Raw genomic sequence first — 55,469 nt, 5'->3', positions numbered from 1 at the left:
GTCGCGACCAGCCGGTCGCGCAACCAGGCGATCGCCTGCGAATCCGACTGGTAGAACGGCGTGAAGACGTAGGAGAGAAGCTGGAACAGCCGCACATGGTTGCGCCGGGCGGCCGCATAGGCCGCCAGCCCCTCCTCCAGCGACGCCGCCGATGACAGGGCATGCGCCAGCGCGGCCGCGTCGAGCAGCGCCATGTTGGCCCCCTGCCCGAGCTGCGGGCTCGTTGAATGGGCGCTGTCGCCGATGAAGACGATGCCATCCGCATAGGGCGGCAGCGTGGTGCGGTGGGCGTAGCGGGCGAGCGCCAGCTGGTCCCAATCCGTGATCTGGTCGAGGAAGGGCGCCGTCTCCGGCCAATAGTCGCGGATGCCGGCCTTCCAGCGCTCCAGCCCCGCCTGTTTCACCGCCTCTGCCTCTGAAGTCTTGAGGCTCCAGAAGAAGGCGGCCTTGCGCCCCTCACCCGCATGCGCACGCCCGACCGGCAGCACGCCGATCATCACCTTCGCGGCGTCATACCTTTGGGCAAGAGCGCGCGCATCATGCGCGATGTCGTCGCAATCGAGCGTCGCCCAGAAGGCGCCCCAGGGCAGCTCCCGCACATGCGGCGAGACGATGGAGGCCGCGACAAGCTGCGAGCGCGCGCCGGTCGCATCGATCACCAGATCGTAGTCGCCGACGATCTCGCCATCGGGATCGTGCAGGGCCGTGCGGGCCTGCCGGGTTTCGGCCTTGGCGAGCGTGATGCCGGTGCGGATGGGAAGCCCCTCGACCTTCACCGCATCGTGCAGCACCGAAAACAGCGCCGCCCGGTGCACGGCAAGGCCATAACGGCCGCCGGAAAGCGCGTCGTAGCGCACGTCGAGCACGGTCCGGCCGCTGCGGGCATCGGCGCCGTGCAGCCGGTCGATGCGGTTGCCGAGCGCGTGGATGGCGGGCGACAGGCCGAGGGCGTCGAGCACGGTGAGCCCCGTCGGCTGCATCAGCAGGCCCGAGCCGACGGGCGACGGCTGGTCGAAGCGCTCGATGAGTTCCACCCGATGGCCGGCGCGCGCCAGAAAGAGCGCGGCCGCGAGCCCCGCAGGCCCTGCGCCGGCAATGCCGATATCCAGTCGCTTCATGCCGCCTTCCCCGGTGCGTCAGTCCTTGGCGGCGTCATAGACCAGGCGTGCAGCCCGGATCGCGCCGTGGTTCTCCGTAGACCACTGCACGAGGGAGCGCAGAAGCGCAAGGAAGGAGTGGCCGAGCGGCGTCAGCCCATATTCGACGCTGGGCGGCTGGGTGGGATAGACGGTGCGCGTGAGATAGCCGTCGCGCTGCAGGTCGCGCAGCGTCTGGGTCAGCATGCGCTGCGAAATGTCCGGAATGAAGCGGCGGAGTTGCGAGAAGCGGCGCGGCCCGTCGGCAAGGCCGAGGATCATCAGCGAGGTCCACTTGCCGCCGACGCTGTCCAGCACGTCGCGCACCGGACAATCGTCCATTGACATGGCAATGCCATCGATCAGCATGACGCGTTCGCCCTCGGCGCGCTCGACGATCTTGTTCATAGAAGGTTCCCTCCAGGTAACCACCGCAGAAAAAACTGCCTCCTTTACAGGCTCTAGCAGATCACCAGATAAGAGCAAGTCTCAATAAGAGACCAACCCTCAGCAGGAACCGTAGGCGCCTTCCCGCCAGCCCTGCCAGAAAGGCCATAGACATGACCGACACAGTTCTCATTACCGGCGCCTCCGGCCAGCTCGGCCGCCTCGTCCTCGACAAGCTCATCGCCTCCGGCAAGGTCGCGCCGGCCGATATCATCGCCACGACGCGCGACACCGCCAAGCTGGAGGCCTATGCCGCCAAAGGTGTCACGGTCCGCGCCGCCGATTTCGACGATGAAGCCTCGCTCGGTGCCGCCTTCGCCGGTGCCGGCAAAGTGCTGATCATCTCGACGGACGCGCTCGACAAGCCGGGCCGCCGCCTCGCCCAGCACAAGGCCGCCGTCGCCGCCGCAAAGAAGGCCGGCGCGAAGCACATCCTCTACACCTCCATGCCGCAGCCGGACGATTCGCTCGTCACCTTCGCCCCCGACCATCTCGGCACCGAACAGGCCATCAAGGCGACCGGCATCCCCTACACGATCCTGCGCGACGGCTGGTATGCGGAAAACCTCTTCATGTCGCTGCCGCACGCGCTTGCAACCGGCTCTTGGTACACCGCCACCGGTGAGGGCAAGATCGCCCATATCACCCGCGACGACACCGCCGCCGCCATCACCGGCGCGGTGCTGAAGGCTGGCGACGAAAGCAAAACCTACACGCTGACCGGCCCGCAGACCCACACGGCGGAAGAAATTGCCGCCATCGTTTCCGCTGCAACCGGCAAGCCGCTTAATGTCGTGCATGTGACGGATGCCCAGCTTGCCGAGGGCCTGAAGGGCGCCGGACTGCCGGAAGGCTTCATCCCCACCATCGTCTCCTTCGACGCCAACACGCGCGAGGGCAAGATCGCGATGGTCACGAGCGATGCCGAAACGCTGTCCGGCCGCCCGCTGACCCTGTTCGAGGACTTCGTCGCCGCCAGCAAGGCAGCGTTTCTAGGCTGATGATTTTTTGGTGCGGCGCTCCTAAAGGGGCGCCGCGCTGCCGTCAGACGTCCTGGCCGCAGGCGCGGCAGAAGCGGCGCACCGATTCCGCCATGCCATATTCCAGCGCATCGGCAGTCAGGCCATGGCCGATCGACACCTCGGCAAGGCGCGGAATGCGCGCAACCAGCATCGGCAGGTTGGCGACCGTCAGGTCGTGGCCGGCATTGACCTCAAGGCCGAGATCGAAGGCGATATCCGCCGTCGCGCCGAGCACGTCGGCAATGCGCTGGGCCTCCGCCGGATCGTCGTAACAGCCGCCATAGGGACCGGTATAAAGCTCGATCCGGTCGGCGCCGACCTCTTTCGCGATCGTCAGCGCCTCGTGGTCCGGCGCGCCATCGGCGAAGACCGAGACACGAAGGCCGAGCTTCTTCAGCCGGCCGACGATGTTGCCGAGAAGATTGTGGCTCCTGCGAAAATCCCAGCCATGGTCCGAGGTCGCCTGCGACGGATCGTCCGGCACCAGCGTAACCTGCTCGGGGCGATGCTCCTCGACGAGGCGCATGAACCCCTCTTCCGGAAACCCTTCGATGTTGAATTCCAGGCCGGCAAATTCGCTGTCGATGAGGTTGCGGATCGGCGCGAGATCGGAGAAGCGCACATGGCGCTGGTCCGGCCGCGGATGCACGGTAAGCCCGCTGGCGCCGGCCTGAAGGGCGATCCGGCCAAGGCTCGTGACGCTCGGCCAAGGCAGGTCCCGGCGGTTGCGCAGCATGGCGATGGCGTTGAGATTGACCGACAGTTTCGCAGGCATGACGAAGCGGGCTCCTGTTGAAGGACACAGGTCTAGCCTGTTGTTTCCACAAGGGCAATCGCCGCAAGAGCCGCAGGAACGGGGCTCGCGCGCGATTTGCCCGGGAGGGATCGGCTCGCCCCTTGCCCATCATCAAGAATCACCGATAAACTCCCCCAGAATTTTGGGGATAGCGCGCTCCAGCGCCTCGATAGCGGAACGGGAAGGAAACCAGGCAGCGAAGATGGCCTCCTCTGTGGCAACACCATGAGCAGGACCGACAGGCCGGCGTGCGATCTCGTGCGGCGCGCGCTCAACGCCGTCATCACCAGCGAGACCTTCGCCCGTTCCGAGCGGCTGCGCTCCTTCCTCTCCTACATCGTCGAGAACGAACTGTCCGGCAAGGCGGCCCAGTTGAAGGGCTACAGCATCGGCATCGACGTCTTCGCCCGTCCGTCGGGTTTCGACGCCGGCAACGATCCGCTGGTGCGCGTCCAGGCCGGCAAGCTCAGGAAGCTTCTCGAACACTATTACGAGACGGAAGGTGCGGCGGATCACCTGCGCATTCGCGTGCCGCTCGGCAGCTACGTTCCCGAATACAGCATCCTCAAGGACCGCCCGGAGCCGGCCCCGCCCGTAGCGGCCATCGCGCGTCCGGTGGTGCGGCAGAAGCCCGCACCGCGCCGCTCCTGGCTGCCGGCGCCGATCTCCTCGCCGATCGCCCTGTTCTCGCTTTTGCCGCTGTTCTTCCTGGCCCCTTCCGTCTACCCGGAGGCGACCAATGCGGCGATCGCCAAGGCGCAGCTCGTGCTCTCGGTGCAGAACCGGCTTGCCGGCCGCGCCCAGGCCCTGCCGAGCCTGCACATCGTGCAATGCTGGCCGTCGGGCGGCGAATGCAATGCGCTCGCCCGCGCCATCGCCGGCTCCGCCGGCTATCACCGGACCGTGCACCTCGTCGACAAGCGCGAGGCGGCCGACACGCATCCGCTGTCCTATTCGATCCGCATTGAGAATCGGTCGGACGGCCACGGCATCTATGCGCGCCTGATCCACGAACAATCCGGCGACACGGTCTATGCGCGGCATTTCTCCCCCGAGCAGCTGCGCAGCAAGGCGGGCATCGCCTACGAGGCCGTCAATTTCGCCGCCCGCACCCTGTCGGCGACCGGCCCGCTTTATCGCCACGCCATGCGCACGGGCACGGCAAGCGGCACGATGGAATGTCTTGCACACAGCGAGCAGGGTCCGCCGCGCGGCACGCCGCCGCTCGGCCGGCCGTCCGCCTGTACGCTGCAGCCCTCCGCGGCCCTTGCCGAAGCGCCGATTCCGGACGGAACGAGCTTCAGCCTGACCCGGTAGCACTCGCCTTTTCCTTGCAGCCCACGCGCCCGCGCCACCAGAAAATACATCCCTAGATATAACGATAGGCACGCCCAAGCCTTGGGTTTATTTTACGATGCTGGGCGGATTGGTAATGTGTGCCGCTCGGGTTCATGATCCTGCACAATCGCGTCGCGAAACGGATCGGGAACCTTTGCGCGATCGTATACAGTTCCACCGGCCTGCACAGCCGGGGGAATGGTGGGCATTGTCCGCCGGCTCGAGATCCAGACTTCACGGGGAAGAGGATTTTTGCCGGCGACCGGGGGTTAAGCACATGACCAGATTTCTTATTTGCGGGCCGCTTTCATGATGACCAATGAGTCAAAGAAGGCCGACAGCCGGACGGGCGCGCGCAAATCCATTCGTTTCCTGCCCGTCGCACCCTTGCCGGAAAACCTGCCGGAAGGGCGGCTTGCCATCGCGGACATGGCGAACGCCTTCGGCGTGACCCATCGCACGCTGCACTTCTACGAGGAAAAGGGCCTGCTGACGGCGGCCCGCGTCGGCCCCATGCGGGTCTACGGCCCGGAGGAAATCCAGCAGATGGCGGTCGTCAACACCTGCCGCGAGACAGGCATGCCCGTCGCGGTGATCCAGGAACTGCTGGAGCACCTCTCGGCGGCCGAAAGCCAAGAAGAGGCCGACGGCGTCTTCCGCAACGCCATGACCGCCCGCAAGCGCGAACTCGCCGCACAGCAATCGACGATCCGCCGGCAGATGCAGCAGATCAACGAGCTGCTCGATTTCAGCGCCGCCCACGAGAGCGAGACCAACGACAACACGCCCAGCGCGAGCCTCGCGGCGGCGGAGCTGCGTTGCCTCACCCTGATGGCGGAAGGTTACCCGACGAGCCGCATCGCCCGCGCGCTTGAAATCGAGCCCGGCGAAGTGCAGGTGATGGAAAAGAACATCATCGCCAAGTTCAACAGCAACAACCGTTTCCAGGCCGTCGCCAAGGCGGTCATGCTGGGCATCGTCGGCCACTAAGGCCGACGTCATGGGCCGGACATGACGACTGGCCCGTATATCCGCTCCCTGATGGGCGGTCCGTCGTGCGGGGTCCTGGCTACCGGACGATGGTAAGCGTTTCCGCGGCGCGCGTGATGGCGGTGTAGAGCCAGCGTTCGCGCGTGTCGCGGAATGCGTAACTTTCATCGAACAGCACGACGTTGTTCCACTGCGAACCCTGCGCCTTGTGCACGGTCAGCGCATAGCCGAAATCGAAGTCGTCGTAGCGCTTGCGCGTCGTCCAGGGAATTTCCTCGGTGACATTCTCGAAGGCGGCCTTCAGGAGCTTGATCTTGGCCGCGCCGCGATCCATGTCGTCGTCTTCCGGCCGGATCATCAGGTTGATACCGGGCTTCACAGTCTCCTTGGACGAACTCATCACCTGCCAGAGCGAACCGTTGAGCAGGCCCTTGGCAGGATCGTTGCGCAGGCAGACCAGCTTGTCTCCCGATTGCGGGTATTCGGTCGTAAACCCCTTGAGTTCCCGGAGGCGCTGGTTGTAGCGCCGCCGCGTCTTGTTGGTGCCGACAAGCACCTGGTCGGCATCGAGCACCAGCGACTGATCGACCTCGTTGCGCCCGATGACGCGCGCTGCGCCATAATCGCCGTAAGCGATATCGCCGCCCTCACGGATCTGCATGGCGAGATGAAGAATCGGGTTGTCTCGCGCCTGCCGATGAATATCCGTCAGCAGGTAGTCCGGCTCCTGGTTGGTAAAGTAGCCGCCGCCGGAGACCGGTGGAAGCTGGCCGGGATCGCCGAGCACGAGGATCGGCGTGCCGAAGCTCATCAGGTCCTTGCCGAGCGCCTCGTCGACCATCGAGCATTCGTCCACGACGACGAGCGCGGCCTTGCTGACTGGGCTCTGGCGGTTGATCGTGAACATCGGCGAGATCGAGGTTTTCCCCGTCTCCTCGTCCGACACCTCTTCCTCGCCGCGCGAACGATAGATCAGCGAATGGATCGTGCGAGCATTGGTGGCGCCCTTCGAGCGCAGCACCTGGGCCGCCTTGCCGGTGAAGGCGGCAAACAGTACCTCGCCATCGACATTTTCGGCAAAGTGACGCGCCAGCGTCGTCTTGCCCGTGCCGGCATAACCGAACAGCCGGAACAGCGGTGCGCGCCCTTCCTTCAGCCATCGTGCGACGGCCTTCAGCGCTTCATCCTGTTGGGGTGCAAATTCCATGCCCGGACTTGGCAGGATTCGCGCCCGCGAAGCAAGGGGCGGGACGCCGAGTTCACAAGAGTGCCGAAGGAATCGCCTACCCCCTGATTTGACCCTGTTCGCCGCGCGCGCTTGCCTGTATTGAGACGCGAACCTTCCGGAGCGATGATTTGCCCGCCTCCCGAAATCCGAATGATGAAACGAGCGCACCGAGCGGCGCCGGCCGGTTGCCGGCCTGGCTGCAATGGGGCCTTGTCGGCTGCCTGTCGCTTTTCACCACGGTGCCGCTGGAGATCGCCGGCTTTCCCGCCGCCCTCCTGATGGGGCCGATGCTCGCCGGCATATTCGTGGCGCTTGCCGGCGGCACGATCCGCCTGCCGCGTATCTTCTTCTTTTTCGTGCAGGTCGTGCTGGCGCTGATGATCGCCACCATGGTGTCGCAGGATTTCGTCGGCACGTTCACGGAAAACTGGCTGCTGATGATGTTCGTCGTGCTCTCCGTCATCGGCATGAGCACGTTCTCCGGCTGGATGATCGCCCGCACCGGCCTCCTGCCGGGCACCACGGCGATCTGGGGATCGTCCCCCGGTGCCGCCTCCACCATGCTGATGATGGCGGAAGCCTATGGCGCGGATGCGCGGCTCGTCGCCTTCATGCAATATCTGCGGGTCGTCTTCGTCGCGAGCGTTGCGACGCTCGTCGCGCATTTCGGCGGCCATGACGGCGCGGTGATACCGCCGCATGCCTGGTTCGAGCCGGTGCCGATGCTGCCGCTGGCCGCCATGCTGGTGATCGGCGTCACAGCCGGCCTCATTGGCCAGAAGCTGCGCATCCCGGCGGGCGCCTTCCTGTTGCCCTTCGCGCTCGCCGCGGTGCTGAACTCCTCCGGCACGGTGACGATCCAGTTGCCGCAATGGCTCTTGGTCATCGCCTTCACCTTGCTCGGCTGGAACATCGGCCTCGGCTTCACCCGCGCCATCCTCATGCATGCGCGCCGCGCGCTTCTACCGACCGTCGTCTCGATCCTCGCACTGATCAGCTTTTCCGGCCTGCTCGCCGGCCTGCTGATCCTCGTCCTCGGCGTCGATCCGCTCACCGCCTATCTCTCGACCAGCCCCGGCGGGCTCGATTCGATTGCCGTCATCGCGGCATCGAGCAATGTCGACATCGCCTTCGTCATGACGCTGCAGACGGCGCGGCTGATTCTCGTTACGCTGATCGGGCCATGGCTCGCCCGCTTCGTCGCCGACCGGTCTTAGTCCGGCGCATTCTCCAGCAGGATCGGCTTGCCATGCGGCGTCGCCTCGGCGGCGCGCTCCCAGCGGTGGGACAGCGCATCCTGCTCGGCCTCGCTCGCCACGCCATGCTCCGAAACGAGCGACGAAAGGGCGGCGACCCAGCAATCGAAATAATCGCTGCCATCGTCGGCGCGACCGGGACGATGCACCTCGCGCGACAACGCCGCCGCCCATTCCGCCCAGGTGAACACGCCCTGCTCGTGCAGGCGCACCGTCATGGCGAAGGCCTGCGCCTGCCAGGGTTCTGCAAAAACCGGATCGCCCTCGGCGGATTTCGGCAGGCCGGGAGAATCGGCCGGCGTCTCACACCGGCTCAAGATAGCTCTCCCAGGCATCGATCGAGACGGTAAGGCCTGGTGCCGCCCCCTCGCCCCAGATCTCCCCGCCATCAAAGACGACGGTATAGACCCATTGCGGATTTTCGCCGCGGCCATGCGCGTTGTCGTCCGGGAAGACGAAGGACCCCTGCACCGTCTCGACCACGCCGACCTTGTCGCGCGCATAGCGCGGCAGGCGGGTATGCGTCGTCGGATTGAAGTTGCGCGTGCGCACCCGCTCGCCGGCGGCAAAGCGCGGCGTGGTGTCGAGCGGACGGTCGCACGGCCCGCCCTTCGCCAGGACGGCCGCCACCATGTCGGCCTTCAGCACGCGCTTGGGCGCCGCACCCTTTTCCAACATCCGGCCCTCGGCCAGTTCCGCCGCGCTGACGAAACCGTGCCGCTGAAGCAGCACCTCCAGCGCGCGGATCCAGATCTCGTAATAGCTCGCGGCGAGATAGGTGGCGGGCGGGATGTTTTCGCGCGCATGGCGGCTTTCATCGAGCGTCCAGGCGCCGAAAGCGCCGCAGGAAATCGTCACGCCCAACGCCTGCCGCTCCCATCCGGCATGGAAATACGGCTCGTTGGGCTCGGGCGCGACCGGCCCCATGCCATGCAGGCCGCCAAGGTCATGCGGCCCGTTCATGGCCTCGCCTCCGGCGCGAGCGCCAGCCCGGTGCCGATCATGGCGTCGCGCGTCACGAGATCAGCAAGCGCCGCCTGGTCGAGCCCTTCCGCGCCCGCGGGCCGCTCGGGAATGACGAGGTAGCGCAGTTCCGCCGTCGAATCCCAGACGCGGATTTTCTTGTCCGGCGAAAGCGTTACGCCGAATTCCTCCAGCACGCCGCGCGGATCGATGACGGCGCGCGACCGATAGGCCGGCGCCTTGTACCAGACGGGCGGCAGGCCGAGCACGGACCAGGGATAACAGGAGCAGAGCGTGCAGACGACGAGGTTGTGCGTGTGCGCATCGTTGAAGACCGCCCGCATATGTTCGCCCTGCCGGCCGGTATAGCTGAGGCTGGCAATCGCCTCCGTCGCGTCCCGCCTCAGCCAATCGGCGAAATCCGGTTCCGCCCAGGCCTTGGCGACGACGCGCGCGCCGTTGCGCGGGCCGATCTTCGTCTCGTAGGTTTCGACGATGGCGTCGATCGCCTGCGGATCGATCAGCCCCTTCTGCGTCAGGATGGTTTCGAGCGCGCGCACCCGCGCTTCCATCGGCGAAAAATGGTTGTCGTGGTGATGGTGGTCGTCATGGTCATGAGACAAGGCGGTCCCTCCGGCTTGGCTTGTCCTTCATACGCTAGACCCTTTTGTGCTCGTTTGTCTTTCGGGAAAACCGGTTTCCACTTTTCCCTGACAAACTCTAGCGCAGCATCGGCCAGAGGCTGGCGACGAGCAGCAGCGCCATGGTGATGTTGAACCACTTGAGCCGCACGGGATCAGACAGCCACTGGCGCAGCGCCGAACCGAAGCCGGCCCAGGTGGAAACGCTCGGGAAATTGACCAGCGCGAAGGCGACGCCGACGATGAGCACGCTCAGCGTATAGTTCGCCGCATTGGTATAGGTCGCCATGGCGGAGACGGCCATCACCCAGGCCTTGGGGTTGACCCACTGGAAAGCGGCGGCTTGGAGAAAGCTCATAGGCCGCGCCCCGGCCTTGCCTTCGGAGAGCGTGCGCGACATGGCGATCTTCCAGGCGATCCACAACAGATAGGCGCCGCCCGCGAACTTCAGCACCGTATAGACCAGCGGCACGGCCTCCAGCAGCGCGCCGAGCCCGAAGCCGACGGCGAGCAGCAGCACGAGGAAACCGACACCGATGCCGCACATATGCGGGATCGTGCGCACGAAACCGAAGTTCACGCCCGAGGCGAAGAGCATCATATTGTTCGGGCCGGGGGTGATGGAGGTGGTGAAGGCGAAGACCAGCAGCGCCAGAAAGATTTCGATCTGCATGCAGGTTCTCGCATATTCCAGTTGTTTTTTGCGATTGATAGTCCATCTCTTTGCGACGACCAGCCAATTCTTGTCATGCATACAATTCGTATCGCTGATGCATGGCGCCTGAACGGAGTAGAAACATGAAAGCGGAACTTCCCGCAGTCACCTTCCCCGGCGGACGGCAGGTGCCGGCGCTCGGCCTCGGCACCTGGCACATGGGCGAGAGCGGGTCATCGCCGACCGAGGAAGCCGCAAGCCTGCGTGCCGGGCTCGACCTCGGCATGACGCTGATCGACACGGCGGAAATGTATGCCGACGGCGGCGCGGAGACGGTGGTCGGCGAAGCGATCAGGGGCCGCCGCGACGGGATTTTCGTCGTCAGTAAGGTGCTGCCCTACAATGCCAGCGGCACCGGCACGATCGCCGCCTGCGAGGGGAGCCTGAAGCGCCTCGGCACCGACCATATCGAACTCTACCTGCTGCACTGGCGCGGCAACCATCCGCTCGCAGAAACCGTCGAGGCCTTCGAGACGCTGAAGGCACAGGGCAAGATCGGCGCCTGGGGTGTCTCCAACTTCGACCAGGACGACATGGTGGAGCTGCTCGATGTGGCGGAGCCGGCGCGCCCGCTCGCCAACCAGGTGCTCTACAACCTCGCCCGCCGCGGCATCGAATATGACCTGTTGCGCTGGAGCCAGGTGCAGGGCGTGCCGATCATGGCCTATTCGCCGCTCGACGAAGGCCGCCTCGTCGGCCATCCGGTGCTGGAGGAAATCGGCCGCATCCACCATGCGAGCTCCGCACAGGTCGCACTTGCCTTCCTGCTGACGAAGCCCGGCGTCATCGCCATCCCGAAATCCGGCTCGCCGGAGCGCGTGCGCGAAAATTTCCGCGCCTCGGAAATCCGCCTGACCTCGGAGGATCTCCGCCTGCTCGACGAAGCCTTCCCGCCGCCGACCCGCAAGCGGCCGCTGGAGATGATCTAACCTACTGCTCCTTGCTGTCGAGGTCCTGCATCAGGCTCTTGGCAAAGTCGCAGGCGGCGAAATCCGGGTTGATCTCGCAGGATTGCAGATAGTGCCGGCGTGCCGCGCCGGCATCCCGGCTGACGCCCTCGCCGATCTGGTAGGATTGCCCGAGCATGGTGCAGCCCCAGGCGTCACCGTCACCGCAACTGATGGAAAATGTCCGGAAATAGCAGGAGGACAGGGCCTCCGGCGCGGCCTTCCCCATCGGGTCGCCGTCATATTGCCCGTTGCGGATGCCGGAAGCCCGGTTCGTGCAGCCGCCGCGGCTGCCGAGCGCGCAAGCCTCGGCAAACAGCATCTGCGCCAGGTGCGGCGAGACGGCGGGTTTCGCATCCTCGAAGACGCGCCCAAGCGCGAAGCAGGCATTCTCGTTGCGCCACTCCATGCAGTCGCGGTGGCAGGCGTCGAGATCACGCTCGCAGCGTTCTTCCGACCAGTCGGCGCTCGCCCAAACGCCCTTCCAGAGCGGACGCGCCGTCTTGGCGATATCGGCGGGGCAGACCTTGTAATGCGACTGGATTTCTTGGCTGTCGCGAACCAGAGCACCAACGGCATCGTAGCTGCTGACGACGGGGGACGCGGCATCCTCGCCCTCCGCCCGGGCCGCCGGTGATGCAAGCACCACGGCGATGGCCCAGGCGGCAAGCAGGCAATGCCGCGCCGCCGCCAATTACATGCCCTGCGGGCCGCGGTTCATCGCCGCGATACCGGTACGGCAGACTTCGGAGAGGCCGAGCGGCTTCATGACGGCCACGAACTGGTCGACCTTGGAGGATTTGCCGGTGATCTCGAAGATGAAGTGATCGACCGTCGCGTCGACCACCTTGGCGTGGAAGGCATCCGCCAGGCGCAGCGTTTCCGCCCGCATCTCGCCGGAGCCGGTGACCTTGACCAGCGCCACTTCACGCTCGATCGGCCGCTCCTGCCCCATGATCTTGGCGCGAACGGTGAGATCGACGACCCGGTGCACCGGCACGATGCGTTCCAGCTGCGACTTGATCTGTTCCAGCACGCCCGGCGTGCCGCGCGTCACGATGGTGATGCGCGACAGGTGCGACTCATGCTCGGTCTCGGAGACCGTGAGGCTTTCGATATTGTAGCCGCGACCGGAAAACAGGCCGATGACACGCGCAAGCACGCCCGGCTCGTTGTCGACGAGCACGGAGAGCGTGTGGCTCTCCGCGACCTGGGTTTCCTTGGCGATGAAATAGGCAGAGCCCGTAGGCTGTAGGTGTGCGTTCATAATCTTCTCTACCTTTTCATCAAACGAGCTGGCGGCCCTTGGCGTCGATCGCATTTGCGACCGCTTCGTCCGTGGCCTCGTCGGGAAGCAGCATTTCGTTATGTGCCTTGCCGGACGGGATCATCGGGAAGCAGTTGGCGAGGTTGGCGACGCGGCAATCGAAGATGACCGGACGCTTGACGTCGATCATTTCCTGGATCGCGCCGTCGAGATCGCCCGGCTTGTCGCAGGAAATGCCGACGCCACCATAGGCATCCGCAAGCTTGACAAAGTCCGGCATCGCTTCCGTGTAGGAATTCGACAGGCGGTTGCCGTGCAGGAGCTGCTGCCACTGGCGCACCATGCCCATGTACTGGTTGTTCAGGATGAAGATCTTGACCGGCAGGTTATACTGGACGGCACAGCTCATTTCCTGAATGCACATCTGGATCGAGGCGTCGCCGGCAATGTCGATGACGAGGCTGTCGCGATGTGCGACCTGCACGCCGATCGCCGCCGGGAAGCCATAGCCCATCGTGCCGAGGCCGCCCGAGGTCATCCAGCGGTTCGGCTGCTCGAAACCGTAGAACTGCGCCGCCCACATCTGGTGCTGGCCGACTTCCGTCGTGATGTAGGTGTCGCGGTCCTTGGTCAGTTCATAGAGCCGCTGGATCGCATATTGCGGCATGATGACGTCGTTGCTCTGCTTGTAGGCAAAGGAATTGCGCGCCCGCCACCGGGCGATCGACGACCACCAATCCCCCTGGATCGCCTTGTCGTAATCCTTGGCGCCTGCGCGCCACAGCCGGACCATGTCTTCAAGGATATTGCCGACATCACCGAGGATCGGAACATCGACGCGGACGTTCTTGTTGATCGAGGACGGGTCGATATCGATGTGGATTTTCTTGGAGTTGGGGGAAAACGCGTTCAGGCGGCCGGTGATGCGGTCGTCGAAACGCGCGCCGATGCAGATCATGACGTCGCAATCATGCATCGCCATGTTCGCCTCGTAGGAACCGTGCATGCCGAGCATGCCCAGCCAGTTCTTGCCGGAATGCGGATAGGCGCCGAGGCCCATCAGGGTCGAGGTGATCGGGAAGCCGGTGATTTCGACCAGTTCGCGCAGCAGCCGCGAGGCCTCCGGGCCGGAGTTGATGACGCCGCCGCCGGAATAGATGACCGGACGGCGCGCCGTCTTCATCAGGTGGACGGCCGCCTCGATCTGGCGGGCATCGCCCTGCAGTTTCGGCTGGTAGCTCTTCTGGATGGGGGCAGCGGACGGCGGCGTATAGGTGCCGGTCGCAAACTGCACGTCCTTCGGGATATCGACGACGACCGGGCCGGGACGGCCGGACTGGGCGACGCGGAAGGCCTCATGGATGATGCGGGCGAGATCGTTGACGTCCTTGACCAGCCAGTTGTGCTTGGTGCAGGGCCGCGTGATGCCGACCGTGTCGCATTCCTGGAAGGCATCCGAGCCGATGAGCGTGGTCGGGACCTGGCCGGTGAGGCAGACGAGCGGGATCGAATCCATCAGCGCGTCCTGCAGCGGCGTGACGGCATTGGTCGCGCCCGGGCCGGAGGTGACGAGCATGACGCCGACCTTGCCGGTGGAGCGGGCATAGCCTTCGGCCATGTGGCCGGCGCCCTGCTCGTGGCGCACGAGGATGTGCTCGATATCGTCCTGCTGGAAGATCTCGTCATAGATCGGCAGGACGGCACCGCCCGGATAGCCGAAAATATGTTCTACGCCATTGTCCCGCAGCGCCTGCAAGACAATTTCCGCGCCCGTCATCTGGTTTTCTGTTCCGCTCATCGGATTCCCGTCCGTCTCTATTCGTATTTCGGGGTGATTATCGAATTTCTGGGCATAAAAAAAGGCCCCTTGGAGGAGCCTGCTTACCGCGCATGGGTGCTTTCGCCGGATGGTTACACCATCCTGCCCATGCGCGTTCCCACCACAAGAATGTTTGCCGTCAGATTTTTCATGGGGCGAAGTGTTAGCCACAAAGCCCACGCACGTCAACGCCCTTTCCATCTGTTTCGAAACGGCACGGATTCCCGCATATTTGATAAATTACAACCAAAGGATGTATCACACCGAAACGTCTTATTAAGCGGCAGCCGATAAGGTCACTCTTTGATGGCAAGGAGTGCCGTGATTGCTGAACAATGATTTCCAAAATTCGATCGTCGCCGGCGAGCAGGAGCGCCGGGATGGCATGGTGGGCAACCGTCTGCTCGGGCGCATCGTCGCCTGCAACGGGTCCCGTGCCACGATCAGCGCTGTCGCCGAAGGCGGCCAGACGGCGCTCACGGAACTCTGGGCGGTCGGCCGCCTCATCTCCATCTCCGTCGGCCGCAACCGCGTCGTGGCGCTGGTCTATTCCATGTCCACCGACCAGCAGAGCTGGGTGGAGAACCACGACACGGTCTTCCGCATCGAGGTCGAGCTTCTCGGCGAAGTGAATGTCAGCGCCGACGGGCGCGAGACCTTTTCCGCCGGCATTACCGATTATCCCCATCTCGGCGCGATCGCCCACCGCATCCGCGCCTCCGACCTCGCCAAGGTCTACGACACCGGCAAGAACGACGTCTGCACGATCGGCAAGCTGACGCAGGACGAGACCCTCGACGCGACGATCCATGTGCCCTCCATGCTGGAGAAACATTTCGCCATCGTCGGCACGACCGGCGTCGGCAAGTCCACCTCCGTCACGCTGCTGCTGCACAAGGCGATCCAAGCTGATCCGCGCCTGCGCGTGCTGATCCTCGACCCGCACAACGAATTCGCCTCCGCCTTCGGCGACCTCGCCGTCGTCATCGATACCGATACGCTCGATCTGCCCTTCTGGCTGTTCCGGCTGGAGGAATTCGCCGAAGTCGTCTTCCGCGGCCGCCCGCCGGTGCCGGAGGAGATGGACATTCTCCGCGACCTGATCCCGGAAGCCAAACGCGCTTTCCGTGGCACGAGCGAAAACGGCCTGATGCGCCGCGCGACCGAGAAGAGCTCGGTGACGGCCGATACGCCGGTGCCCTTCCGCATCGCCGACCTGCTGGCGCTCGTCGACGAGCGCATCGGCCGGCTCGAAGGCCGGTCGGAAAAGCCGCACCTGCGCTCGCTAAAAGTCAAGATCATGTCGGCGATCAACGACCCGCGCTATCATTTCATGTTCTCCTCGAACACGATCACCGACACGATCCTCGACACGATCGCCCGCATCTTCCGCATTCCCGGCGAAGGCAAGCCGGTGACGACCTTCCAGCTCGCCGGCATCCCGTCGGAAGTCGTCAATTCGGTTGCGTCAGTGCTCTGCCGCATGGCCTTCGAAATCGGCCTGTGGAGCAATGGCGGCGTGCATATGCTGGTGGTCTGCGAAGAGGCGCACCGCTACGTGCCGGCCGATCCCAAGCTCGGCTTCACGCCGACGCGCCAGGCGATCGCCCGCATCGCCAAGGAAGGCCGCAAATACGGCGTCTCGCTCGGCATCATCACCCAGCGTCCCGGCGAACTCGATCCGACCATCCTCTCGCAATGCTCGACGATCTTCGCCATGCGCCTTGCCAACGAGCACGACCAGGAGATCATCCGCTCGGCGATCCCCAATTCCTCCTCCTCGACGACGAGCTTCATCTCCTCGATCGGCAATGGCGAGGCGATCGCCTTCGGCGAGGCCGTCGCGGTGCCGATGCGCATGCGCTTCACGCGCGTGGAGGCGGACCGCCTGCCGAAGACCAACGGCACCAGCGTCAAGGTCTCCGACGAAACGCCGCAAAGCGTCGACCTGCGCTCGATCGTGTCGCGCATGCGCGCGATCTCCGGGCCGGATATTTCCGGCTTCCAGAATTCCTATCTCGCCTCGCAGCCCCAGGGCGCGCTTCCGACCGGCTACGAGGATGCGCCCTACGAGGACGAGGAAGACTATATAGACACGCTCCAGGCCGCCGCTGCCACCGCCGCAGCGCGACCGGCAACGCCGCCCTTGCCGGAACCCTATCGGCCCGACATGCTGCCCGGCGCCCAGGGCGCCTACGAACCGTCGACGCAGGAACGTTTCGAGTCGATCCGCCGCGAACTCACCTCCGAGCCGCCACGCCCGGCCGCCGATCCCTACCGCCAGCCAGCACGCCCGGCCCCGGCCTTCGGCGAGCAGCAGGAGCCCCGGCGCGAAGGGTCCTCCATCCGCGAGCAGCTTCTGAAGAAGCCGTTGAGCAGCCTGATCAGGCGCTAGCAGATAGCGGATCGATCCGCTGCCAGCTTTCATCAAGCTGGTTGCGGAACCAGGTCATCTGGCGCTTGGCATATTGCCGGGTCGCCGCCGCGCCGCGTTCGATGACCTCCGCCTCACTCATCTCGCCTGCCAGCATCGCCGCAATCTGCGGCACGCCGATCGCCTTCATGACCGGCATGGCGGGCGGCAAATCGAGCGCCAGCAGCGCCTTCACCTCCTCCACCGCGCCGGATGTCAGCATGGTGGCGAACCGGCGGTTGATGCGCGTAGCAAGCACCGCGCGATCAGGCAGCACGACGATCTTTTCCGCCCGCTCCGGATCGATCACCGCCGGCCCCGCCGCCGCCTGGAACGCCGAAATCGACTGCCCCGTGGTCTCCAACACCTCCAACGCGCGCAGGATGCGCTGGCCGTCGCCCGGTTTCAGGCGGGCCGCCGTCTGCGGGTCGCGCTCCGTGAGGTCCCGGTGCAGGGCCTCCGCTCCCTCGGCGACAAGCCTCCCGCGAACGCGCTCGCGAACATCGTGGGGAATGACGGGCATGTCCGCCAGCCCGCCGGTCAACGCGCGAAAATAAAGCCCGGTGCCGCCGACGAAGACCGGCAGCTTGCCCCGCGCCCTGAGCTCAGCCACGAGGCCCGTCGCCTCACGCTGCCAGTCACCGGTGGAATAGGCGGCACCCGCCGGCACATGACCGTAGAGACGATGGTCGATGCCGCCCATATCCTCCGGCTGCGGCCGGGCGGTGAGGATGTTCAGCGTGTCGTAGACCTGCATGCTGTCGGCATTGACCACCACGCCATCATGCTCGCGCGCCAGCCGCACGGCGAGCGCGGACTTGCCGCTGGCCGTCGGGCCGGTTATCAGGATCGCATCCTGCTTTCGATCAAGGTTTCTCATCATGGCTTTCGTTGCCACGCTTGTCGCCAATCCGTCAAATCCTGTCCTGACCCCAGCGCTCGCCGAAAAGGCCGCCGATCAGGTCAAGGCCTCCGGCCTCTACTGGCTCGCCGACGGCATCGCCTGCGACATCGCGCTGCGCGACGGCAGCGATATCGCCGCCGCGCGCGAAAAAATCCTGGCGGCAATCGGCAACGCGCCGATCGATCTCGCCATTCAGGACGCGGAAACGCGGCGCAAGAAGCTGCTGATCGCCGACATGGATTCCACCATGATCGGCCAGGAATGCATCGACGAGCTTGCCGCCGAAGTCGGCCTCAAGGACCGGGTCGCGACCATCACCGCGCGTGCCATGAACGGCGAAATCGCCTTCGAGCCCGCCCTTCGCGAGCGCGTCGCGCTGCTGAAGGGCCTGCCCGTCTCCGTCATCGACGAGGTCATCGCCAAGCGCATCACGCTGACGCCCGGCGGGCGCGAGCTGATCGCGACGATGAAGGCCAAGGGCTTTTACACCGCCCTCGTCTCCGGCGGTTTCACCGTCTTCACCAGCCGCATCGCCGCCATGCTCGGCTTCGACGAAAACCGCGCCAACCTGCTGCTCGATGCCGACGGCAAGCTCACCGGCGAAGTGGCCGAACCCATCCTCGGCAAGCAGGCCAAGGTGGACGCCCTCATCGAGATTTCCGAGCGCCTCGGCATTTCGCCGGAGGAGTCCATGGCCGTCGGCGACGGCGCCAACGACCTCGGCATGCTGCACCTCTCCGGCGCCGGCGTCGCCCTGCACGCCAAGCCCGCGGTCGCGGCAGAGGCAAAGATCCGCATCGACCACGGCGACCTCACGGCGCTGCTCTATCTCCAGGGATATCGCAAATCGGATTTCGTGACGGCGTAAGCCGGTCGCGGAAAACCTCGCTCCGCACGCTCCGCCATCCTTGGGCACACACCTCTCCTCCGTCATCCTCGGGCTTGACCCGAGGACCCATGCCACGAGCTCAAGGCGTGCCGCGGGACGTGGATCCTCGGGTCAAGCCCGAGGATGACGGAGGAGAGGCGTGGCGGACTGGCCGCTGAAGCAGTGCTCCAGCGGCCCGATTCAATTCGGCAATTTTCGCCGGCAAGCCCCTGAATGGACTCGCCTTTAGTCGATGCGCACCGTGATATAGCGCAGCGCGCCGGTGCGGTTGGCGATCATCAGGAGCGCGTTGCGCCGGTCTTCCGATTTCAGCTTGGCGACGCGGGTCTTCACCTCTTCGGCGGTCGTCACGGCTTCCTGGCCGACCTCGACGATAACGTCGCCTGGCACGATGCCGCGCTCGGAGGCGGCCGATTCGGGCGTCACCTCGGTGATCACGACGCCCTTGACGCTCTCGACGATTTCGAAGGTCTTGCGCGCCTGCTCGTCGAGGTCGCTGATGCCCATCCCGAGAACCGTATCAGCCTTGCTGGGCTGCACCTGTTCGCCGGTCTGCGGCGTCGTGCCGTCCTCGGTCGGGGTGTCCTCCTGGGTCACCGCGTCGTCGCCGGCCTCCTTCTCGCCATCCTCGAGGCGGCCAAGGGTGACCTTGACGGTCATCTCCTTGCCGTCACGCAGCAGCACGACGTCGACCGCCTTGCCGACGGGGCTCTCGGCCACGACGCGCGGCAGGTCACGCATCTCGTCGACCTCCTTGCCGTCGAAGCGGATGATGACGTCGCCGGTCTCGATCGAGCCGTTGTCGACCGGGCCGCCCTTGATGATGCCGGCAACGAGCGCGCCCTTCGCCTCGGCCATGCTGAGGCTTTCGGCGATGCCGTCGGTGACCGGCTGGATGCGCACGCCGAGCCAGCCGCGCCGCGTCTCGCCGAAATCGCGAAGCTGCGTGAAGATGTTCTGCGCCAGCTCCGTCGGCACGGAGAAGCCGATGCCGATCGAGCCGCCCGACGGCGAGATGATCGCCGTGTTGATGCCGATGACCTCGCCCTTCATGTTGAAGAGCGGGCCGCCGGAATTGCCGCGGTTGATCGCGGCATCCGTCTGGATGAAGTTGTCGTAGGGGCCGGCATTGATGTTACGGCCACGGGCAGAAATGATGCCGACCGTCACCGAACCGCCAAGCCCGAACGGGTTGCCGATGGCCATCACCCAGTCGCCGATGCGCATGGTGCGGGAATCACCGAAGGGCACCGCCTTCAGCGGCGCTTTCGGCTCGACCTTCAAGAGCGCAAGGTCGGTCTTCGGGTCGGTGCCGACGAGTTTCGCCTTCAGCTTGGAACCGTTGGCGAAATTCACCTCGATATCGTCCGCGCCCTCGATGACGTGGTTGTTCGTGGCGATGAAGCCCGAGGGATCGATGACGAAGCCCGAACCCAGCGAATTGACCGTCTGCCCCTGGTTGCCGCCGCCCTCGCCGCCTTCGCCCTTGAAGAATTCGTCGAAGAAATCCTGGAAGGGCGAACCTTCCGGCACCTGCGGCACGGGCGCCTTGTCGTCGCTCTTGACGTTCTGCGAGGTGGAAATGTTGACCACCGCGTCAAGCAGGCTTTCGGCGAGATCGGCGACCGAATCCGGGCCTGCCGCCGGCTTCACCTGTGCTAGCGCCGGCGCCACGAACGGCCCGCCCGCGACCAGCGAAAAACTCATCGCGAGCGCGAGTGCCGTTTGCGCTGCGCTGGACCTCATCTTCAAAGCCATATTCGGCATCCTCTTGTCCTGGCCATCGTGGCGAGTGTTTGCCGCGGATACGGCGAAAATCAGTCCGCCGCGTTGAATTTGATGTGAAGTCTTGCCCGTCTTCGTGGGCGGCTGCAAGCCGTCCCGTTCACCCGCCCCGAATGAACCAGACCATGACCACGCCGAGCGCCACGGCAACGAGCCCCGAGACGCGCAGCTGGCTTTCCGGAATCTGCGGCAACATTTCCGCCATACGCTTCAAAATCGAAGGGGCCAGTGCGTACACCAGCCCCTCGATGATCATGAAGAAGGCGATTCCCGTCAGGAAATCGGCCACGGCGTCAGTTTGCCGTCGTCGTCGGCGTCGTTGCCGTGCCGTTCGTCGTTCCGGTCGCTGCACCCGAGGTGGTGGGCGTCGTGCCCGCCGCATCCTCGAAGTAGCGGAAGAATTCCGACTGCGGCGACAGCACCAGCGTGGTGTCTGACGACGTCATGGACGCACTGTAGGCGCTCATCGACCGGTAGAAGTCGAAGAAGGCCGGATCCTGCGAAAAGGCTTCGCCGAAGACGCGGTTGCGCTCGCCTTCACCCTCGCCTCGCAGGATTTCCGAATCGCGCTGGGCCGCGGCGATGAACTCGACGACCTGGCGGTCGGCGATGGCGCGGCGGCGCTGGCCGGCTTCGTTACCGCGGGCGCGGATGAGTTCGGCTTCCGCCAGACGCTCGGCCTTCATGCGCTCGAAGGTCTGCTGCGAGACTTCCTGCGTGAGGTCCGTGCGACGGATACGCACGTCCGAGATCGTGAGACCCAGGTTCGACGCGTCGTTCGTCAGCTCGCCGCGCACTTCGCGCATCATCGACGCACGCTCTTCCGACAGTGCGGATTCGAAGCCGCGCAGACCGTAGACCCGGCGAAGAGCCGCATCGAGACGGGTGCGCAGGCGCGATTCGGCCGATTCCCGGTCACCCGAGACGGCTTCGCGGAAGCGGCGGGCATCCGTGATCTTGTAGACCACGAAGGCATCGACCTCGTAGAACTTGCCGCCCGAAACCTGGACGCGGATGTCGTCGAGATCGAAGCGCAGGGCCTGATCCTGGATGTACTGCACGCTGTCGGCATCCATGAAGCCGAAGGGCAGCTTGAAGTAGAGGCCGGGCTCGGCCTTGACGTCCTGGATCTGGCCGAAGCGGATGACGATCGCCTGCTGGCGCTCGTTGACGACGAACACCGACGAATATGCGATGAACAGGAGAACGCCGACGGCGATCAGAATGGCTGGTAGACGGTTGCCCATTACTGAGTGCCTCCCGTGCTCTGCTGTTGCTGGGTCGTTCCGCGGCCGAGTTCGTTCAGCGGCAGGAAGGGCACGACGCCCTGTCCGCCCTGCTTCTCGTCGATGATGACCTTCTTGGAGTTCTTCATCACGCCTTCCATCGTTTCGAGGAAGAGACGCTTGCGGGTCACGTCGGGGGCCAGCTTGTATTGCTCGTAGACCGAAAGGAAGCGCGACGCTTCACCTTCCGCCTCCTTGACGACGCGGTCCTTGTAGGCGGCAGCTTCTTCACGCAGCTGCGCCGACTGACCGCGGGCAAGGCCGAGCTTCTGGTTGGCATACTGGTTGGCTTCTTCGAGGAAGCGGTCTTCGTCCTGCTCGGCGCGCTGCACTTCGTCGAAGGCGTCAGCCACTTCGCGCGGCGGGGCCGCATCTTCGATCGCGACGGTGTTGATCGAGATGCCGGCGCCATAGGCATCCATGGTCGCCTGGATCGTCGTCTTCACGCCTTCCGCAATCGCCTGGCGGTTGTCGCGGAAAATGTCCTGGGCGGGACGGCGGCCGACGACTTCGCGCATGGCGCTTTCGGAAACCTGCTGCAGCGTCTCTGCCGGATATTCGAGATTGAAGAGGTAGGCTTCCGGATCGGTGACCGAATAGAGCACCGAGAACTGCACGTTGACGATGTTCTGGTCGCCGGTCAGCATCAGGCCGGAGGCATCCGAATTCGACGCTGCCGTGCGGCGGCCGATATTCTGCTGCTGCTCGGTGATCTTGACGAGTTCGACGGTCTCGAACGGCCACATGTGGAAGTGCAGGCCGGGCATGGAGATTTCCTGCTTCGGCTTGCCGAAGCGCAGTTCAACGCCGCGCTCGTCCGGCTGGACGGTATAGATGGAGTTCATCAGCCAGAAGACGCCGACGAGAAGCAGCGCGATGACGACCGCGCCACCATTGATGCCGCCGGGCATGACGCTCTTCAGCCGGTCCTGGCCGCGCCGGATGATATCCTCAAGGTCCGGCGGGCCGCCATTGCTGCCTCCGCCGCCGCCGCGGGGACGGTTCGGTCCCTGCCCCCATGGCCCCTGATTGTTTCCGCCACCGCCGCCGCCGCCGCCCCAAGGGCCGCCGCCGCCGTTCTGATTACTCCAGGGCATCAATACCTCTTTCTCTCAAATCCCCATGAAGCATGTCCGCATTTCTCCGAAACACGAAAACACTCCATTTCTTGTTTATGCGCAGTTCCGGATGCAAAACCGCATCGCACTTTTGCCGGAACTGCTCCAGGCCGCATCTCGCGGAATGTTTCGCCGCGCTACGCAAGGTGAACCCGTTATAGGTATCCCTCCGGCACCTTTCAACAAATCCGCGTGACCTGACGGGTTTGTGCGGCAAAATAGTTCGTGATCGGCACGATTTATGGTTTACGCAGCCGTCTTCCGGCGCCAGGTGACGAAGCGCATGGCGTGGCTGTCCTTCTCGCCCTGCGGGATCGGCTCTTCGACGGTCTTTTCGAAAGCGCCCGGATCGATCTCGGGAAAGCGCGTATCGCCCTCCACATCCGCCTCGACATGGGTGACATGCAGCACGTCCGCGCGGTCGAAGACCTGCGCATAGATCTGCCCGCCGCCGATGACGCAGATTTCGTCCACGCCCAGGGCTTTTGCCTCACGCCACGCGGCGATCAGGCCCTCGTCGAGAGACGAGACGACTTCAGCGCCCGGCGCCGCAAAACTTGCATCGCGTGTGATGACGATATTCGGCCGACCCGCCAGCGGCTTGCCGATCGAATCCCAGGTCTTGCGGCCCATCAGTACCGGCTTGCCGAGCGTCAGCTGCTTGAAGCGCTTCAGGTCCGACGGCAGGCGCCACGGCAGGTCGCCATCGCGGCCGATGACGCCGTTTCGCGCGACGGCCACGACGAGGACGATCTTGGCTTCGGTCATGCGGGTTCCTGAAAATCAGACGGCGATGGGCGCCTTGATGGTTGAATCGGCTTCGTAGCCGATCAGGGTGAAGTCCTCGAATTTGAAGGAGAAAAGGTCCTTCACGTCCGGATTGAGCTTCATGAAGGGCAAGGGTTTCGGCCTGCGCGTCAATTGCGTGCGCGCCTGCTCGAAATGGTTGGCATAGATATGCGCGTCGCCCAGCGTGTGCACGAAATCGCCCGGCTGCAAACCGCTCACCTGCGCCACCATCATGGTGAGCAGCGCATAGGAGGCGATGTTGAAGGGCACGCCGAGGAAGATGTCGGCGGAACGCTGGTAGAGCTGGCAGGAGAGCTTGCCGTCCGCCACGTAGAACTGGAACAGGCAATGGCAGGGCGGCAGCGCCATCTCGTCGACGAGCGCCGGGTTCCAGGCCGACACGATATGGCGGCGCGAATTCGGGTTGCGCTTGATGCCGTCGAGCACGGCGACGATCTGGTCGAGATGCCGTCCGTCATGGGTCGGCCAGGAGCGCCACTGGTAGCCGTAGACCGGGCCGAGCTCGCCGTTCTCGTCGGCCCATTCGTCCCAGATGGTGACGCCGTTTTCGTGCAGGTAGGCGATGTTGGTGTCGCCCTTAAGGAACCACAGCAGCTCATGGATGATCGAGCGCAAGTGCAGCTTCTTGGTGGTCAGCACCGGAAAACCTTCGGAAAGGTCGAAGCGCATCTGATGGCCGAAGACGCCGCGCGTGCCGGTGCCCGTCCGGTCCGGCCGGTCGGTGCCGTTTTCCATCACATGGGCGAGAAGATCGAGATATTGCTGCATGGGCGCCGCCGATTCGTTGTCCAGCGTGAGATACTAAAGCGAGAGCGGCGGCGGCCATAGGGCGAAAAGGGATTTCCCCGGTTTTCCTTAGGCCAGCGCGCCGAGCGTTCCGAGTTCCTTGGCAGTGAGATAGTAGAAGGTGACGCGCGATTTCGTGCGGTCGTCGGCCATGGCCTTGCAGACGGCTTCCACCGCCTTGTCGGCGGCCTCGCCGGTGATGCCGAACTTCTTGGCGCACCACTTTTCCTTGACGCGGTTCAGTTCGTCGGGGTCGGAGCAGGAGACCAGCGAGGAGTCGCGGTTGCGCAGCGCGATGCCGAGATGGCTTACGATCTTCTTGACGATGGCCTCGTCCGCACCGCTGTCATATTTGCGGACATCTGCGAGATAGTCGGTCATGGGGTCTCCTCTCCGGTCACTCGGCCGCCGCCGTCATGGCGGTCCTGCCGACGCCCATGTTTTTCACGCTGTGATGGCAAGTCAAGCGCTAATAAACGCCTGATCTGCGGCGCGCCCTGGCGCCTGCCCTCGCCTTCTGGTGGCATTTTTGTACTTTCTGAAGGAATTTCCGGTAGGGGTATCCGGATGGCCGGCCCGGTGGGCCAGGCCGCAACGAACGGTCGCCGCCCGTGAAACAGACTGAGGACTATTCACACCGTTTCCGGCTTGCCTACGGCATGGCCTCTCTTGCCGTGGGCGCGCTGACGATCGGCTGGGGCCTGGTTTTCGCCTATATGCAGGCGTGGTCGCTGGCGGCGATGGATGCGGCCGTGGTGATGACGGCGATTGCCAGCTTCGCGCTCGCGCGCGGCAACCAGCTTTCGGCCGCCCTCATGTTCTCGCAGATCGCCTTTTTCGTCATCGTCGTCATCTTCTGCCTGCTGTTCGACGTGCCGAGCGATGCCGCCCCGCGGGTCTGTCATCTCTTCCTGCTGGTGCTCGCCTTGCTCGGCTACATCAATTACCGGCGCGAACAGTCGGTGGCGCAGCTCGCGGTCATCGCGCTCTGCCTCGCCGCCTTCGTGGTCTTCGCCAGCACCGAGGCCGCGCTTCCCTTTGCGCAGCCGATCGCCGACGAATACCGGCTTTTCGGCGCCTGGGTGAACGCGATCATCGCCGTCGTCATGCTGTGCGGCGGCGTCTACGTGATGCAGCTCGAATTTGCGCGAAACCTCGACCAGGCGCGCGAGATCCGCATCGCACTCGCCAACCGCGAATTCGAACTCTTCTACCAGCCGCAGGTGGACGAGACGGGTCGGCTGATGGGCGCCGAGGCGCTGTTGCGCTGGAAGAAGCCCGACGGCAGCTATGCGCCGCCGATCGATTTCATTCCCCTTGCCGAACAGGCCGGGCTGATGCCGGCGATCGGCGGATGGGTGGTGCTGGAAGCCTGCAAGACGCTCGCCCTCTGGCAGCAGGAGGACGGCGCGCGCGATCTCGTGCTGTCGATCAATGTCAGCGTCGACCAGTTCATGAAACCTGATTTCGTGGCCTCCGTGCTCAGCCGCATCGAGGCGCTCAAGGTCGATCCGGCCCGGCTCAAGCTGGAATTGACCGAAAGCCTGATGGCGACGGACATCGATACGATCGTGGAGAAGATGCGGGCGCTGCGTGCGGCCGGCCTTACCATCTCGCTCGACGATTTCGGCACCGGCTATTCCTCGCTCAGCTACCTGCGCCAGTTGCCCATCCACGAGATCAAGATCGACCGCTCCTTCGTGCAGGAGGCGCCGGAAAACCTGCGCAACCGCTTCCTGCTGAAAAGCATCTTCGACATCGCCCGCATGCTCGACCTCTCCGTCGTCGCCGAGGGCATCGAGACGAAGGAGCAGTTCGTTTTCCTGCAATCCTTCGGCTGTACCGAGTTCCAGGGCTATTATTTCGGCCGCCCGATGCCGCTTGCGGATTTCCAGAAACACTGGGCGCAGGACAGCGCCCCGCCGCTGGCCGAAACCGCCTGAGCCAAACTTCCACATATCCTTGTCATAAAACCCTTTTCTTGGCGCAAGAGAGCGCCTATATGTGAAGTGCTGCTTCGGCAGCTACGGCAATAAACGAGCGGTGTAATAAACCCATTGGACCCGGGGGCGGTACCCGGCGCCTCCACCAAAAACCGGTCATACGCGACCGACCGGCTTTTGATGGGGGCGAAATAGGATCGACAAGGGCGTAAAGATCGACTTTTTGCTCGGCATTGTACCACCGTTATCGGGCTAAACTTGTAGTTGCAAACGACAACTATGCGGAAGCTCGTCTCGCTGCTTAATCGCGGTGTGACACTTCACTCAAAGTCCTAAGGGGTCGCACTCTTAGGCGGGGTCCGAAGGCACCTGGCAACAGAAGCCTTCACCTTCTCCAATCCCTTGAAATGGTCTATAGCTGTGCCAGATGACTCGTGCCGGAAGGTATGAGAACGCGTTGCAATGCCTGATGACAAAGGCTGGAAGAAAGACAGGAACTGATGGCGCAAGACCACATTCGTTACGACATTCTCGCCCAGGACGCGCTGCGCAGCGTCATTCGCAAGGTTCTGTCCGAAGTTGCGGTCACGGGGCACTTGCCCGGCGAGCACCATTTTTTCATCACCTTCCTGACCAATGCCCCCGGCGTGCGCATCTCGCAGCACCTGAAGGCGAAATATGCCGAGCAGATGACCATCGTCGTCCAGCACCAGTTCTGGGACCTCAAGGTCACCGAGAGTCTGTTCGAGATCGGCCTCTCCTTCTCCGATACGCCGGAAAAGCTCGTCATCCCGTTCAACGCGATCCGCGGCTTTTATGACCCGTCGGTCAGCTTCGAGCTGGAATTCGACGTGCCGGCCGTGGAGGAGGAAGAAGAGCACTCCGCCGAGATCACCGCCTATCCCGCTTTTGCGGAAAAGGTCGAGGAGACCACCACGGAAGAGCCGACCCCGCCGACCGGTGGCGACGACAACAACAAGGGTGGCTCCGTCGTCTCGCTCGATTCCTTCCGCAAGAAGAACTGAGTTTTTCGCGATGAGCGGCGACGTCGTCAATCTCCGCCAGTTCCGCAAGCAGAAAGCCCGCTCCGAAAAGGAAAAGCAGGCCGAGCAGAACCGCGCCGCCTTCGGTCGCACGAAGGCGGAGAAGACGCTGACGCGCGCGCTGAACGAAAAGGCGCAGAAGTCGCTCGACCAGGGCCGCATCGAGCGGCCCGAGGACGATAAGGACTGACATTTCAAACGCTTGCCGGAAATACCGGATTCGATCTGCCAATCGCCTGATTCACTGCGTAAGGATGGGCATGATCCGCAAATATTCCACCACCCTGCACGGCCACCGCACGAGCTTCTCGCTCGAACCGGCCTTTCACGACGAGCTGCGCGCCATTGCCGATGCGCGCGGCATGCCCGTCGCGGCCCTCATCCGCGAGATCGACGACGGCCGCGGTGTCGACGGCAACCTCTCCTCGGCGCTGCGCCTGCATGTGCTGGAATGGCTGAAGGAAAAGGCCGGCGCCGTTAATTGAGGCCCGGCAGCGCGTCGAAGTTCAGGCTTTGCCCCCCATCGAGCGGTGGCAGTTCACCGCCGCGCTCCACGCCCTCTTCCGGGTTTACCGGCAGGCGCCGCTGCGCCGCTTCGTCTTCCGCCTTGCGCGCCTCGGCAGCCGCCCGCTGCTCGGCCAGGCGACGGGCCTCTTCCTGCGCCTCCAGCAGCAGACGGGCGTCGTCCGCGGCCTTGCGGCGCGCGCGCTCGGCCTCTTCGGCGGCCTGCCTGGCGGTTCGCTCCTTCTCGGCGCGTTCACGCGCCTCCGCGCGCCGCCGCGTCTCTTCCTCGATCTGCAGGCGCATCGCTTCCGCAAGCGCCGCGCGCGCATCCGCCCGCGAGCGATAAAGCGCCGCCTCGCGCCGCAGGCGCTGCTTTTCCAGCACGTTGGCCTGCAAGGTCTCCACCCGCCGGCGCTCCGTCTCGAAGCGGCGCAGCGACAGATAGTTGGCGAGCGGCTGCACATCGAGCTCGAAGCCCGGCGCCTCGACCAGGCCGCGGTAGGACAGCGCCACTTCCGGCTCGGCGCCAGCCAGCGCATCCTCGCCCGCCTTGTAGGTGACGGCGAGGCGCCCCGTCATGATGTCGCCGGCCAGATCGATATCCGCGTCGCCCGAAAGCTCCGCCTTACCGTCCTCGGCCGCAACGCTCTGGACGCGCAGCTTGCCGCCCGCCAGCGCGAAGGGGATGCGCACCGCGCCCAGCGCCGCCTCACCTTTGAGGATGGCATTTGAGGCAAAACCGGCCACGCGCTCCTGCGTGATGTCGCCCTCGATGCGATCGGCCTCCGCCAGAAGCGACGGCAGCGCGCCGGTATCGAGCCCGCGCAGCACGAGATTGGACACCTGCACCTCGCCCGAGCCGCTGGCGCCCTCGACCATCGTGCGCACACTCTTGCCCGAAGCATCGACCGCGAGCGTCACATCCGCCTTGCCCGTCGCGGCCGCCCCATCCGGACCGGCCCAGACGATCTTCGACAGGTCGACGCCGGCAAGTTCTGTACGCGCTTCGAACAGGCCGTTCTCCTCGGCATTGGCGACCTTGACGCGGCCGGAGAGCTTGCCGCCGAGCCAGTCGCCGGCCATGTCGGTCATGGTCAGCTCGCCGCCCTTCCAGACGAGGTTCGCCTTGAACCCTTCGACCGCGCCATAAAGCCCCGGCCAGAACGCGCCGGCTTCGAGCGCCACGGAAATATCGGCCGCATCCTGAAGCGGCTGCACCAGCGGCGCGGCATTGAGCCCGCCTTCGAGGACATCGCTCACCGGCCCGGCGATCGCCTCCGCCAGGAAGGCGAAATCCACCGTATCGAAGCGCAGCGCGCCGGCACCCTTCAGCGTGGCGGCCGTGCGATCGAGCGTCAGGTTGCCGGAAAAGGTGTTCCGATCGGCCTCGCCGGTTATCTCGGTGATCGCGATGGCCTGCGCATTGGTCGCAACCGACGCCTGCGCCGTCAGCGGCAGGCCGGCGCCGGCCTGCGGAACGGCGATACCGTTCATCATCAGATAGGGTTCGATATCGTCGCTCTTGGCCGAAATCGCGAGCGTACCGGCAAGAAAATCCTCGGCGGAAAGTGCTGCGGTGCCCTTGGCGGAGATCGACGTGCTGCCGGCGTTGAACGCCGCCGAAACGGTCGCCGCGCCCTCTTCCGGCTGGGTCACGCGGAAGGTGACGCTGCCGTCCGGGTCGGCATCGAAGGGCAGTGGATCGAGACCGACCTGGCCGGCCAGCACGACGGATTGCGGGTTGAAGATGCTACCGTCCAGCTCGAAATTACGCCCGCGCAGCAGATCGGCGGGCGTGGCGGTGGAAAGCTTGAACTCGACCCGCCCCTCGTTGACGGGGCCGGAAACGCTGATCGTCGCCGGGCTGCCCGCCTCGCCGGACACGGCGGCGCGAACGGCGAGATCGGCATTGTCGTAGTAGCCGGCATTGGCAACGAAGCGCGACAGCAGCGGATGGGCCGGCAGATGCCGCGCCAGAAGCGCCGCGACCGGCTCCATCGCCGCCGCCTTCAGCCGGATTTCGAGGCCGGCGCTCGGTGCTACGAGCGAGCCGCCCAGCGTGCCGCTTGCCGAAAGCGTCGCGCCTTCGAGCGAGGCCACGTTGAGGCGGCTCAGCGTCAGGAGGCCGTCCTTCACGGAGAGCGCGGCGCTCACATCCGTCGCACTCTCGCCGAAGGCAAGAAACCGGTCCGCCGTCAGGTCGAGGGCTATGGAATGGTCGAGGACGGTCGTCAGCGATGCATCGCCGGCGACGAGGCCGACAAGGGCACGCAGCGAATCCAGCTGCACCTCGTTGCCGCGCAATTCCAGCGATAGCGCGGGCGTCGCGTCCGATCGGGATTCCCGCTCCAGCCGCCCGGTCAGCGAGGCACCGCCCACTGCGATTTCGAGGTTTTCGAAGCGCTGCAACTCGTCGGTCAGGTTCACCTGCGCGGAAAAACCGGCGGTCTTCAGCTTGCGGATTTCCGGGTCCACCGAGCCGGCGAGCCAGGTGGCAAGCCCCGAGGGCTGGTTGGAGGCGATCAGCAGGTCGCCGACGAAGCCACGGTTTTCGCGCAGCATCAGCCGTCCCTTGGCCTCCAGCGCGGTGCGGCCGGGCAGGATCGCATCCGCCCTCTCGATCCGCCAACCGTCGCCGTCCGGCTTCACGTCGAGGCGGATTTCGCGCACGGTCGTATCGCCGACCACCACCGCCGGCAGGAACAGGCTGGCACGGCCGGGCACCTGCGGAATGGGGATATCGGCGGCGATCGCCAGCAGCGCCTGAAGCCGCTGGCGGGCGGACATCTGCGGGTCGCGGCCGGTCTTGCCGGTCTCGCCGCTGTTGCCGATGCGGTTGACGTCGATCTGCTGGCCATCGGCGATCAGCAGGAATTCCGGCTTGCGGCCGGTATCGAGCGTCGCTTCGCCGGTCACCACGTAGGGATCGGCGGCAGGCCCGGCCTCCAGGCGGTATTCGGGCACGCGGATGCGCTCGTTGGAAAGCTCGAACTTGCCCGTCACCCGGATCGGATCGGCCGGCCCCTCGCCCTTCGGACGCGGTTTTTCAGAGACGGTGAAATTGCCGTCATAGAGTGGGCGGAAGTCGGCGACCTTGATCGCGCCTTCGAGATCGGCGGTGAAGGCGAGCCGGTCGGGCACGATGCGGGCGCGCAGCGACAGTGCGCCGTTCTCCACCTGCCCGCTCGAGAGCTGGAAGGCGCCGCTTTCGCCATCGAGCGCCCCGCGCCCGTCGATGCGCCAGGGGCCGCCCAGTGATTTCGCCGAAACCTGCGCGTCGAGGCCGGTGACATGGCGCGTGCGGCCGGTCTGCTCGTCGACGAATTCGATCTCGCCGCCGGTGATCGCGACGTTTTCCAGGATCACAGTGCGGGCCGGGATGTCGGACTTGCGGCCGCGCGCCCAGTCCAGCGTGCCATCCTGGTAGAGTTTGATACGCGCCTTGGGTTCCTCAAGGCGCATGTCGAAGATCAGCGCCTCGCCGGAAAGGAACGGCGCCAGCTCCGCATCCATGGAGAAGCGCGCGACCTCGACCAGCGGCCGGCCATCCTCCGGCGAGCCGACGCGCACGTCGTTGAGCGTCACGGACGGGAACGGGATCAGCCGTGCATCGACGCTGCCATGCACCACGACGGTGCGGCCCATGATGCGGCTCGCCTCGCGTTCGAAATCCTGCCGAAAACTCGTCCAGTCGACGAAGAGCGGCGCCAGCAGCGCTGCAAAGAGCGCCACGACCACCAGGCCGCCAACGAAGAGCATGATCCTAGAAAGCACGCCGCATGCCTCGAATTTCCTTCAACCACATAAGGATAACGTCTAATCGTCCGAGAGGGTCGAAAAAATCTTGCCAGGGTTCAGAATGTTGTCCGGATCGAGCGCCCGCTTGATCTGTTGCATGACCAGAACCGACCCGCCGAGCTCCCCCGGCAGGAAAGCCTGCTTGCCCTGGCCGATTCCGTGTTCGCCCGTGCAGGTGCCATCCATGGCGAGCGCGCGCGCATTGAGCCGGCCGACGAAAGCCTCCACCTGTTCGACATGCGCCGGATCCTTGTCGTCGAAGACGAGGCTGACATGGAAATTGCCGTCGCCCGCATGGCCGACGATCGGCGCAAGCAGCCCATGTTCCTCGATATCGGCCTCGGTATCGGCCACGCAATCGGCCAGCCGCGAGATCGGCACGCAGACATCCGTCGCGATGACGGCATAACCCGGCCGCAGCGCCTTCGCCGCCCAATAGACATTGTGCCGCGCCTTCCAGAGTTTCGCGCGCTCCTCGGCATCCGCGGTCCATTGGAATTCGCCACCGCCGAAATCCGCCGCGATCGCACCGAACTCCTCCGATTGCAGGCGCACGCTTTCCGCATTGCCGTGGAACTCGACGAAAAGCGTCGGCTGTTCCGGCAGCGTCAGGCCCGAATAGGCGTTGCAGGCCTTGATCTGCAACGTGTTGACGAGCTCGATGCGGGCGACGGGAATGCCGAGCTGGATCGTCATGATCACCGCGTCGCAGGCATCCTTTAGCGTCGGGAAACCGCAGATGCCGCCGGCGATGACCGCGGGAATGCCCTGGAGGCGCAGCGTGATGGAAGTGAGCACACCGAGCGTGCCCTCGGCGCCAACGAAGAGGCGCGTGAGATCGTAGCCCGCGGAGGATTTTCGCGCACGCCGGGCGGTGCGGATTTCCTCGCCGGTCGCGGTGACGACGGTGACGGCCAGCACATTGTCCTTCATCGTGCCGTAGCGCACGGCGTTCGTGCCGGAGGCGCGCGTCGAGGCCATGCCGCCGATCGAGGCGTTCGCGCCAGGATCGATCGGGAAGAACAGGCCGGTATCGCGCAGGTAGGTGTTCAGCTCCTCGCGGGTGATGCCGGGCTCGACGGTGCAGTCGAGATCCTCGGCATTCACTTCGAGCACGCGCTTCATATTGTTGAAATCGATGGAAATGCCGCCGTTCGGCGCATTGACCTGCCCCTCCAGCGAGGAGCCCGTACCGAAGGGAATGACCGGCACCTTCAGTTCCGCGCAGAGTGCCACGACCGCCTTCACCTCCTCGGCAGTCTCGACAAAGACGACGCCGTCGGGAAGCTGGGCGGGGATATAGGTGGTGGTGTGCGCGTGCTGGACGCGGATCGCCTCTCCGGTCTGGAAACGCGGGCCAAAACGATCGGCGAGCCGTGCCAGCGCCTCGGCGATGCCCGCCTCATTGCGCGCGCCGCTCCTGATATCCGTCAATGCCATCGTTTCCCCCTCACTGCCTGTGCGGGTTTACTCAGCAAATTGGCGCCCGGCTGTCCAGCCGCAATATCAGGTCATGGCCGTAGAGACTCACTCCGCCGCCTGCGGCAGGGCGCCGTCGCCGGCCTTGGCGAGGGCATCGGCATGCTGCAATTCGGCGGCAAGGCGTTTTTCCTCGTCCGCATGCGGGCTGGTATAGCGGGCGATCACCAGATAGGCGACGGGCGTCAGGTAGAGCGTGACGACCGTGGCGAGACCGAGACCGCCGACCAGCACCCAGCCGAGCGAGATGCGCGCTTCAGCACCCGCACCGCTCGCCAGCACCAGAGGCACCGCGCCGACGACGGTGGCGATCATCGTCATCAGCACCGGGCGCAGGCGGATATTGGCGGCGTCCTCGATGGCGCTGCGCACATCCTGGCCGCGGTCACGGAGCTGGTTGGCGAATTCAACGATCAGGATGCCGTTCTTCGCCATGATGCCCACGAGCAGCACGAGCCCGATCTGGCTGTAGATGTTGAGCGTCGTGCCCGTCAGGATCATCGCAAAGACGGCGCAAGCCAACCCGAGCGGCACCGTCACCATGATGATCACGGCGCTGACAAAACTCTCGAACTGCGCGGCGAGCACCAGAAAAATGATGACGATGGCAAAGCCGAAGGTGACGAAGAGGCCACCCGAATTTTCCTGAAGCGTGGCGGCTTCCGCCATCGGCATCAGGCGCGAGCCTTCCGGCAGCAGCGGCTCCGCCATGTCCTGCACCAGCGTCAATGCATCGCCGAGCGCCAGACCATCCTTTAGACCCGCCGAAAGCGAGACGGCGCGCAACTGCTGCTCGCGCGACAGCTGGGGCGCGACCGCGCGCTCCTCCAGCGAGGCGATGGAGGACATCGGCACGATCTTGCCGTCGCCGGTCTTGAGGAAGATGTTTTCCAGATCCGTCGGATCGTTGATCGGCTGCGTCGTCGAGGAAAGCTTTACGGGATAGGCTTGGCCCTCGACGTAGATGTCGACGACGCTCGTGCCCTCCAGCATGGCCTGCAAGGCGGCCGAAAGCCCGGTAATGTCGATGCCGAGATCGGCGGCGCGTTCGCGGTCGACGGTGACCGAAAGCTGCGCCTGGTTCGCCTCGTAGTTCAGCCGCACGTTCTGGAAGCGGCCGCTGTCCTCGATCTTGCGCACCAGCTCGGCGGCGGCATTGCCGAGCTTGGTATAGTCGTTGCCGACGAGCGCCACCTGCAGGCCGTTGCCGGCACCGCGGATGCCGAGGCTGTTCGGCTGCATGGCGAAGGCGCGCACCGAGGGCACGGAACCGACCGCCTGGTTGATGTCCTGTACGATCTGCTGCTGCGTGCGGTCGCGCTGGTCCCACTGAGCGAGTGTGAGCACCATGAAGCCGCTGTTCGTGGAACCGCCTTGCCCCGATATGGAGAAGATGTTGACGATCTCTCTCTTGTCGTAGAGCGGGCGAAGCTTGTTTTCGATCAGCTTCATCTGCTCCTGCGCATATTCCAGCGACACGCCCTGCGGCGCGTTCACGCGCAGCATCACCATCGAGCGGTCTTCGCTTGGCGTCAGCTCCGATTTGATGGTGAAGAAGGAGGTCGCACCGGCGGCGGTGAAGAGCAGCGCAACGACGAAGACGATGAACGGCGCGCCGAGGCAGGCGTTGAGCGTCGATCGATAGAAGCGCGAGCAGGCGCCGCCTATGCGGGCGAGAAAGCCCGTATGCCCGTGCGACATATCCTTGGTCAGCATGCGTGAGGCGAGCATCGGGCACAGCGTCAGCGCCACGAAGGAGGAAAGCAAGATGGCGAAGGCGAGCACGAAACCGAATTCGCGGAAGAGACGCCCCGCCTGGCCCGGCAGGAAGGAGAGCGGTATGAAGACGGCGGCAAGCGTGGCGGTCGTCGCGATGACGGCGAAGAACACTTCCAGCGTGCCGAGGATCGCCGCAGCACGCGGCTTCAGGCCTTCCGCGCGCCGCCGCACGATGTTTTCCAGCACCACGATCGCGTCGTCCACCACCAGTCCGGTCGCCAGAACGATGGCGAGCAGCGTCAGGATGTTGACGGAGAAGCCGGCCATGTAGATGGCGGCGATCGTGCCGATCAGCGCGATCGGCATGCTGATCGTGGGGATCAGCGTCGCCCGCCAGTCAAGCAGGAAGAGATAGATGACGAGCGTGACGATCACGACGGCAACGACGAGCGCGATCTCCACCTCGTGGATCGCGCCATCGATGAAGACCGCGTCGTCGCTGGTGATCTTGATCTCGGTGCCCTCGGGCAGAATGGTCTCGAACTGCGCCACCATCTGCTTCACGCCGGCGGAAATATCGAGCGTGTTCGATTGCGCCTGACGGATGATGCCAAGCCCGATGCCCTGGCGCCCATTGGAGCGCAACGCCGTCGAACCCTCGTCCGGCCCCATCGTCACCATGGAGACATCGCCGAGGCGCACGCGGTTCTTGATGATGAGGTTCTCGAAATCGGCCGGGGTCGCGAGGTCCGCAGTTGCACGAACCGTAATGTCCTGGCTCTGGCTCTTCAGCGAGCCGGCCGGCACGTCGAAGGCGGCGGTCGCCAGCGCATTGCGCAGGTCCGCGACCGTCAGGCCGCGCGCCGCAAGCTTCGACTGATCGACGTCGACGCGAAAAATCTTCTCCTGGTCGCCATAAACGGCAACGTCCGCAACACCTTCCACCGAGGCGAGCCTGTCGGTAATCTCGTTTTCGGCCAGCAGCGTCAGGTCTTCGAGCGATTGCGTATCGGAGGTCAGCGCGAGCCGCATGATCGGCTGGCTATCGGCATCGGCTTTCACGACGCGCGGTTCGTCTGCGCCATCGGGAAGCTGGTTCGCCACGCGGCCGAGCGCATCGCGCACGTCGTTTGCCGCCTGGTTGACGTCCGTCGTATCGGAGAATTGCAGGGTGACGCGGCTACGCTCGAAGGACGACTGCGAGGAAATGTCCTTGATGCCCTGGACGCGCGAAACCGCCCCTTCGATCACATCCGTCAGTTCGCGGTCGACCGTTTCGGGCGAAGCGCCGTCAAATTCGGTCGAAACGCTGATGACCGGCTGGTCGACGGAGGGAAGTTCGCGGATTTCCACGCCGTTGAAGGCGGCGAGGCCGGCAACGACGATCAGCGTGTTGAGCACGAGGGCGAAGATCGGCCGGCGAATGAAAAGCGCGGTAAAGCCCGCCTTGCCGGATTCGTTGACGCCGTTCCCCTCGCCCGACATTACGTGCCCTCCGTCACGGAGGACGTCACCTGGCCGTCCTGCTCGGCAGTGCGCACCGCGCCGCCCGGCCGCAGCGTCTGCACGCCTTCGGTGACGATCTGGTCGCCCTCGCCGATCTCGGCCTTGATGAGCACCTTGTCCGGGTTGCGCTGGATGATGTGGATCGGCACACGCTCGACCTTCTCGCCCTTGACGCGCCAGACATAGGAGCCTTCGGCGCTCCACTGCACGGAGAGCGGATCGACGCTCGGATAGAGATCGCCGGCAAACTGCATGGTCACCTGGAAGGACATGCCGGCGCGCAGCAGGTCCTCGGGATTTTCGATGCGCGCACGCACGCGCAACGTCCGGCTCTCCTGGTCGATGCGGTTGTCGATCGCCTGTACCTTGCCGTTGAAGGTTTCGCCCGGCCGCGCGACCGCGGTCGCCGAGACGTCGCCGCCGACGCGTATGCTCGTCGCGAACCGCTCCGGCACCCAGTAGTCGACGAGGATTTCCGAGCGGTCGTCGATGCGGGCGATCGCCGTGGTGGTGGTGACGTAATCGCCGGCATTGACGGAGATGATGCCGACCACGCCGCCATAGGGCGCAGTGATATCGCGGCGGCGCAGCGTCAGTTCGGCATTCTGCAACACCAGTTCGGCCGCCTTCAGCGCGGTCTCGGCATCCTGCAATTCGGCGACGCTCATGGAGGACTTGATGCTCTGGACGCGCTTCAGCTTCTGCTGCGCGCTTTCGCGCGCCACACGCGCCTGGTCGGCGGCAATGCGCTGCTCGTCGCTGTCGAGGCGGGCGATCACCTGGCCCTGCTCCACCCGGTCGCCGGATTCGACGAGCACTTCGGTGAGGTTGCCGGTGGCGTAAGGTGTCACCGTGACGGTGCGGATCGCTTCGCCGTCGCCGATGGCGTTCAGCCGGTCGTTGACGACGGACATGGCGACGGGCTTGGTGGCGACGAGCACCGGGCCACCGCCGAAACCGCCGCGGCGGCCGCCTTCGCGGCCCCCCTCGGTCTGGCCTTCACCGGCCGGCGCGATGGCTGCGACGAGCGTGCCGGGGAGGCCCGCGGCCTCCAGCATGTCGTTCGCCCCGGGCACGAAGCGACCCCAGAGCAAGACCCCGGCCGAAATGACGCCGAGGCTTATGAGGAGCTGTTTCCAAACCCGCATGCAATCTGTCTCCGATGGAAGCGAACCGTCACCTGTTGCAGTGCGACATAGACCAAGTATCCCGCTTTGCAAATGAACGGGCAATGAAAGAATACGATCATTACCGAAATGTAAGATTGGCGGTCTGTTCTGTTACCGAAATGTAAGAAAAGGTGGAGAAATCTTCCCTCGCCACCCCCTATCCGAGCATGCGCGTGACTGGACCGATCCGGTGCGTGTGATAGCTTTCTTGCGCCAGTATGGTCGAGCCTTATTTCAGTATTGTTTCATCAACGCATTCACCGACAGGGGGAAGAACCATGTGCGACGCCTGCGTCATCGATACCGTCAAGAACCGCATGCTTTCGAGAAGAAACTTTTTCCGTGCCGCCGCTGCGGGCGCCGCAACTGTGGCGGCAGCCAGCTCCGGTGCGCTGAGCCCGGCGCTCGCGCAAGCGCCGAGCAAGGCGACGGACCTCACCCATGAACTTTACGAGGAGTTTCCGACTTTCTTCGGGCAGCAGCAGTTCTGGCGCGAGCAGAAGTTCAACTACAAGGAACACAAGTTCAATCTTTTCGAACTGCGGGTGAACGAGCACACCGGCACCCATGTCGATGCGCCGCTGCACTTTTCCGAGGATGGCAAGTCGGTGGCCGAAATCCCGGTCTCCAACCTCGTCGTGCCGCTCGCCGTCATCGATATCCGCGAGAAGGCGGCGGCGAACGCGGATGCGCAACTGACACCGGACGACATCAAGGCCTGGATCGCCGCCAATGGCGACCTGCCGGAAAAGGCCTGCGTGGCGCTGCTCTCTGGCTGGGACAAACATCTGGGCACCGACAAGTTCCGCAATGCGGACGCCGAGGGCAAGATGCACTTCCCCGGCTTCCACGTCGAAGCCGTGCAGTATCTGGCGGAAAACTCCAGCGCCGTGGGCATCGCGGTCGATACGCTCTCGCTCGACTACGGCATCTCGCCGGATTTCGCGACGCACTATTCCTGGCTTGCCTCGGGCCATTGGGGGCTTGAAGCGGCCGCCAATCTGGACCAGCTTCCGGCCAAGGGCGCGACCCTCATCGTGGGCGCGCCAAAGGTGCGCGGCGGCACGGGCGGCCCTGCCCGCGTGTTCGCACTGGCCTGACCCCATTGGCCGGCGGCTTGCCCGCCGGCCTTTCTTCCGGAGGAACCATGAGCACCGTCAAACCCGCTGAAGACATCGAAGCCGATCCGCGCGTGAAGGCGGTGTTCGACGACATCCGCGCCACCCGCAAATCCGATTTCGTCAACAATATGTGGCGCTACCTCGCCTTCGACCCGGCGCTCCTGGAGCGCATCTGGGCGGAGGTGAAGGCCGTGATGGCGACGCCCTCGACGCTCGATCCGCTGGTCAAGGAAATGCTCTATATCGCCGTCTCGGTGACGAACGGGTGCAGCTACTGCGTCCATTCTCATACGGCCGCGGCCAAGGCCAAGGGCATGACAGATGCGCAATATGCGGAACTGCTCGCCATCGTCTCGCTTGCCGGCAAGACGAACCAGCTTGCGACCGCCCTCCAGCTGCCCGTGGACGCCGTGTTCGATGCGGACCGCGCCACGCCCTGAAGGGCGCGGCTTTCCACAATCTTCTGGCCAATGTTTTTCCCCGCGGAATAAAAGCAGAACGGAAAACTGGTCTTTCGAGACCGAATCACTACATTGAGCCGCATGATCAGCGGTTACGACGACATTCCCTTCTTCGACGAGGACCCGCAGCTTTCCGGAAAGCCCCCGGCGCCAAAGGAAAAGCCGGCGGGCGGTATCGCCGCGCGCGCCATGGCGGCCCGCGATGCCCACCGCGCGCCCGACTACCTCTCCGGCCTCAACCCGGAGCAGCGTGAGGCGGTGGAAACGCTCGACGGTCCCCTGCTGGTGCTCGCGGGCGCCGGCACCGGCAAGACGCGCGTGCTAACCACCCGAATCGCCCATATCCTGGCCACCGGCCGCGCCTATCCGAGCCAGATGCTGGCCGTGACCTTCACCAACAAGGCTGCGCGCGAGATGAAGGAGCGCATCGGCCTCCTCGTCGGCGGCGCGGTCGAGGGCATGCCCTGGCTCGGCACGTTTCACTCGATCGGCGTGAAGCTGCTGCGTCGCCATGCCGAACTCGTCGGCCTGCGCTCCGATTTCTCCATCCTCGACACCGACGATGTGGTGCGCCTGATCAAGCAGATCATCCAGGCCGAGGGCATCGACGACAAGCGCTGGCCGGCAAAGCAGTTCGCCGGCATGATCGACGGCTGGAAGAACAAGGGCCTCGACCCGGCGCAGATCCCGGAAGGCGACGCGCGCGCCTTCGCCAACGGCAAGGGCCGAGAACTCTATATCGCCTACCAGAATCGCCTGAAGACGCTGAATGCCTGCGATTTCGGCGACCTGCTGCTGCACCCGATCCGCCTGTTCCGCGCCAATCCGGATGTCTTGGCCGAATATCACCAGAAATTCCGCTACATCCTCGTCGACGAATACCAGGACACCAACACCGCCCAGTACATGTGGCTGCGCCTGCTCGCCCAGCGCCCCAAGGGCACGCCGCAGAACGTCTGCTGTGTGGGCGACGACGACCAGTCGATCTACGGCTGGCGCGGCGCGGAGGTGGACAACATCCTGCGCTTCGAGAAGGATTTCCCGGGCGCCCGCGTCGTCAAGCTGGAGCGCAACTACCGGTCGACGGCCCATATCCTGGGCGCTGCCGGCCACCTGATCGCGCATAACGAGGACCGGCTGGGCAAGACGCTCTTCACCGACCGCAAGGATCCCGACGACGACAAGGTCGTCGTGCATGCGGCCTGGGATTCCGAGGAAGAGGCGCGTGCCGTCGGCGAGGAAATCGAGCAGCTCCATCGCAAGCAGCACAAGCTCAACGACATGGCGATCCTGGTGCGCGCCTCCTTCCAGATGCGCGAGTTCGAAGACCGTTTCGTCACGCTCGGCATCAACTACCGCGTCATCGGCGGCCCGCGCTTCTACGAGCGGCTCGAAATCCGTGATGCCATGGCCTATTTCCGCCTGGTCAGCCAGCCGGCCGACGACCTCGCCTTCGAGCGCATCGTCAACACGCCGAAGCGCGGCCTCGGCGACACGACGATCCGCAACCTGCACGACTATGCCCGCGCCCGCGACATACCGATGCTCGCCGCCGCATCCGACATCATCGAGACCGACGAGCTGAAGCCGAAGGCGCGCAAGGCGCTGTTCGACGTCGTCACGGATTTCCGCCGCTGGCAGTCGCTCCTGGAGACCATGCCGCACACCGATCTTGCCGAGCAGATCCTCGACGAGAGCGGCTATACCGCCATGTGGCAGGCCGACAAGTCGGCGGAAGGCCCGGGGCGCCTCGACAACCTCAAGGAACTGATCCGCTCGATGGAAGCGTTCGAATCGATGCGCGGCTTCCTCGACCACGTTTCGCTGGTCATGGATGCCGAGCAGAATGCCGAACTCGACGCCGTCTCGATCATGACGCTGCATTCGGCCAAGGGCCTCGAATTCGAGACGGTCTTCCTGCCCGGCTGGGAGGAAGGCCTCTTCCCGCACCAGCGCGCGCTCGACGAGGGCGGCCGCTCGGGCCTGGAGGAGGAACGCCGCCTCGCCTATGTCGGCATCACGCGTGCAAAACGCCGCTGCCACATCTGGTTCGTCTCCAACCGCCGCATCCACGGCCTCTGGCAATCGACGCTCCCCTCCCGCTTCCTCGACGAATTGCCGGAAGCGCATGTGGAAGTGGCCGAGGTGGAACAGTCCTATGGCGGTTACGGTCGCGGCGGCTACGGCCAGTCGCGCTTCGACAAGCAGGAGCCGTTCCAGAACAACTACTCGTCCCCCGGCTGGCGCCGCGCCCAGGCAAACCGCACGGAAGCCACGCGCGACAACTGGGGCTCACGCTCCGGCCACGCCGTCGAGCGCGTCGGTTATGGCGAAAGCGGCCCCCGCTCGCGCATGATCGAAGGGGAACTGGTGGCGAAATCGACCACGAGCGAGCCGTCGAAATTTTCCGTCGGCGACCGGGTCTTCCACCTGAAATTCGGCAACGGCAATGTCGCGGCGATCGAGGGCAACAAGTTGACGATCGACTTCGACCGCGCCGGACAGAAACGTGTGCTGGACGGTTTCGTCGAAAGGAAATGACGGGGCCATAAGAACGACCCCGCCTTGAATCGGTCAGGAGGCCTTGCGCACCGCGCCGAGCCGGGCGGCGCGCTCTTCCGGCGTCCAGATTTCGCTGCCGTCACGGCGAAGCGTGCGACGGTTGAGTTGGAACCGGTTGACAAGGTCGCTGAGCGTTATCGCACCGTCGGCCAGGGATTGGCTCGTCGAGGTCGTGCGCTCCACCATGGCGGCGTTTTCTTGCGTGATACGGTCGACATCCGAAACAGCAGCACTGATCTCCTCGAGACCGCTCGCCTGCTCGGCGGCAGAGGTCGCTATCGCGTCGACATTATGGTCGATCTCTTCGACGAAGTTTTCGATTTCGCGAAGGGCCCGGCCGGTTTCGCCGACGAGACGCACACCATCCTTAACTTCAGCGCTGGAATTGGTGATCAGTGTCTTGATCTCGCGCGCCGCCTTTGCGGAGCGCTGCGCCAGTTCGCGAACCTCCTGCGCAACGACCGCAAAGCCCCTGCCCGCTTCGCCCGCCCGCGCGGCCTCCACGCCGGCATTCAGCGCAAGCAGATTGGTCTGGAACGCGATTTCGTCGATGACGCCGATGATCTGGCTGATCTCGCTTGAAGCGGCCTCGATGCGCTGCATGGCGCTCACGGTATTGTTCACGACGTCGGCAGAGCTGTTTGCCGAGGCGCGGGCGTCCTGTACGAGCTTGCGCGTCTCCCGCGTCCGGTCGGTCGAAGAACGCACGGCGACGGTTGCCTGCGTCAGTGCTGCTGCGGTTTCTTCGAGCGCGACAGCCTGTTGGCGCGTGCGTTCCGAGAGATCCTCTGCCGCCTTGCGCATCTCCTGGCCACTACGGTTCTGGATATAGGTCTGGTCGAGCACCTGCGAGAGGGTTTCCTGGAAGGCGCCGATCGAATTGTTGAAATCCCGCCGCAGCGGCTCGAATTCGCGGATGAATTCGCGGTCGATCGTCATGCGGATGTTGCATTCGGCAAGGCGCCCGAGCCCCGCGCCGATCTCCTCGATCGCCCGCACGCGCTCCGTCACATCGGTGGCGAACTTCACCACCTTGAAGACCTTGCCATCGGCATCGAGGATCGGGTTGTAGGAGGCTTGGATATGGATACGGCTGCCAACCTTGGTGACGCGGGTGAACTGGTCGGACACGAAGTGCCCTTCGGCAAGGCGCGCCCAGAAATCCTTGTAGGCCGCACTCGCCACATAGTCCGGCGCGCAGAACAGGGAATGATGCCGGCCGACGATTTCCGAAAGCTGGTAGCCGAGGGTGGCGAGGAAATTCTCGTTGGCGCCGAGGATGTCGCCCTTCGGCGTGAACTCGATGATCGCCTGCGCCCGGCTCAGCGCCGCGAGCTTGCCCTCATCCTCCATCGCCTTGCGCTTCATGGCCGTGATGTCGGTCGCGAACTTCACCACCTTCACCGGCTTCTTGCCGCGGAAGACGGGATTGTAGGAGGCCTCGATCCAGATCTCGCGGCCGCCCTTGGCGATGCGCTTGTACTGGCGCCGGTCGAAATGCCCTTCGGCAAGCCGCGCCCAGAAGGCCGCGTATTCCGCCGATGCGGCCTCCGCCGGGTCGACGAACATGCGGTGGTGCTGGCCGACCACCTCTGAAAGCCCGTAGCCGACGGCGTGCAAAAAATTCTCGTTGGCGTGCAGGATCTTGCCGGAGAGGTCGAATTCGATGATCGCCTGGGAGCGGTTCATCGCGGCAAGCACGGAGCGGGAATTCAATCCGAAATCGAAGGCAGTCACGTCTGGGTCCCCACGTCGATGTGGCCTCGGCAGCCGGGCCATCAAGAGAAGTCGGCTAAAATTGACCCAAAATTCTTAGCATTCGCTAAACCAAATGGTTATCGTTCACAACATTCGGAGAAAATTTGTGCCCGTGGCCTGAAAATACAAAACCGGCGCTAACAGGGCGCCGGTTTTAGGGGTCACGCGAAAAATGTCAGGCGCCGGCCTTGCGGTAGAGCGCGGCAAGCTGGGTGCGCGACGACGGCAGTTCCGGCACCACGATCATCATGGTGATGTGCCCACGCTTGAAAGCGTTGAGGAACGGCTCGTAGTTCTGGAAGGCGACGCAACCATGCGAGCCCTTCTGGTTGCGCAGGAGGTTGGTGTGCGTCAGGAGGCCCGTGCGGTTCTTCGGGTCGCGCCCGTCGATGGAGGTCATGCGGATCGCCTCGACGCCGTGGAAGCGCCGCTCGCGCATCTTCAGGCGGTAGATGCCGGCCGGCGTCGGCCCGTTCATCTTGACGTGCTCGTAGCGCGGATTGTCGCGCATCTTGCCGATGCCGGAATGGGCGCGCAGCTTCGTGCCGTCGGGCATGTAGACCGTCGCGTTGGAAACGTCGTAGATCGCAACGCGCGTGCCTTTGCCGAGCCAACCCGTGCCATTGCTGCTGCCGCTGCCGCCCTTGAACAGGTTGCCGAACAGCGACCGGTCGGGCTTGGCGTAAGCGACCTCTTCCTTGTCCTTGTCCTTCGCCTTTTCGCGATTGTTGCGCGCGACCGGCTTTTCTTCTTCCACCACCACCGGCTTTTCGATGACGACGGTCTCGAGCGCCGGCTTGGCTTCGGGCAACGGGATCTGGCTGAGGAGGTTTTCCTCTTCCGTCTGCGGCTTCTGCATGACGAGGCCGAAGGGCTGGATGTCCTTGCGGGCGGAGGTGTCCTCGACGAGCGCGGTCACCATGGCCGGCTGGCCGGTGATCGCCTTTTCCTGTTCGACGGAGCGCTCGGCGCGGGCATAGGCCGCCTCGATCAACGCCGCCTTGGCCTTCTCGCGCTTCACGGCGGAAGCGAGCTGGACCGAGATCTTGCGCTGGTGCGCGACCTGGATCGCCTCGGCGGTCAGTTGCTTCTGGCGAAGCTCGCTTTCCGAGGGCTGGGAGAGACGCGAGAATTTCGCGATCTTCACCACCCGGTCGGCAACCTTTTCCTTGCCGGGGGTCTTGATATGGAGAGTGCCGGCAATGGCCTTCTTGCCGTCCGAAAGCGACGTTGCCGCCTCCTGCATGGCACCGAGCGTCGAGACAACCGCCCAGGCGGACCCGGCGATGACGCCGCAGGCAAGCAATGTGCTGAGAAGGATGCCCGCGGAACGGCCCCGACGGGATTTCGACGCGGAACGCGCGGAACTGTACACAGACGCCATGATACTCGTTACCCGATACTCGTTACTCGACGCGGCCGCGGAACAGACAGTCCGAGGGCCTTTACGCTGGCGGCAGGCATCGGGGCCACGCGCCCCGGACTTCTGCCGAACGAGCAAAGAATGACGAAATATGGTAAGCAATTCCTAAACGGCGCCTCGTGTTTTTGAAGGAATCCGCCGGGGTGTCCTCACCGCCCGGCAAGGCTGCCTGTCACGAGAATGCGGCGATGACGTGGCCTTGCGCCCCGCATCCCTAAAACTGGGGAGGCCGGGCGAGCCAGTCGGTGGCCTTTTCATAGGCCGCGGCGGCCGCCAGCACGTCGCGATCGGCCCGCGCGCGGCCGATGATCTGGATGCCCGCGGGCAGCCCGTTTGCCCCGAAGCCGGCCGGCATTGCGGCGACGGGAAGGCCGGCGAGCGTCGGCCCGATGACCACCTCCATCCAGCGGTGATAGGTGTCCATCACCCGCCCGTCGATCGCCTTCGGCCAATCGAGTTCCGCATCGAACGGGAAGACCTGGGCCGAAGGCAGGATGAGGAAATCATAGCGCTCGAACAGGCCCGCGACGTAGCGATGCCAGTCGCTGCGGCCGAGCGACGCCGCATAGACCTCCGCCGCCGAAAGCGCGCGGCCGTTGTCGACTTCCCAAAGCATCTCCGGCTTCATGTTGGCGCGCCGCGCCGGATCGTCGTAGTCGGCGGCCTGCCCGCCGGCGACCAGGAAATGGCGCAGCGTGCGCCAGGTCTGCCACAGCCGCGCCATGTCGAAGCCCGGCGCAACCTCCTCCACCGTGCAACCGAGCCGCCGGAAGACGTCGAGCGTCTCACGGCAGAGTTCCAGTACGCCCGGCTCGAACGGCAGGTAACCGCCGAAATCGCCGAGCCAGCCGATGCGGGCGCCGGAGAGATCGCGGCTGCCGTCAAGCGAGAGATCCTCGTCGACCAGCGACAGCGGATCGCGCGGATCGTGCCCCGCCTGCGTCGCGAGAAGGGCCGCGACATCGGCGACACTGCGCCCCATCGGCCCGTTGACGGCGAGCTGGCCGAGGAAAAGTTCGTTGCCGAGCGAGGGCACGCGGCCGAAGGACGGGCGGAAGCCGACGACGTTGTTAAAGCCGGCGGGGTTGCGCAGCGACCCCATCATGTCGCTGCCATCGGCCACCGGCAGCAATCGTGCCGCAAGCGCCGCCGCCGCACCGCCGGAGGAGCCGCCGGCGCTCTTGCCGGTATCGTAAGGGTTCCGCGTGACGCCGAAGACCGGATTGTAGCTGTGCGAGCCGAGGCCCATTTCCGGTGCATTGGTCTTGCCGATGACGATGGCGCCCGCCGCCCGGATGCGCTCGACATGGATGTCGTCATAGTCCGGCACGAAATCCGCATAGTTGGCCGAACCAAACGAGCAGAGGATGCCCTTCGCCTCGGAGAGATCCTTCACCGCGAAGGGCAGACCGTGCAGCCAGCCGCGATGCTCTCCCGCCGCGAGCGCCCGATCGGCCTCCTCCGCCTCGGCCAGCAGGTCTTCCGCCGGGCGGAGGCTGACGATGGCGTTGATGCGCGGATTGATCGCCTCGATGCGGGCAAGATAGGCCGCCATGACGCTTCGGCAATCGAGCCTGCGCTCGGCGATGGCAGCGGAAAGGGCAAGGGCGGAAAGGTCGGTTATGTCCTGCAAGGTCGGCTCCGGCGGTCTCTGATGCAAGAGCTAGCAGGCCGAAGGGGCGAGCGCCAGCCCGGCCTCAGCCGAGCGGCACACCCTGGCGGAAGGCGAGCGCGAAAAGCCCGACGGCGGCGAGCGAGCCGAGCGTGCGCACATGGTTCCATGGCGTCCAGACATCGAGATAGCGCTGCCAGAGCGCCGCCTGCTCCGCGCTGCCGGCGGGGGACGCGGCGAGCGCATCGTTGAGCGGCACGTTGAAGACCATCGTCACGCCGATGACCGCAACGAGGAAGACCACGCCGCCGGCCACGGCCATGAGCCCGCCGGCCCCGCCCTGCAGGAAGCCGATGACGACGAGCACCAGCGACAGAGCCGCGGCACCGAAGAAGGCAGTGGCAAACCATGGGTTCAGGATGACGACATTGATGGCGTTCATCGCCGCCGCTCCTTCCGCCGGCGTCAGGCGCGCGAAGGCGGCCATGATGCAGACGGAAAAGATGAAAAACAGGCCGGCATTGAGCGCTGCCGCAAGGATGGCGAAAAACGTCAGGATGGGGAAAATACTTGCCATGATCAGGTCCTCCAGAAACCGGTTGCGGCGACATCGCAGGCGAAATCTGCAAAATCACGCGGCGGGCGGCCGAGCACCTGCTCGATATCGGTCCTGAGAGATTCGTTGCGCCCGTCGAGCACCGAGCCGAACAGGTAGGTGACGAGCCAGATGACATCCTCGGGGATACCGGCCTCGCGCAGGATGCCAGCATAGGCCTCGACGGTCACCGGCGTATAGACGACCGCGCGCCCGCTCGCCGCGGAAAACTCCGCCAGCGCCTCGCGAAAGGTCATCAGCCGCGGGCCGGTCAGTTCGTAGGTCCTGCCGGCGTGCCCCTGCTCCGTCAGCGCCGCCACCGCCATGTCGGCAATGTCGCGCGTGTCGACGAAGGGTTCGCGGACCGTGCTGGAGGGCAGCACCAGCTCGCCCGCCAGGATCTGTTCGGCAAACAGGCCCTCGCTGAAATTCTGGAAGAACCAGCTGCCGCGCAGCACGGTCCAGGGAATGCCCGCCTCCTTCATCGCCTCCTCGCTCGCCTCCGCCGCATCCTCGCCGCGGCCGGAAAGCAGCACGATGCGCTGGACGCCGGCCTCGGCGGCAAGACGGGAGAGCCGGCGGATATCGTCGTCCGAGCCCGGCACCGCGAGGTCCGGCTGGTAGGCGATGTAGAGCGCATCCACACCCGCCAGCACCGCCGGCCAGCCGGACGCATCGCGCCAGTCGAACGGGATGTCCGCTGAGCGCGAGCCCAGCCGGACCGCATATCCCTTTTCCCGCAATCTTTCGGCGATCGGCCGCCCCGTCTTGCCTTCACCGCCCAGAAGCAGAATGCGCTTGTTCGTCATCTTTCCATCCTCCAAAATGTGAGCATCACTCATGTTTGCAAAATGTGAGGAATCCTCGTATTTGTCAAGCGCGATTATTCGAGCCTTTGGAGCAGACGGTGGAACGAGAGTTGAGCGAAACGCAGATGCGCCGCGCGCCGACCCAGAAACGTAGCCGCGAGCGGGTGGACGCCATCCTTGCCAATGCGACGGAAATGATTGCCGAAACGGGCAGCGATGCGCTGCGCATGAGCGAGCTCGCCCAGCGTACGGGCATCTCGATCGGCTCGCTCTACCAGTATTTTCCCGACAAGAGCGCCGTGGTGCATGCGCTCGCCGAACGCTGCAACGAGGACAGCCGCGTTTGCATCGCCGAAGGCCTCGCCGTCGTCGAAAGCATGGACGACCTCGGCACCGCCTTCGCCAGCCTGATCGATACCTACTACGCGATCTTCCTCGCCGAACCCGTCATCCGCGACATCTGGTCGGCCGTGCAGGCGGATGGCGCGCTGCGAGCCATGGAGGTCGAGGAGAGCCGGCGCAACGGCGCGCTGCTGGCCGCCCGGCTGACGGCGCTGCGACCGAACGTCGATCCGCAAACGATCGAGGCGACCGCCCTTCTCGTCATGCATCTCGGCGAGGCGACCATGCGCCTTGCCGTCTCGGTCGCGCGGGCGGAAGGCGACCTGTTGGTCGAGGCCTACAAGCGCATGGCGATCCGCGAGCTGACGGCGCTTTAAGCCATCACGCGCGTTTGCGGGCGCGGCGCTGTTCCAGCGCGTCTGCGGCTTCCAGCAGCGTGTCGAAGACGTAGGAGATCTTCTCGCCCCGCGTATCGCCGTACCAGATCTGCGGCACCATCACGCGGAAGCGGGTCTCCAGCAGATCGGCGAGCGCCTCGGTATCGCCCATCCATTCGAGCATGTCGGCGTAAAGGTTCATCACGCTCGGCGCCGGGAAGCGGGTAAGCAGGTCCTCGAAGCCCTGCTTGACGAGGGCCGGATCGCAAAGCGTGTCGGCAAGCTCGTGATCGCCGACGTCGGTGTTCGCCTGCTGGATCAGCGCATAGAAGCCGAGGCCGAAGCGCTCCCGCGTCAGCTCCACCGCCCGCCGCGCGAAATCTTCGAGATCCTGCGCGTCGCGGCCGAGCCAGCGCGGCATGATCATGCGGGCATGCGCCCGGCAGAGATCAACATTGTAGCGGTCGAGCAGCCAGGCCCGCTCGAAACGCGCCTTGAAGATGTCGAAACTGCCCTCGTTCGCCGCGCGACGGTAATCGCTCATCCGCCAGCTGAAATTTTCCGGGTCCGGATGGCTGTCGAGCACGTCGTCCGCTTCCTTCAGCAGCTCCTCGTAGCTCTTCCACTGCTCCGGCCGCACGAAACGCCCATAGGCGGTGCCGCGCCGCGCGAAGGCGGTTACGCGCAGTGCATCGGCATAGGTGGCGGCGGAAAACGGCGACGGGCTGCGCTGGAAGAACGCCCGGAACGGCTTGAGCATCTCCTCATGCGCCGCCGCTTCCTCGTCCGGCAGGTCCAGAAAGGGCTCGAAGAACCAGTCCTTGACCAGGGAATAATGCGGCCGGCCGCTTTCCGCGATCACGCCGCCGGCCCGCGCGGCCTCAAAGGCGCGCTGGTAGGCCTCGAAATCGCCGTTGCCCCAGGCGATCCGCATGGCGTCGCGTTGCGGAATGAGGCCCGGAATCTCGTCATAGAGGTCGATGAGATAGAGATCGTAGTCGCGAACAAGCTGTTCCTGCGGCGAAAGCGGCTCCGCCGGCGCGCTCTCCGCCCGGCCGAACATCCTGTTGCGAAGCGTGCTGAAAATATCCTTGAAGCCCATCTCGATCTGCTTTCTCTGCCCGAAGGCAAGTCCCGTTCCCGGCGTCCGAAAATCGCTGGAACAGCAATCTGACGGTCGCGGGCGGGCGGCTATTCGCCGGCATCACCGATTTTTGAACTGTGCCCGTCCTTTCCTTCCGCGGTTCGTGATACATTTGCCGTCCGGGATATGCACATAGGTGACGGCCATGCTGACAACGCTTGCCTTGCTGATGAGCCTGACGGCCGGCGCCGAGATCGCCGCCGCCTCCGACCAGGAGGTCGACGTGGAGCTGGTGCTCGCGGTCGACGTCTCCGGTTCGATGGACCTGGAGGAGGCGCAGGTGCAGCGCGCCGGCTACGTGGATGCGCTGCGACACCCCGATTTCGTCAATGCCGTGCGCGACGGCCTGACCGGCCGAATCGCCATCAGCTATTTCGAATGGGCCGGCACGATCCGAGACAGTTCGCACCTGCCCTGGCAGATAATCTCCGGGCCGGAAGACGCCAAGGCCTTCGCCGCACAATTGGAGGCCCGCCCGATCGCCACGCGCCGCGGCACGTCGATCTCCGGCGCCATCGTCTACGGCGCGAAACTCTTCGATGGGAACGGCTATTCCGGCATTCGCCGCGTCATCGACGTCTCCGGCGACGGCCCGAACAATTTCGGACCGCCCGTGACGCCGGCCCGCGATGCCGCCACCGCGCTCGGCATCATAATCAACGGCCTCGCCATAATGATCCGCCCTTCGGCCGCCTATGGTTCGCTCGACGACTATTATTCGAACTGCGTGATCGGCGGTCCGGGCGCCTTCGTGCTGCCCGTGCAGGAGCCGGAGGATTTCGCCATCGCCATCCGCCGCAAGCTGATCCTCGAAGTCAGCGGCGCCGAACCGCCCGCCCGCATAATCCGCGCTGCCGGCGAAAGCGCCGATTGCATGATCGGCGAGAAACTCAGGCCCAGCTATATGGAACGCTACTACCCGGAACTCGACCGGTAATGCGCGTCAAAGCCTGCCGTTAAGCTGCGGCACCGACGCAGTTTTCGCCGAAAATCAGCCCCTCCCCGGCCGCGCCGCGACCGGGTTTTTCCTGATTCAAAAACAACAGCTCTTCGCAAGCTATTCCTTTTGAACGGAAATTGTGCTTATATTGAATGAACGTTCAGCAAAATAAGGGGAGCGACATGAACGAGATGATCCGCGATATCAATGTTCCGAACGACTGGGACAGGAGCGGACTCCCGGGCTGGTGTTATCACAGCCCCGCCCTGCTTGAGCTGGAGAAGCAGCATGTCTTCCGCGAGCACTGGCAGATCGCCTGCCACGTCTCCGACATTCCCGAGCCCGGCAACTACCTCGCCATGGACGTCGTCGGCGAGCGCGCGCTCATCCTGCGCGGGCAGGACGGCACCGTGCGCGCCTTTCACAACATCTGCCGCCATCGCGGCTCGCGCCTCGTCGCCGATGAAAAGGGCAGCTGCCGCAATGCGCTCGTCTGTCCCTTCCACGGCTGGGTCTACAATCTCGACGGCACCTTGCGCGGTGCCGCCCGCCCGCGCAGCTTCCCGCCACTCGACAAGAACGAGTTCGCGCTGAAATCGCTCGAATGCGAGATCTGGCAGGGTTTCGTCTTCATCCGCTTCGCGCCCGGCCCGCAGCCCTCCGTCGCCGAGCTGATGAAGCCCTTCGAGGACGAACTTTCGCACTACCGTTCCGAAGAGATGGTGCCGACGGGCGGCATCTGGACGCAGGAAAGCCCGGTCAACTGGAAGTCCGTGCGCGACGTCGACAACGAGGGCTACCATGTCGCGATGGCGCATCCGGCGCTCCAGGACCTCTACGGCTCGACCTATTACGACGAACCCTTCGTCGACGGCCTCTGCCGGTCCTTCGCAACCTACAATCCCCATGCCGGCCGGCGCTGGAGCGTGCGCAACTACGTCAAGATCTCACGGGAGAACCTGCGGCTTCCCGAACGGCTGCGCAAGGCCTGGATCTATTTCGGCCTGTTCCCGAACTGCGTCATCGCGGTGACGCCGGAGACCATGCAGTTCTACCAGGAATTCCCCATCGGCGTCGGCAAGACGCTGCTGCGCGGCGGCATCTACCGCTACCGCGAGGAAGACCGCGCCCAGCGCCTCGCCCGCTACCTCGCCTATCGCATCGACCGCGACACGCAGTCCGAGGACGTGCAGCTCACCGTCTGGTCCAACGAGGCGATGACCTCCAACGCCTTCGCCGGCTTCTATCTCTCCGACCTCGAATATGGCGTGCAGACCCACCACGACCACATTCGCAAGGTGCTGCCGGTGGTGACGCTAAAGGAGGCGCCGGAGGAGAAGGCGATGGCGGAGGTCAATGCCGGCCTCATCGAAAGCCGCTAAACCACTGAAACGAAAAAGAGGCCCGCTTTCGCGGGCCTCAAACGTTTGGACCAGGGAATGGCGGTCCAAACAGGGTCTTGTCCGGAAGGGCTCAGCCCTTCCAGAGCCCTTCGCGGGTCAGGTCGTCCATAGTGAGCTCGATGCCGCGGCGCAGGATCGCCGCCATGTCGTCGATCTGGGCTGTCGAGATGGTGAGCGGCGGCGACATCACGCACATGCTGATGAGCGGGCGCACCAGGAGGCCGAGTTCCTGGCAATGCCGGTCGATGCGTTTTCCCACTTCGAGATCGAGCGTCAGGGGATTGTTGCTGACCCGGTCGGCGACGCATTCGACGCAGGCCATCAGCCCGAGGCCGCGCACCTCGCCGACCAACGGCAGGTCTTCCAGCGCCTTGAGGCTCGTCTGGAAATGATCCGACACCGCCCGTGCATGCGCCAGAAGGCCGCCTTCCAGGATGTCGAGATTCTTCAGCGCTACGGCGCAGCCGACCGGATGGCTGGAGTAGGTGAGCCCATGCGCGAACATCGCCTCCGAATGGTTGGAGCGGCGCAGTTCCTCGAACAGCCGGCCCGCGATCATCACGCCGCCGAGCGGGAAATAACCCGATGTGACGCCCTTGGCGAAGGTGATCATGTCAGGCTCGATATCGAAGACATCCTTCGATGCGAAGACATGGCCGAGGCGTCCGAAGGCCGTCACCACCTCGTCGGCGATGAAGAGAATGTCATTGGCACGGCAAAGCGCGTGCATGCGCTTGAGATAGCCGGGCGGCGGCACGATGACGCCGCCGGAAGCCATGACAGGCTCGGCGATGAAGGCGCCGATATTCTCGGCCCCCTTCTCCTCGATGACGCGGCGGAATTCTTCCACGAGGAAATCGCAGAAGGCCTCGACGCTCATGCCCTCCGGCCGGCGGAAGGGGTCCGGGCAGGAGAGTTTCACGACGAGATCAGACGCGCTGTCCATCCAGTCATGGTCGCGCGGCCGGCCGTTGAGCGAGGCGGAAAGATAGGTCGAGCCGTGATAGCCGCCCTGCCGCGAGACGATCAGCTTCTTCTCCGGCCGCCCCTTTACATTGTTTGCGAACTGCATGAAGCGCAGCGCCGTCTCGACCGCCGAGGAGCCACCCGTCGTGTAGAAGACGTGGTCGACGCCGTCAGGCGCGTGCTCGGCAAGCCGCGCGGACAGCACGGCGGAGGGCGTGTTCGTCGTGTACCAGGGCGAATTGTAGGAAAGTTCCATGGCCTGCGCGGCCATGACGTCGGCCAGTTCCTTGTTGCGATGGCCGGCATTGACGCACCACATGCCGGCAGGGCCATCGATCAGTTTTCGGCCGCTGGCATCCGTCACATAGATGCCCTCGCCCGCTTCGATGCGCCCGCGCGCCTCGGCACCGATCGAGCCGGAGACCGGCCAGGGCTGCACGAGATGGCGCTCGGCCAGCCGGGTGATCTCGTCGCCGGCCGCCTCGTCGGCACGCAGGTCCTCGTTCGCCGTCTTCGGAATTGCCGCCATGTCCCGCTCCATCGATTATTTACCAGGAAGATTCTGACCACAACAATATGAAAGATTTTGGATTTCCCAATCATATTGAATGTTCGTTCAATCAATATTGCAGAAGTGGGGCTTGATTTCAACGGGGATTCGGGCGCATGTTGTCATTAGGGAACACACAAAGCCGAAAAGGCGCACCACATGGGAACGGGAAGTCTCACGCTCTATGAATGTTGCCGCGACCGGAGCCCCGCCCCATGACGGCGGCGGCGTTCGACAGGATCGCTGACACGCCCGCCCCGGCAAGACGCCGGCCCTGGACACGCAGCGAAGAGGCCCGCGGCCTCGCCATGATCTCGCCGACCTTCCTCTATGCGCTGGCGCTGCTTTTTCTCCCGGTCCTCATCGTCATCGCCTACAGTTTCTGGACCCAGAACTATCTCGACATCGATCGCACCTTCACGCTGGAAAACTACCGTCAGGCGCTGACCGAACCGATCTACCGCGACCTCTTCATCCGCTCGCTGTGGATCTCGCTGACGGTGAGCGTCGTCACGGTCGTCTTCTCCTACCCCATCGCCTGGTTCATCTCCTTCCACGGCGGGGTGCACAAGAATCTCTGGCTCTTCCTCGTCACCGTGCCGTGCTGGACCAGCTACCTGCTGCGCGTCATGTCCTGGAAGGTCATCCTCGGCTATGGCGGCGTCATGAACACCGGCCTCATTTCGATGGGCCTCATCGACAAGCCGGTGACCTCCCTCCTCTACAATTCCAACGCCGTCGTCATCACGCTGGTGCACAGCTGGGCCGCCTTCGCCATCCTGCCGATCTACGTCTCGCTGCAGAAGATCGACCGCACCTATATCGAGGCCGCGCGCGACCTCGGCGACAGTCGGCTGCGCGCCTTCTTCCGCGTCACCCTGCCGCTGTCGCTGCCGGGCGTCGTCTCCGCCTTCCTCATCGTGATGATCCCGACCGTCGGCGACTACGTGACGCCGCGCCTCGTCGGCGGCAAGGACGGCGTGATGATCGCGACCGCCATCCAGGCCCAGTTCGGCAAGGGCGCGAACTGGCCGCTCGGCGCCGCCCTCTCCGTCACGACGATGATCCTCGTCTCGCTCGCCGCCGCCGCCGTCGTGCTCGCGTTGAAATTCACCGTCAGGAGGATCAAATGAGCCTCCTCACACAGCGCCTGCGTGTCATTCCGTGGCTGCCGGTCTATGTCGCGGTCTATTTCCTCTTCCTCTACCTGCCGATCCTGCTGCTGCCGGTGTTCTCCTTCAACAATGCGGCGACGACCACCTTCCCGCTCGCCGGCTTCACCACCAAGTGGTACGCCTCGCTTGCCGGCAATTCGGTGATGATGGAAGCCGCCTGGAACAGCCTCGTCGTCGGCATATCGGTGGCAGTGCTCTCCACCGTGCTCGGCATCTGCGCGGCCCGCGCCATCACGCGCTACAGGTTTCGCGGGCAGAGGACGGCGGCAGGCCTCATCATGGCGCCGCTCTTCCTGCCGGAAATCATCGTCGCGGTCTCGCTGCTGATGATCGTGCTGGCCATGGGCATCGAGCTCTCGCTCGTCACCGTCATCCTCGGCCAGACCGTGTTCTGCGTGCCCTATGCGATGTCGGTGCTCGTCTCCGGCTTCGAGGGCTTCGACCGCAGCCTGGAAGAGGCCTCCTACGACCTCGGCGAAACCGCGATCGGCACCTTCCGGCGCGTCACGCTGCC

General features: G+C 64.7%; 49 protein-coding genes and 1 other RNA gene (2 of these 50 running past the window's edge). 20 read left to right on the top strand and 30 right to left on the bottom strand.

Annotation, left to right across the window (positions count from 1 at the left end; all coding sequences use genetic code 11):
* Together AC1Q6Z_RS05705 and AC1Q6Z_RS05700 are read right to left on the bottom strand one after the other, a co-directional pair.
* Positions 1-1,118, bottom strand: the 5' portion of a protein-coding gene (locus AC1Q6Z_RS05705) for an FAD-dependent oxidoreductase (protein ID WP_492647015.1). Its footprint begins 127 nt before the window's first position; the window shows 1,118 of its 1,245 coding nt (coding positions 1-1,118); its start codon is at positions 1,116-1,118; the stop codon falls past the left edge of the window.
* Between the two features lie 18 nt (positions 1,119-1,136).
* A complete protein-coding gene (locus tag AC1Q6Z_RS05700; protein ID WP_256117024.1) occupies positions 1,137-1,544 on the bottom strand; it encodes a winged helix-turn-helix transcriptional regulator in 408 nt (135 codons plus the stop codon).
* A gap of 152 nt (positions 1,545-1,696) precedes the next feature.
* On the opposite strand from AC1Q6Z_RS05700, the gene AC1Q6Z_RS05695 reads away from it, so the two are divergent.
* The gene (locus tag AC1Q6Z_RS05695) at positions 1,697-2,584 is read left to right on the top strand and encodes an SDR family oxidoreductase (RefSeq protein WP_492647014.1); all 888 of its coding nucleotides are present in this window, start codon (positions 1,697-1,699) and stop codon (positions 2,582-2,584) included.
* A gap of 43 nt (positions 2,585-2,627) precedes the next feature.
* On the opposite strand, the gene AC1Q6Z_RS05690 is transcribed toward AC1Q6Z_RS05695, so the two are convergent.
* Positions 2,628-3,380 carry a pyridoxine 5'-phosphate synthase gene (locus AC1Q6Z_RS05690; RefSeq protein WP_492647013.1) on the bottom strand — a complete coding sequence of 251 codons (753 nt, stop codon included), beginning with the start codon at positions 3,378-3,380 and terminating at the stop codon, positions 2,628-2,630.
* A 246-nt stretch (positions 3,381-3,626) separates the two neighbouring features.
* Between AC1Q6Z_RS05690 and AC1Q6Z_RS05685 the strand changes: the two genes are divergently transcribed.
* Both AC1Q6Z_RS05685 and AC1Q6Z_RS05680 read left to right on the top strand, forming a co-directional pair.
* Positions 3,627-4,718: a hypothetical protein gene (locus AC1Q6Z_RS05685; RefSeq protein ID WP_435266967.1), complete on the top strand. Its 1,092-nt coding sequence runs from the start codon at positions 3,627-3,629 to the stop codon at positions 4,716-4,718.
* A gap of 333 nt (positions 4,719-5,051) precedes the next feature.
* Positions 5,052-5,729 (top strand): MerR family transcriptional regulator, encoded by a 678-nt coding sequence (locus AC1Q6Z_RS05680; protein ID WP_435267202.1) that lies wholly within the window; start codon positions 5,052-5,054, stop codon positions 5,727-5,729.
* 79 nt (positions 5,730-5,808) lie between these two features.
* Here AC1Q6Z_RS05680 and AC1Q6Z_RS05675 read toward each other — a convergent pair whose 3' ends face one another.
* Positions 5,809-6,936: an ATP-dependent DNA helicase gene (locus tag AC1Q6Z_RS05675; RefSeq protein WP_256117029.1), complete on the bottom strand. Its 1,128-nt coding sequence runs from the start codon at positions 6,934-6,936 to the stop codon at positions 5,809-5,811.
* 149 nt (positions 6,937-7,085) lie between these two features.
* Here AC1Q6Z_RS05675 and AC1Q6Z_RS05670 point away from each other — a divergent pair, with 149 nt between their 5' ends.
* Complete coding sequence (locus AC1Q6Z_RS05670) at positions 7,086-8,174, top strand: AbrB family transcriptional regulator (RefSeq protein WP_492647012.1); 1,089 nt, start codon at positions 7,086-7,088, stop codon at positions 8,172-8,174.
* On the opposite strand, the gene AC1Q6Z_RS05665 is transcribed toward AC1Q6Z_RS05670, so the two are convergent.
* From AC1Q6Z_RS05665 to AC1Q6Z_RS05650, 4 genes are all read right to left on the bottom strand, one after another.
* Positions 8,171-8,530 (bottom strand): nitrile hydratase accessory protein, encoded by a 360-nt coding sequence (locus AC1Q6Z_RS05665; RefSeq protein WP_439616216.1) that lies wholly within the window; start codon positions 8,528-8,530, stop codon positions 8,171-8,173. The genes AC1Q6Z_RS05670 and AC1Q6Z_RS05665 overlap by 4 nt on opposite strands.
* Positions 8,517-9,176 carry a nitrile hydratase subunit beta gene (gene nthB, locus AC1Q6Z_RS05660; protein ID WP_492647011.1) on the bottom strand — a complete coding sequence of 220 codons (660 nt, stop codon included), beginning with the start codon at positions 9,174-9,176 and terminating at the stop codon, positions 8,517-8,519. Before nthB ends, AC1Q6Z_RS05665 begins: the two co-directional genes overlap by 14 nt.
* On the bottom strand, positions 9,173-9,748 hold the full coding sequence (gene nthA, locus AC1Q6Z_RS05655) for a nitrile hydratase subunit alpha (protein ID WP_492647255.1): 576 nt from the start codon (positions 9,746-9,748) through the stop codon (positions 9,173-9,175). Before nthA ends, nthB begins: the two co-directional genes overlap by 4 nt.
* 148 nt (positions 9,749-9,896) lie before the next feature.
* Complete coding sequence (locus AC1Q6Z_RS05650) at positions 9,897-10,490, bottom strand: LysE family translocator (RefSeq protein WP_256117034.1); 594 nt, start codon at positions 10,488-10,490, stop codon at positions 9,897-9,899.
* 125 nt (positions 10,491-10,615) lie between these two features.
* Here AC1Q6Z_RS05650 and AC1Q6Z_RS05645 point away from each other — a divergent pair, with 125 nt between their 5' ends.
* Positions 10,616-11,461: an aldo/keto reductase gene (locus tag AC1Q6Z_RS05645; RefSeq protein ID WP_492647010.1), complete on the top strand. Its 846-nt coding sequence runs from the start codon at positions 10,616-10,618 to the stop codon at positions 11,459-11,461.
* A 1-nt stretch (position 11,462) separates the two neighbouring features.
* Here the strand turns inward: AC1Q6Z_RS05645 and AC1Q6Z_RS05640 are convergent, their stop codons facing one another.
* Genes AC1Q6Z_RS05640 through AC1Q6Z_RS05630 form a run of 3 tightly spaced genes read right to left on the bottom strand, consistent with a single transcriptional unit; the run spans position 11,463 to position 14,544 of the window.
* Positions 11,463-12,173: an SEL1-like repeat protein gene (locus AC1Q6Z_RS05640; RefSeq protein ID WP_492647009.1), complete on the bottom strand. Its 711-nt coding sequence runs from the start codon at positions 12,171-12,173 to the stop codon at positions 11,463-11,465.
* The gene (ilvN, locus tag AC1Q6Z_RS05635; protein ID WP_256117038.1) at positions 12,174-12,746 is read right to left on the bottom strand and encodes an acetolactate synthase small subunit; all 573 of its coding nucleotides are present in this window, start codon (positions 12,744-12,746) and stop codon (positions 12,174-12,176) included.
* A gap of 19 nt (positions 12,747-12,765) precedes the next feature.
* A complete protein-coding gene (locus AC1Q6Z_RS05630) occupies positions 12,766-14,544 on the bottom strand; it encodes an acetolactate synthase 3 large subunit (RefSeq protein ID WP_435266960.1) in 1,779 nt (592 codons plus the stop codon).
* A 406-nt stretch (positions 14,545-14,950) separates the two neighbouring features.
* Between AC1Q6Z_RS05630 and AC1Q6Z_RS05625 the strand changes: the two genes are divergently transcribed.
* Entirely contained in the window at positions 14,951-16,960 is a 2,010-nt protein-coding gene (locus AC1Q6Z_RS05625) for an ATP-binding protein (protein WP_492647254.1), read from the top strand.
* Here the strand turns inward: AC1Q6Z_RS05625 and miaA are convergent.
* Complete coding sequence (gene miaA, locus AC1Q6Z_RS05620; RefSeq protein WP_492647008.1) at positions 16,950-17,861, bottom strand: tRNA (adenosine(37)-N6)-dimethylallyltransferase MiaA; 912 nt, start codon at positions 17,859-17,861, stop codon at positions 16,950-16,952. The two genes, AC1Q6Z_RS05625 and miaA, sit on opposite strands and share 11 nt — an antisense overlap.
* On the opposite strand from miaA, the gene serB reads away from it, so the two are divergent.
* Positions 17,860-18,750, top strand: coding sequence for a phosphoserine phosphatase SerB (gene serB / locus AC1Q6Z_RS05615; protein WP_492647007.1), 891 nt, complete (start codon positions 17,860-17,862; stop codon positions 18,748-18,750). The genes miaA and serB overlap by 2 nt on opposite strands.
* Positions 18,751-18,996: 246 nt before the next feature.
* Here the strand turns inward: serB and AC1Q6Z_RS05610 are convergent, their stop codons facing one another.
* From AC1Q6Z_RS05610 to AC1Q6Z_RS05580, 7 genes are all read right to left on the bottom strand, one after another.
* Complete coding sequence (locus AC1Q6Z_RS05610) at positions 18,997-20,478, bottom strand: DegQ family serine endoprotease (RefSeq protein WP_492647253.1); 1,482 nt, start codon at positions 20,476-20,478, stop codon at positions 18,997-18,999.
* A 178-nt stretch (positions 20,479-20,656) separates the two neighbouring features.
* Positions 20,657-20,845 (bottom strand): DUF2065 domain-containing protein, encoded by a 189-nt coding sequence (locus AC1Q6Z_RS05605; protein WP_256117042.1) that lies wholly within the window; start codon positions 20,843-20,845, stop codon positions 20,657-20,659.
* Positions 20,846-20,849: 4 nt separating this feature from the next.
* Entirely contained in the window at positions 20,850-21,803 is a 954-nt protein-coding gene (hflC, locus tag AC1Q6Z_RS05600; RefSeq protein ID WP_435266957.1) for a protease modulator HflC, read from the bottom strand.
* On the bottom strand, positions 21,803-22,939 hold the full coding sequence (hflK, locus tag AC1Q6Z_RS05595) for an FtsH protease activity modulator HflK (RefSeq protein WP_256117045.1): 1,137 nt from the start codon (positions 22,937-22,939) through the stop codon (positions 21,803-21,805). The genes hflC and hflK overlap by 1 nt, the downstream gene beginning before the upstream one ends.
* Positions 22,940-23,206: 267 nt before the next feature.
* Entirely contained in the window at positions 23,207-23,728 is a 522-nt protein-coding gene (locus AC1Q6Z_RS05590; protein WP_492647006.1) for a dihydrofolate reductase, read from the bottom strand.
* Between the two features lie 15 nt (positions 23,729-23,743).
* Positions 23,744-24,538, bottom strand: coding sequence for a thymidylate synthase (locus AC1Q6Z_RS05585; protein ID WP_492647005.1), 795 nt, complete (start codon positions 24,536-24,538; stop codon positions 23,744-23,746).
* Positions 24,539-24,625: 87 nt separating this feature from the next.
* Positions 24,626-24,937 (bottom strand): DUF2853 family protein, encoded by a 312-nt coding sequence (locus tag AC1Q6Z_RS05580; RefSeq protein ID WP_256117049.1) that lies wholly within the window; start codon positions 24,935-24,937, stop codon positions 24,626-24,628.
* A gap of 230 nt (positions 24,938-25,167) precedes the next feature.
* Here AC1Q6Z_RS05580 and AC1Q6Z_RS05575 point away from each other — a divergent pair, with 230 nt between their 5' ends.
* From AC1Q6Z_RS05575 to AC1Q6Z_RS05555, 5 genes are all read left to right on the top strand, one after another.
* Positions 25,168-26,499 (top strand): putative bifunctional diguanylate cyclase/phosphodiesterase, encoded by a 1,332-nt coding sequence (locus tag AC1Q6Z_RS05575; protein ID WP_492647004.1) that lies wholly within the window; start codon positions 25,168-25,170, stop codon positions 26,497-26,499.
* Positions 26,500-26,528: 29 nt separating this feature from the next.
* Positions 26,529-26,889: a transfer-messenger RNA gene (gene ssrA / locus AC1Q6Z_RS05570) on the top strand.
* Between the two features lie 110 nt (positions 26,890-26,999).
* Positions 27,000-27,524, top strand: a complete 525-nt coding sequence (locus AC1Q6Z_RS05565) for an SspB family protein (protein ID WP_256117051.1) — start codon at positions 27,000-27,002, stop codon at positions 27,522-27,524.
* Between the two features lie 10 nt (positions 27,525-27,534).
* On the top strand, positions 27,535-27,732 hold the full coding sequence (locus AC1Q6Z_RS05560; protein WP_492647003.1) for a DUF4169 family protein: 198 nt from the start codon (positions 27,535-27,537) through the stop codon (positions 27,730-27,732).
* 70 nt (positions 27,733-27,802) lie between these two features.
* Entirely contained in the window at positions 27,803-28,027 is a 225-nt protein-coding gene (locus tag AC1Q6Z_RS05555; RefSeq protein WP_435268016.1) for a ribbon-helix-helix domain-containing protein, read from the top strand.
* On the opposite strand, the gene AC1Q6Z_RS05550 is transcribed toward AC1Q6Z_RS05555, so the two are convergent.
* From AC1Q6Z_RS05550 to AC1Q6Z_RS05535, 4 genes are all read right to left on the bottom strand, one after another.
* Positions 28,020-31,805 (bottom strand): AsmA family protein, encoded by a 3,786-nt coding sequence (locus AC1Q6Z_RS05550; RefSeq protein WP_492647252.1) that lies wholly within the window; start codon positions 31,803-31,805, stop codon positions 28,020-28,022. The genes AC1Q6Z_RS05555 and AC1Q6Z_RS05550 overlap by 8 nt on opposite strands.
* Positions 31,806-31,862: 57 nt before the next feature.
* A complete protein-coding gene (locus tag AC1Q6Z_RS05545) occupies positions 31,863-33,284 on the bottom strand; it encodes an FAD-binding oxidoreductase (RefSeq protein WP_492647002.1) in 1,422 nt (473 codons plus the stop codon).
* An 87-nt stretch (positions 33,285-33,371) separates the two neighbouring features.
* Positions 33,372-36,527, bottom strand: a complete 3,156-nt coding sequence (locus tag AC1Q6Z_RS05540) for an efflux RND transporter permease subunit (RefSeq protein WP_492647001.1) — start codon at positions 36,525-36,527, stop codon at positions 33,372-33,374.
* Positions 36,527-37,696 (bottom strand): efflux RND transporter periplasmic adaptor subunit, encoded by a 1,170-nt coding sequence (locus AC1Q6Z_RS05535; protein ID WP_492647000.1) that lies wholly within the window; start codon positions 37,694-37,696, stop codon positions 36,527-36,529. The genes AC1Q6Z_RS05540 and AC1Q6Z_RS05535 overlap by 1 nt, the downstream gene beginning before the upstream one ends.
* 299 nt (positions 37,697-37,995) lie before the next feature.
* Between AC1Q6Z_RS05535 and AC1Q6Z_RS05530 the strand changes: the two genes are divergently transcribed.
* The 3 genes from AC1Q6Z_RS05530 to AC1Q6Z_RS05520 all read left to right on the top strand — a co-directional run bounded on the left by AC1Q6Z_RS05530 (position 37,996) and on the right by AC1Q6Z_RS05520 (position 41,840).
* Positions 37,996-38,817 carry a cyclase family protein gene (locus tag AC1Q6Z_RS05530; protein WP_439616288.1) on the top strand — a complete coding sequence of 274 codons (822 nt, stop codon included), beginning with the start codon at positions 37,996-37,998 and terminating at the stop codon, positions 38,815-38,817.
* A 47-nt stretch (positions 38,818-38,864) separates the two neighbouring features.
* Positions 38,865-39,278 (top strand): carboxymuconolactone decarboxylase family protein, encoded by a 414-nt coding sequence (locus AC1Q6Z_RS05525; RefSeq protein WP_439616289.1) that lies wholly within the window; start codon positions 38,865-38,867, stop codon positions 39,276-39,278.
* A gap of 102 nt (positions 39,279-39,380) precedes the next feature.
* Positions 39,381-41,840: an ATP-dependent helicase gene (locus tag AC1Q6Z_RS05520; RefSeq protein ID WP_492647251.1), complete on the top strand. Its 2,460-nt coding sequence runs from the start codon at positions 39,381-39,383 to the stop codon at positions 41,838-41,840.
* A 33-nt stretch (positions 41,841-41,873) separates the two neighbouring features.
* Here the strand turns inward: AC1Q6Z_RS05520 and AC1Q6Z_RS05515 are convergent, their stop codons facing one another.
* The 5 genes from AC1Q6Z_RS05515 to AC1Q6Z_RS05495 all read right to left on the bottom strand — a co-directional run bounded on the left by AC1Q6Z_RS05515 (position 41,874) and on the right by AC1Q6Z_RS05495 (position 48,058).
* On the bottom strand, positions 41,874-43,550 hold the full coding sequence (locus tag AC1Q6Z_RS05515; protein WP_492647250.1) for a methyl-accepting chemotaxis protein: 1,677 nt from the start codon (positions 43,548-43,550) through the stop codon (positions 41,874-41,876).
* A gap of 244 nt (positions 43,551-43,794) precedes the next feature.
* On the bottom strand, positions 43,795-45,003 hold the full coding sequence (locus AC1Q6Z_RS05510) for a DUF2778 domain-containing protein (RefSeq protein WP_492646999.1): 1,209 nt from the start codon (positions 45,001-45,003) through the stop codon (positions 43,795-43,797).
* A gap of 253 nt (positions 45,004-45,256) precedes the next feature.
* Positions 45,257-46,675, bottom strand: coding sequence for an amidase (locus AC1Q6Z_RS05505; protein WP_492646998.1), 1,419 nt, complete (start codon positions 46,673-46,675; stop codon positions 45,257-45,259).
* A 64-nt stretch (positions 46,676-46,739) separates the two neighbouring features.
* Positions 46,740-47,231: an anthrone oxygenase family protein gene (locus AC1Q6Z_RS05500; RefSeq protein WP_492646997.1), complete on the bottom strand. Its 492-nt coding sequence runs from the start codon at positions 47,229-47,231 to the stop codon at positions 46,740-46,742.
* A gap of 2 nt (positions 47,232-47,233) precedes the next feature.
* Positions 47,234-48,058: an NmrA family NAD(P)-binding protein gene (locus AC1Q6Z_RS05495; RefSeq protein ID WP_492646996.1), complete on the bottom strand. Its 825-nt coding sequence runs from the start codon at positions 48,056-48,058 to the stop codon at positions 47,234-47,236.
* Between the two features lie 125 nt (positions 48,059-48,183).
* Between AC1Q6Z_RS05495 and AC1Q6Z_RS05490 the strand changes: the two genes are divergently transcribed.
* Positions 48,184-48,777 carry a TetR/AcrR family transcriptional regulator gene (locus tag AC1Q6Z_RS05490; protein WP_492647249.1) on the top strand — a complete coding sequence of 198 codons (594 nt, stop codon included), beginning with the start codon at positions 48,184-48,186 and terminating at the stop codon, positions 48,775-48,777.
* A 4-nt stretch (positions 48,778-48,781) separates the two neighbouring features.
* Here AC1Q6Z_RS05490 and AC1Q6Z_RS05485 read toward each other — a convergent pair whose 3' ends face one another.
* Positions 48,782-49,879, bottom strand: coding sequence for a hypothetical protein (locus AC1Q6Z_RS05485; protein ID WP_492646995.1), 1,098 nt, complete (start codon positions 49,877-49,879; stop codon positions 48,782-48,784).
* A 187-nt stretch (positions 49,880-50,066) separates the two neighbouring features.
* Here AC1Q6Z_RS05485 and AC1Q6Z_RS05480 point away from each other — a divergent pair, with 187 nt between their 5' ends.
* Both AC1Q6Z_RS05480 and AC1Q6Z_RS05475 read left to right on the top strand, forming a co-directional pair.
* Positions 50,067-50,858, top strand: coding sequence for a DUF1194 domain-containing protein (locus AC1Q6Z_RS05480; protein ID WP_492646994.1), 792 nt, complete (start codon positions 50,067-50,069; stop codon positions 50,856-50,858).
* Between the two features lie 185 nt (positions 50,859-51,043).
* Positions 51,044-52,243 (top strand): aromatic ring-hydroxylating oxygenase subunit alpha, encoded by a 1,200-nt coding sequence (locus AC1Q6Z_RS05475; protein WP_492646993.1) that lies wholly within the window; start codon positions 51,044-51,046, stop codon positions 52,241-52,243.
* A 91-nt stretch (positions 52,244-52,334) separates the two neighbouring features.
* Here AC1Q6Z_RS05475 and AC1Q6Z_RS05470 read toward each other — a convergent pair whose 3' ends face one another.
* Positions 52,335-53,759: an aminotransferase gene (locus AC1Q6Z_RS05470; protein ID WP_492646992.1), complete on the bottom strand. Its 1,425-nt coding sequence runs from the start codon at positions 53,757-53,759 to the stop codon at positions 52,335-52,337.
* A 236-nt stretch (positions 53,760-53,995) separates the two neighbouring features.
* On the opposite strand from AC1Q6Z_RS05470, the gene AC1Q6Z_RS05465 reads away from it, so the two are divergent.
* Positions 53,996-54,913 carry an ABC transporter permease gene (locus AC1Q6Z_RS05465; RefSeq protein ID WP_492646991.1) on the top strand — a complete coding sequence of 306 codons (918 nt, stop codon included), beginning with the start codon at positions 53,996-53,998 and terminating at the stop codon, positions 54,911-54,913.
* Positions 54,910-55,469, top strand: the 5' portion of a protein-coding gene (locus AC1Q6Z_RS05460) for an ABC transporter permease (protein ID WP_492646990.1). The gene runs 265 nt beyond the window's last position; the window shows 560 of its 825 coding nt (coding positions 1-560); it begins with the start codon at positions 54,910-54,912; its stop codon lies off the right edge, out of view. The genes AC1Q6Z_RS05465 and AC1Q6Z_RS05460 overlap by 4 nt, the downstream gene beginning before the upstream one ends.

The organism is Shinella sp. GW835-FHT14H05 (genome assembly GCF_058793575.1).
This window is presented reverse-complemented; position numbering and strand designations above follow the sequence as displayed.

Excerpts from the sequence above, each read along its gene's own strand:
- AC1Q6Z_RS05700 (WP_256117024.1), bottom strand. The coding sequence starts at position 1,544 with ATGAACAAGATCGTCGAGCGCGCCGAGGGCGAACGCGTCATGCTGATC.
- AC1Q6Z_RS05695 (WP_492647014.1), top strand. The coding sequence starts at position 1,697 with ATGACCGACACAGTTCTCATTACCGGCGCCTCCGGCCAGCTCGGCCGC.
- AC1Q6Z_RS05690 (WP_492647013.1), bottom strand. The coding sequence starts at position 3,380 with ATGCCTGCGAAACTGTCGGTCAATCTCAACGCCATCGCCATGCTGCGC.
- AC1Q6Z_RS05685 (WP_435266967.1), top strand. The coding sequence starts at position 3,627 with ATGAGCAGGACCGACAGGCCGGCGTGCGATCTCGTGCGGCGCGCGCTC.
- AC1Q6Z_RS05680 (WP_435267202.1), top strand. The coding sequence starts at position 5,052 with ATGACCAATGAGTCAAAGAAGGCCGACAGCCGGACGGGCGCGCGCAAA.
- AC1Q6Z_RS05675 (WP_256117029.1), bottom strand. The coding sequence starts at position 6,936 with ATGGAATTTGCACCCCAACAGGATGAAGCGCTGAAGGCCGTCGCACGA.
- nthB (WP_492647011.1), bottom strand. The coding sequence starts at position 9,176 with ATGAACGGGCCGCATGACCTTGGCGGCCTGCATGGCATGGGGCCGGTC.
- nthA (WP_492647255.1), bottom strand. The coding sequence starts at position 9,748 with ATGGAAGCGCGGGTGCGCGCGCTCGAAACCATCCTGACGCAGAAGGGG.
- AC1Q6Z_RS05650 (WP_256117034.1), bottom strand. The coding sequence starts at position 10,490 with ATGCAGATCGAAATCTTTCTGGCGCTGCTGGTCTTCGCCTTCACCACC.
- AC1Q6Z_RS05645 (WP_492647010.1), top strand. The coding sequence starts at position 10,616 with ATGAAAGCGGAACTTCCCGCAGTCACCTTCCCCGGCGGACGGCAGGTG.
- ilvN (WP_256117038.1), bottom strand. The coding sequence starts at position 12,746 with ATGAACGCACACCTACAGCCTACGGGCTCTGCCTATTTCATCGCCAAG.
- AC1Q6Z_RS05630 (WP_435266960.1), bottom strand. The coding sequence starts at position 14,544 with ATGAGCGGAACAGAAAACCAGATGACGGGCGCGGAAATTGTCTTGCAG.
- AC1Q6Z_RS05625 (WP_492647254.1), top strand. The coding sequence starts at position 14,951 with ATGGTGGGCAACCGTCTGCTCGGGCGCATCGTCGCCTGCAACGGGTCC.
- serB (WP_492647007.1), top strand. The coding sequence starts at position 17,860 with ATGGCTTTCGTTGCCACGCTTGTCGCCAATCCGTCAAATCCTGTCCTG.
- miaA (WP_492647008.1), bottom strand. The coding sequence starts at position 17,861 with ATGATGAGAAACCTTGATCGAAAGCAGGATGCGATCCTGATAACCGGC.
- AC1Q6Z_RS05610 (WP_492647253.1), bottom strand. The coding sequence starts at position 20,478 with ATGAGTTTTTCGCTGGTCGCGGGCGGGCCGTTCGTGGCGCCGGCGCTA.
- hflC (WP_435266957.1), bottom strand. The coding sequence starts at position 21,803 with ATGGGCAACCGTCTACCAGCCATTCTGATCGCCGTCGGCGTTCTCCTG.
- hflK (WP_256117045.1), bottom strand. The coding sequence starts at position 22,939 with ATGCCCTGGAGTAATCAGAACGGCGGCGGCGGCCCTTGGGGCGGCGGC.
- AC1Q6Z_RS05590 (WP_492647006.1), bottom strand. The coding sequence starts at position 23,728 with ATGACCGAAGCCAAGATCGTCCTCGTCGTGGCCGTCGCGCGAAACGGC.
- AC1Q6Z_RS05585 (WP_492647005.1), bottom strand. The coding sequence starts at position 24,538 with ATGCAGCAATATCTCGATCTTCTCGCCCATGTGATGGAAAACGGCACC.
- AC1Q6Z_RS05580 (WP_256117049.1), bottom strand. The coding sequence starts at position 24,937 with ATGACCGACTATCTCGCAGATGTCCGCAAATATGACAGCGGTGCGGAC.
- AC1Q6Z_RS05565 (WP_256117051.1), top strand. The coding sequence starts at position 27,000 with ATGGCGCAAGACCACATTCGTTACGACATTCTCGCCCAGGACGCGCTG.
- AC1Q6Z_RS05560 (WP_492647003.1), top strand. The coding sequence starts at position 27,535 with ATGAGCGGCGACGTCGTCAATCTCCGCCAGTTCCGCAAGCAGAAAGCC.
- AC1Q6Z_RS05555 (WP_435268016.1), top strand. The coding sequence starts at position 27,803 with ATGATCCGCAAATATTCCACCACCCTGCACGGCCACCGCACGAGCTTC.
- AC1Q6Z_RS05550 (WP_492647252.1), bottom strand. The coding sequence starts at position 31,805 with ATGCTCTTCGTTGGCGGCCTGGTGGTCGTGGCGCTCTTTGCAGCGCTG.
- AC1Q6Z_RS05545 (WP_492647002.1), bottom strand. The coding sequence starts at position 33,284 with ATGGCATTGACGGATATCAGGAGCGGCGCGCGCAATGAGGCGGGCATC.
- AC1Q6Z_RS05540 (WP_492647001.1), bottom strand. The coding sequence starts at position 36,527 with ATGTCGGGCGAGGGGAACGGCGTCAACGAATCCGGCAAGGCGGGCTTT.
- AC1Q6Z_RS05535 (WP_492647000.1), bottom strand. The coding sequence starts at position 37,696 with ATGCGGGTTTGGAAACAGCTCCTCATAAGCCTCGGCGTCATTTCGGCC.
- AC1Q6Z_RS05530 (WP_439616288.1), top strand. The coding sequence starts at position 37,996 with ATGTGCGACGCCTGCGTCATCGATACCGTCAAGAACCGCATGCTTTCG.
- AC1Q6Z_RS05525 (WP_439616289.1), top strand. The coding sequence starts at position 38,865 with ATGAGCACCGTCAAACCCGCTGAAGACATCGAAGCCGATCCGCGCGTG.
- AC1Q6Z_RS05520 (WP_492647251.1), top strand. The coding sequence starts at position 39,381 with ATGATCAGCGGTTACGACGACATTCCCTTCTTCGACGAGGACCCGCAG.
- AC1Q6Z_RS05515 (WP_492647250.1), bottom strand. The coding sequence starts at position 43,550 with ATGAACCGCTCCCAGGCGATCATCGAATTCGACCTCTCCGGCAAGATC.
- AC1Q6Z_RS05510 (WP_492646999.1), bottom strand. The coding sequence starts at position 45,003 with ATGGCGTCTGTGTACAGTTCCGCGCGTTCCGCGTCGAAATCCCGTCGG.
- AC1Q6Z_RS05500 (WP_492646997.1), bottom strand. The coding sequence starts at position 47,231 with ATGGCAAGTATTTTCCCCATCCTGACGTTTTTCGCCATCCTTGCGGCA.
- AC1Q6Z_RS05495 (WP_492646996.1), bottom strand. The coding sequence starts at position 48,058 with ATGACGAACAAGCGCATTCTGCTTCTGGGCGGTGAAGGCAAGACGGGG.
- AC1Q6Z_RS05490 (WP_492647249.1), top strand. The coding sequence starts at position 48,184 with ATGCGCCGCGCGCCGACCCAGAAACGTAGCCGCGAGCGGGTGGACGCC.
- AC1Q6Z_RS05485 (WP_492646995.1), bottom strand. The coding sequence starts at position 49,879 with ATGGGCTTCAAGGATATTTTCAGCACGCTTCGCAACAGGATGTTCGGC.
- AC1Q6Z_RS05480 (WP_492646994.1), top strand. The coding sequence starts at position 50,067 with ATGCTGACAACGCTTGCCTTGCTGATGAGCCTGACGGCCGGCGCCGAG.
- AC1Q6Z_RS05475 (WP_492646993.1), top strand. The coding sequence starts at position 51,044 with ATGAACGAGATGATCCGCGATATCAATGTTCCGAACGACTGGGACAGG.
- AC1Q6Z_RS05470 (WP_492646992.1), bottom strand. The coding sequence starts at position 53,759 with ATGGCGGCAATTCCGAAGACGGCGAACGAGGACCTGCGTGCCGACGAG.
- AC1Q6Z_RS05465 (WP_492646991.1), top strand. The coding sequence starts at position 53,996 with ATGACGGCGGCGGCGTTCGACAGGATCGCTGACACGCCCGCCCCGGCA.